This window comes from Algoriphagus sp. 10J20-15 (assembly GCF_055809615.1).
Map to the genome: position 1 here is coordinate 1 of NZ_JBVVUG010000043.1, position 57,671 is coordinate 57,671.

A 57,671-nucleotide genomic window follows, 5' to 3' on the forward strand; every position below is an offset into this window, starting at 1 on the left:
CTACCTTTTTTATTTATCAGCAAGAATCATAACAAAGAAAATCGCAAAAAATTAGATGGATTTTCGGAGTGCTTTAATTATCAGGACTTTTGTTTTTTGTAGAGTGGCACAGTACTACAAGGCTCTCCGTACATTATGGATTTTGCACGGCTCTGTATAAGAGAAATTATTTTGCCGTAGGCGAATAAAGGAATAGGGAAATCACTGCACCCTTTGACCACAACTGGCCTATCTACGAAAGATTCTAGATCTAATTTTCTTAGACAATCTTCGGAAATCATCACTTCAAGCTCCTTTAAATCACCAATAGCAAAGCCACGGGCAATGGAATTGAGATAGGTAGCTACTAACATAAAAGCCCAATTTGGTACTATAGCATCAACTGTACAGGTAATCGCGACCCATTTTTTTTCATACTGAGTCCAATTAATTTCCTTCAGAGCGGCACGAAAGTCTTTTTCTCTTAAGATCAATTCCTGAAATAGAAATGGCTTCAGGTCAAAAACCACTCGCTCTTCCCGAGGATAGATTTCTTCCAGATTGATCGTGATAAGCGGGCTACTCGCTACTCTATTAACTATCTCGCTCATATTAGCAATGGATTCTTTTTTGATTGAAGAGCTTTAAACTCTTTCAGGTAATTTGGGACGAAATAAGCCAAGTCGGCAAATTCTTCTCTTTGAAACTTCTCATAACCCAATGCCCCTACATAATTCGCTGAAATTGGAATATCTAAAAAAACAGCATTTGGGTGCAGGATAACCTCCGACACTTTCTTTACAGCATCCCCTACAAAATACACCTTACCCCTATCAAGCAAACAAGTGAATGATTCCTCGTCGATGATTTCAGAGTCAAGTTTGTTAACTGAGTGTAATTCCTGATCGAAAACTTCCCGATAAACTTCCATCCGTCTCGCATCGAGCATTGCCACGATCAGCCCATTGTCATTTACATAAGATTTCGTACCATAAGCCATTGCTTTCAAGGTACTGATTGCTATCAAAGGAATTTCTCTGGCAAACGCCAATCCTTTGGCAACCGAAACTCCAATTCTCAATCCTGTGTAGGATCCAGGTCCTTCAGATACAGCAACAGCCTCTACCTCTTCTACGGTAAGTTGACATTCGTCCAAAAGAGTATCTATCATCCCCATGAGCTTTTCTGAATGAGCTCCCGGGAGATCAAGTGACTTCTCTCTTATCAATGCTCCACTTTCATGTAGTGCTATAGAACATATCGGTGTAGAAGTCTCCAAAGAAAGAATAACTGCCATACTCTTTATTTTGATGAGGCTGTTAAAACCATTTTTACTTTCTCAAGATCCTTCAAATACTCTTTCGCCAACATTACATCCTCGTCATCCTGCAATCCTGATTCAATCATTCCTTCTTGAAAATAATACCTGGAAACTATCTCCTGAGAAAGAATTTTCTTTATCTCTTCTTTATTAGTCTCCAAATCTTGCTCTTTACTGTGATTAACTCTCTTTTCGAGAGAATCAATCTGCGCCTTGATCTCATCGTAGTAATCTACTTTTTCAGCATTCTTGCGCATGTCCTCCACAGATTTCTCTAAGTAGGTGGTGTAATCGTACTCTTTTCCTTCTAGCCAACTCACGAAATCAGCATAGTCTGAATCTGAAATCTCAAAAGTGGCTGCATCTGCAATCTGAGGATGATCATAGAAATACTTCGTACCATAATCAAACACATGATTTCTCGCAACCAAACTATATGAAATCGGCGCATAGCTTTTTTGTTCTACGCTCTCATCAGGCTCAATTCCTGCCCCATCCAATACTGTTCTCCCGTTTTTGGTTTGAAATGCCTTTCTCAATGAATCTGGAACAGTCACCAACTCGTTGCTTTCTCTACTTTGCAAATAGTCAATGGCTTGAATACAGCGACCACTTGGAATGTAGTATTTGGCGGTAGTCACTTTCATCTGGGCATTGTAGGTCAATGGAACTGTAGTTTGCACCAACCCTTTACCAAATGATTTTCTTCCTAATAAAACAGCCCGATCGTAATCCTGTAGCGTACCAGCAACAATCTCTGATGCAGAAGCACTATGCTCATTAAGCAAAACAACCATCGGAATATCCTTATCCACAGGGGTTTTGGTAGTCTTATAGGTGTAATTCACATTTTCAAGCTTGCCGATAGTTTTGACTACTTCTTTTCCTTTAGGAATAAAAAGATTAATAATCTCAACAGCTTCGTTGACTAATCCACCTGGATTATCTCTTACATCCAGCACCAGCCTATCTATTCCCTGGCTTTTCAAATCTACAAGCGCATTTCTTACTTCCGTAGAAGCATTGGTAGTGAACTCGGCCAACTTAATATAACCTGTATTGTCGTTCAATTTTCCGTAATAAGGAACATTCTTGATCGCTATTTTCTTACGAATCACATCAAACTCAAGCGTATCCTGATCTCTTTTAATTTGCAAATGCACAGGTGTATTAGCAGGGCCTTTAAGAAGTGTAGAAACATCTGACGTTCCCAAGGTCGTCACGTCAGTAGAGTCTATTTTCAATATATAATCAGCTATCTTCAGGCCGACCGTCTGCGCAGGAAACCCCGTGTAAGGCATGATTACCATGCTTCCTTCTCCCCGATTTCCTATCAAAGCACCAATCCCAGCATATTCCCCAGTCGTCATCATTCGATAATCATCCGAATCCTCCTCAGGAACATAAGTCGTATAAGGATCCAATTCCTCCAACATCGCATTGATACCGATGGTCACTAATTCATCTGGATCAATATCATCCACATAGTAGGAGTCTAGTTCACGTATGAGTGTAGCGAAAATGTCAATGTTCTTAGCTATCGCAAATAGCTTGTCGTTCTTAGGATTGAATGCAAAAAATCCGGTAAGTGCAATTGCTCCCAGTAGGAAGATCAGCAGGGATTTTTTCAATGATTTATGCATGCTGTTTTTGGTTTTCGCTTACAATAGTGGCAAGTTTCTTTAAAGCCAGGATAATTTTAGTCTGAATTTCTGAAAATTCCATCAGATCGGAAACTTACATAAATTAAGCCAATCGACATAGAAGGGGCTGTGGGAGGAATCAACGCTTTGTTAAGCCTATAGGCCTCGCGCATCCTTCGTTTTACAAAGTTTCGCCCGACAGCCTTTTTGATCTTCTTCTTCGAAACGGAGAAAAGCACCTGAGAGGTTCCACTACCCTGATCCTTTTTAACAAAAAATTGGACTTTAAAGGGGTACAAAAAAAAAGAGGAACCTTCGTTAAAAAGTTCCTTGATAAGTTTGTCGGCATGAAGCCGCTCACTTTTTGGGAGTCTGTAATTCATCACAAGGACTATAATCGTACGTGAACATACGAAAATCAGTGCTAAGAATTACTTCTTCAATGTCTTTTCAGAAGAAACAGTCAACTTGTGTCTTCCTTTTGCTCTTCTAGCTTTCAGTACTCTTCTACCGTTAGCAGAAGACATTCTTTCTTTAAAGCCGTGCTTATTTTTTCTTTTTCTACGAGAAGGTTGAAATGTTCTTTTCATGATCGAATATCTTTATCTAATTGCTTGCTTGATTAAGTCTCCTTGGTTTGCCTCCCAAAAAGGAATGCAAAGATAAGTACCATTTCCTTAAATGCAAACAAGCCAAATAACATTTGTTTGAATTCATTCAACTTAACCACAATGAAATTCCTAATAGAATCCCAAAATCCAGTATCTCAATTCATACAAATCACGCTATACATTCCTGTAAGGCATCTTTCACAGGTGCGACTACAGCTGCCCGCTTGGAGAGCAGGACGTTATCAGCTTTCAAATTACGTTCAAAATATTCGAGGTCTCCAAGTTATCTCACCAAATGGAGACACAATTTCTCATTCCAAGTTGACTAAAGATCTATGGGAATTCAGCCCCGACCATGTGGGAGAGTACCAGATTCGTTATGAATATTACTGCGCTAAGATGGATGCGGGCTCTTGCTGGGTCGATGACGAGCAACTTTACCTAAACTTTGTTAATTGCTGTTTTGAGGTGGAAGGTCGTTCCGAAGAAAGGATTACAGTAGAAATAAATCACCGGCAGCACTTTCAGTCTTGTACTACCCTACTCAGCGAAAACAATGAATATTTTGCCTCCAATTTTCAGCATTTAGCGGATAGCTCCTTTCTAGCTTCGCAAAGCATAACTCACCAGGCATTTGAAATCGATGAAGTCAAATTCCATTTATGGTTTAATGGAGAAATTCACTTTGACCTTTCAAAATTCAAAACCGATGTGAGGGAATTCGCAGAAAAGCTTATCGAGGCTTTCGGGGAGTTTCCGGTAGAGGAATACCACTTCATCTATCAACTTCTGCCCTATTCACATTATCATGGTGTCGAGCATCAGCGCGGAACGGTGATTACATTTGGCCCTGCTGAGAGTTTGGCAGAAAGAAAGCATAGAAATGAACTCATGGGTGTGAGTTGTCACGAATTGTATCACGCCTGGAATGTGTGCCAGATCAGGCCTATCGAAATTATGCCTTACGATTTCTCCAAAGAAGCCTATCATGAAGCCGGATGGATGGTAGAAGGAGTCACAACTTACATGGGAGATATTTTCTTGTTGAGATCAGGATACTTTTCCCTTGAGGAATATTTCCAAACATTTGAAAAAGTACTGAACCGTGAAGCAGTGAATTTCGGCTGGCAAAATCAATCCATCTTAGAGTCCAGCTTTGATCTCTGGATAGATGGCTATGTGGCCGGGATACCTGATAAAAAAGTGAGTATCTACACCCATGGTGCTTTGATAGCGTTTTGTCTCGACGCAATGCTTTTGGATGAGAATTCATCTCTTCATCAGGTGCTGAAGATGCTTTGGAAGAAATTTGGGAAAACGAAAATTGGCTATACGCTGGAAGAAGTATGGGAAGTGGTGCTTTCACAGACTAGCCACCCTATCTATTTCAATCAGTTCTACGACGACTTTATCGCGGGAAAAGAAGATATTTTCCCATTGGTGGAGAAACACCTGTTATCGCTTGGTTTTGATCTCACGAAAAAATGTAAAGAAGATAGCTTAGCCTCAGATTTTGGAATCATCAAATCAGAGGATGGTAAGGTTGCGAAGGTTCATCCAAAAAGCGAAGCGTATTCCAAACTCCAAATTGGAGATATCGTCAAGGAGCAAGAAATATCTGAATCAACTATTAAGTTATCCCTCGATAGATTCGGGAGAAAAATAGAAGTGGTCCTAACTAAATCCAGCGAATTTCTATTTAAAGACTATCAGATTTTAGACAAAAAAAACAACCCTAAAAGAGTTGTTTGGATTGGTAGATAAAGCAAAAGGGCTGTCATTGCTGACAGCCCTTTCTTAACTAACTATTTCAATTCTTAATTGAACACCGAGTCATCCAAATCTTGATTGAACTCTATAGATGTGATATTAGCTTTAAGAGGCATAGGCAACATGCTGTTGGTGATGACCATTGTCATCGGCATCATCAAACCATCTACTTCTTTGTAATCTTTGTAAACAATTTTCCCAGCAGCGGGAGATTCAGTCTGAAGCTTTAAACCAGAAGCAACGCTATAATATTCCGTAGTGTTTCCATCTCCACCAGCATCAAACGCCAGCTTATAGGCTTGCTCACCTTCCACTTCAGCCGTTCCTTCAAATGTAACAGCGATTCCTAAATCATCTAGATACAACTCACGGAAAGCATAAATCTGGTTTTTCAATACTGCTGCAACTTGCTCATCAGTCAACGTTTGCTCCTGCCCCATTGCAGAAACAGTACCAGCTCCGTCTTTGACGACAGTCTTTGACATTACATTACCATTCACCTCCGTGACGTTTAACATGCGCTCATTTTTCTGATCAGTTATTCCCTGGATGAGCAATTTCATTCCTTGAATTTCGGCTTCCATGTTCATTTCCACGTTATAAATCGCCTTCATCTTGGATTCTCCACCTGTGGCTTTGATGTAGTTATCGATCACTTCTTTGACCGAATTCTCATCTTTGACTTTGATTGAACCTTCTTCGGCTACCACATGAGCTTCTGACGCCATTGGAGCTACCAATAGGCTAAATGCCAGTATTATTATCGTCTTTTTCATTTGATTTATTTAGTTAAAATCTGCTTCAGTCAATTCTGGATTAATTTCAAGATTAGTGATTTTTGCCTCCAAAGGCACAGGAATCATTGCTGATTTAATCGTTTGGGTCATTGGAATCAAGACGCCATTTTTCTCTTGATAATCACTGTAAAATGTGTCTCCCGAAACTGGGTTTTCATTTTTGATTTTCAATCCAGATTCTACTGAGTAGTAATTGGTTACCGATGACCCTAATGGAGTTGCCACGATTACCTTATATGCTGGAGTTCCTTCTACATCCTTAATGCCATCTAGCGTCAAGGTATACCCCATTGTTCCAAAATATAATTCTGGTATAAAGTAGGTTCCAAGTTTAGCAGCATCAACTTGCTCATCGGTCATAGCCATGGATTGACCTTGAACACTTGCCGTACCTTTACCATCCTTCACGACCGAAGTCTGCATTACATTCCCTCCTACTAGGGTCTTTTGGGCAAATCTCATATTGGCATCATCATGAATCAACTCAATGGTTAACTGAGTACCCATCACTTCGGCCACCATTTCTAATTTTGCCGCTTTGATAGCACTTGCTTTAGCTTTTCCGCCAATTGCAGCTATGTAGTTTTCAATCACTTTTTCAGATGTCATATCTGCATCTACAGCTGCCATTTCTTTGGCAGGGAAGCCCATATTGTCAAACATCATGACCTCTCCAAACTGAGCTAATTTATCCTTGATCTCAGTCCCGTTACCCACTGCTGTAATGTACAGTTTCGAAGGATCAATTAGATCATCAGCTGTTTTGTTAATATCTGCTATGGTCAGCGCATTCATTTTTTGCAAATACGTTTCGTAGTAATCTTTTGGAAGGTCATAACGCTCGATATTCAATGCAAAACTTGCTATGGTAGAAGGACTCTCAAGCGATCTTCCAAATGAACCTGCCAAGTTGGCTTTCGCTTTATCCAATTCTTCCTGCGTTACTCCATCTTTTACCAGTCTATTGATTTCATAGATGAATTCATACACTGCAGAATCCGTCACTTCTGTACGAACCGACGCATTGGCAGAGAATTGACCTACCAATTTGTCTGGAGCAAAAGAGGAATAGGCTCCATAAGTATAACCTTTGTCCTCACGGAGATTCATGAAAAGGCGGGAAGAAGAACCTCCACCAAAAATTTGATTTAGCACTCTACTTGGAATATAATCTTCATCGCCAACTTTCAACTCAATCGGCTGGGCAATATCTATTACTGTCTGTACTGATGAACTTCTATCCACCAAGGCTACCATATTCTTATCTGCTGGCGCAGGCTTAGGATACGTAAATGATGGCACATCACCCTGCTCCCAGTCACTGAAATAAGACTTCACCACTTTCTCCGCTTCTGCTTTACTCATATCTCCGACAATTGCCAGGTAAGCTACATTTGGTTTGAAAAATGTCTCGTAATACGTTTTGATATCTTCCACCGTCACATTTGTCAAAGACTCTTCAGTTTGGACTTCGCCATATGGATGGTCTTTTCCATACACCATCGCATTTGATAGTCTGCTGGAAATAGCACCTGGCTCATCTTTGCTGGTTGCCAAAGCAGTGATCGATTGCTTCTTCAACTTATCCAATTCCTCTTGAGGAAAAACCGGATTGAACAGGACATCAGTCATCAAATCAAGTACTTTGTCCTGATGTTTTTTCAAAGAAGAGGCAGAAACAGATGTAGAAGATGCCCCTAGAGATGCACCGATAAAATCGATTTCCTCATCCAGCTCATCTTTTGTACGGTTAGCTGTACCAGCTGTAAGCATTTCACCTACAAAACCTGTCATCCCAGCTTTATCTCCTTCCATGATCGGGTCTCTTTCAAATACAAGTGTGAAGGATACTCTAGGCAGTTTATCATTCTCTACTACAAAAACTTTCAAGCCATTCTCTAGGGTAAAAGTCTCTGCTTCGCCAATTTTTATTACCGGTGCTGGCCCCGCTTTTGGAAACTGGCTTCTGTCCACCTGAGCAAAGCTCACGATAGACACCAAAAGGCTCAATACAAAGGATATTGTTATTTTCTTCATGTCATTTCGATTTTAAGGTGATTCAATTACTGAGCTGCTTCGGCAGATTTTGGTAAATAATACAATACCACACGGCCATCCAACGTCAAATATTCTTTGGCTACTCTCTGAAGGTCTTCCTTGGTGACTTGACCATAGGCGTCCATTACCTTATTGACATAATTCGTATTGCCATAGATCACATGAGCTTCAGCAAGATTCTCTGCTACACCCGCCATGGAGGAATTTCCACTCACAATATTGTTTTCCATGATGTTTTGTAGCTTTTCAAAATCTCGGTCAGAAATGCCTTCTTCCTGAACCTGTTTCACCAGTTTATCGATTTCTGTCTCCAGATCCTTTGGTTCTACTCCCATATTCGTGATGCCATACATGATAAAAATACCTCCATCTTCTAAGTCAAGAGGAATTGCAGCAAGTGCCAACGCTTTTTGTTGCTTATCTACCAACTCCTTGGTCATCAAGGAAGAATTCCCTCCTGTCAAATACGTAGAAAGCATAGACATTGCATAGGAATCCTTGTGAGTTTTAGGTGGAAGATTGTAAGCCTGAATCACTGCTGGAATCTGAATATTGTCATATACTATATCCCTGATTTCGGCAGTTTTCTTAGGTTCTGTAATATCAGGTCTGTAGATCTCCTTGGTTCCTTTTGGGATTTCGGAGAAATATTTCTTCACCCATTCTTCTGTCTTCGCATAGTCTATATCTCCAGCTATTGTCAACGTAGCATTGTTTGGCACATAGAAATCCTTATAAAACTGCTGAAACTCCTCAATAGAAGCCGCATTCAAATCATCAAGCGAACCTATTGGAGCCCAACGATACGGGTGAACAGAATAGGCTCTTTTCAACGTTTCGATTAAAATACTACCATAAGGTCTGTTGTCGTAACTCTGGCGTTTCTCCTCTTTTACTACCTCACGCTGCGTCTCTACTCCAGTTTGATCTACTTTGGAATGCAGCATGCGCTCACTTTCCATATAAAGCGCCAGCTCTAACTCATTAGAAGGCAGAGACTCGTAGTAATAGGTAATGTCATTTGAAGTGTAAGCATTCAAAGTACCTCCGTGCGACTGGATAATATTCATGTATTCTCCCCTTTCGATATTCTCCGACCCTTCAAACATCAAGTGCTCAAAAAAGTGTGCAAATCCAGTTCTATCCGGTTGCTCATTCTTAGATCCTACATGGTAAAGAACCGATGTCACCACGATTGGCGTGGTATTGTCCTGGTGCATGATCACATGCAGCCCATTGTCCAAGTCAAATTCCTTGAACTCAATTTTGGTTTGAGCAAAAGCAGGAATACTCAGCATTCCTGCTACTAACCCCAAAGCAGTAAGTTTTCTCATCATTGTATGTTGGATTATATTCTCATTGATAAAATCTTTGAATGGTAACTTCAAAAGACAAATTCAAACTTATTGTTTACCATTCATCCTAAATTTCCCTAAAAAAATAACATTTAACTCTAATCTAAAAATTTAGGAAGATATATTAATAAAAAATAAGGCCCTGAATAATCATTTTTCAGGGCCTTATTTTATGGATTTAGTCTTGCTAAAATATCTTTTGCTTCATGCCATTGAAGCCTAGGACCAAATTGACTTACAATTTTCGAACTCGCCATGGATGCAAGCTTCCCGCTTGAGGCATAACTGTGCCCGTTTGTAATACCATACATAAAGGCTCCCGCAAACATATCTCCTGCTCCGTTCGAATCGATCGCGGTTGTTGCATAAGGTTCGATATCAATAAAGGTATCTCCATCGAAGATCATGGCACCGTTTTTCCCCTGCGTGATTACAAAGTGCTTAGCTACTTTCTTCAATTCCTCACGGGCTTCAAGCAAATTATCCTTTCCTGTGAAAGTCATCGCTTCTTCCTCATTAGCAAAGAGTAAATCCACACTTGCACCGATCACCTCAGTCATGGGGTCTTTGAAGTACTTCACCATAGCCGGATCGGAGAAGGTCAAGGCTACTTTTACCCCATTATCTTCAGCGATTTTCTTTGCATGCTTCATCGCTTGCTTACCATTCTCAGAAGTGATCAGGTAGCCCTCGATATATAAATATTGAGAATCTTTGATCGCAGCCTCATCTACATCTCCTGTGGAATAGGTTTGTGTGATTCCCAAAAATGTATTCATCGTACGTTCAGCGTCTTCAGTTACCATTACTAGGCATTTACCTGTGATACCTTCCGCCAAACTGCTTTCATTCAAGTTGTGAGAGACACCCGCATCCTTCATGTCATTCATATAGAAGTGGCCAAGTTCATCATTTGCAACTTTACAGGAATAGTAGGATTTACCTCCAAACTGAGAAATAGCGATTACTGTATTTCCTGCTGAACCTCCACATTGCTTCTTTGCTTCTTCGGTGTTGATCACCGCCATGAGAGCATTTTGACGATCCTCATCCACCAAAGTCATGAGCCCTTTCTCCACGCCATTGTCAGCAAAAAACTGATCTTTTACTTTGAATTCTATATCTACTAAGGCATTCCCTATGCCGGTTACGTCGTATTTTTTCATTTTTTATTCTGTATTGGAAAATTTTAAAATTGAAATATTGGAAAATTGATTTCAGTGGTTATCGATACTTCGATATTCAACATTCAGCATTCTTCATTCGAAATTACTGTTAAAAGATTAGGCTTAAAGAGACTTCAAAGGCTAATTGGGAGAATATCTCAATAGCATATAAAGATCTCGTAAATCATAAATCTCAAATCGTAAATGGCAAGGGTCAATCAAATATGCGGTGTCTTTCAAATGGCTTTTCTCGATCAAACAAATAGCGGTAGGTATGATGAGTCTTGTAAATATCTGCCAAAAGCTGTTCACAAACACGCATCATCTTTGGATTGAAATCGCCAATCCAGTTCATCTCAATAGTTTTGTATTGAAAATCAGGCTTGCCGCTCATCTTGTCGTAGGTGATGATCATCGCACTCTCCACCCCTTTTCCCTGATGCTCAGGCACTACTCCAAACACCAGACCAAGCATTTTGTTGGGAGGTGAGAAGGTTTTGTACCAAAGAAATTTGAGTTTACCGATCAAGTCCATTTTGCCATTCACATGCTTGAAGATCTGGTTGATTTCCGGAATCTGAATAAAGAAGGAAACGGGTTCGCCTTTATAAAACCCGAAGTAAATCAGCTTTTCCTCAATAATCGGTTTCATCTTGGCAAACATCATCTGCGCTTCTTTCAGCGCAAGTGATTTGCCCATGTGCCTAGCCCAAGCTTTATTATAGACAGTCATAAAGTATTCCGGCGCCTTTTCCTTTAGCTCCTTTCCCTTCAGGTAATGGAATTCATAGTCAGGATTATCCATAACCACTTTTGCTCTGGCTATCATTTTCTCATCAAAGCCTAAGCCCTGAACATTTCTCGCGTAGGTAAACTGCTTGAAGTAAATCTGGAAACCGTAATCCTCGAAGAACTTTTGGTAGTATTTAAAGTTCCACGGCATATTGTAATTCGGCTCTGTGAATCCATCCACGAGCAATCCCCACCATTTGTCGCGCTCTCCAAAATTAATCGGTCCGTCCATGGCTTCCATTCCTTCGCTTTCCAGCCAGGCTTTTGCCGTATCAAAAAGTAAAAATGCCGCATCTTGATCGTCAATACATTCAAAGAATCCTAAACCTCCTGTCGGTTGTTTTTCCTTCATCTTAGGATTGATGAAAGCTGCTACACGACCGATGGTTTCTTGTTTGTCATTTTGCAAAATCCAGCGCTTGGCTTTGGCTCCATTTCGAAATAGCTTATTGGTTTCTTTATGAAAAAGCCCCTCGATATCTGCGTCAAGAGGCCGGATCCAGTTTTTCTCGTTTTTATATAACCTCACAGCCATCTCGATAAACTCTTTTTGATGGGCTGGCGTGGTGACTTCGATCAATTGCATTCGGGTGATTTTAGAATGCTAAATTAGGTAGATCGGGTGAAAGGGCAAAAGGTGCGTTGTCCTGCTTCTCCAGAAGCAGTACAAAAAACAACCTAAAACCAAATCCAAATGATCAATTCTCTTACTACCATTATACTACCTCCAATCAATAAAAAGTAGATCAAAGCGTTTCTCCTGAATTTGTCTAAATAATTAAACTTATGTAAGCCTACTTTGTCAGGAACAATAACCTTACGGTATAAATAAACACCCAATCCAAATATGATTAAACCGACTAAAATCAACATCTCTTAATATTTTTAAAAGCTGCTTCTGGAGAAGCAGCATAACTGGTGATTCTATATTCCTCAATTCAATTGCTTCAGCAGATTCTCACGGTAACGCATACCAATTGGTATCATTTTTCCTCCAATTTTAATTTGATTCCCTTCGATAAATTCCACTTTGGAAGTGTTAATGATAAAGGACTTATGAGTTCGCACGAAAAGCTCCTTGGGTAATTCTGCCTCCATTTTTTTCATCGTCGAAGTAATGATCAACACCTGACTTGCCAAATACACTTTAGCATAATCTCCAAAAGCCTCAAAAAATAATATCTCCTCAAAAGCAGTTCTATATAACTTCTTATCCACCTTCAGCATAATGTACTCAGGTGAATCTTGCTGAGTCTTCAGGCGTTCTTTTACTTTCTGAATGGCTTGCAAAAAGCGATCAAAGGGAATTGGCTTCATCAGGTAATCGACAGCATTAAGCTCAAAGCCATCCAAGGCAAATTCCGGATATGCTGTAGTGAATATCACCAGAGGTTTATTCGCCAGTGTCTTATAAAAATTGATACCCGAAAGCTTCGGTAGATTGATATCCAAGAGTAGCAAGTCAACGGGATTTGACTCAATTCCTGAGATTGATTCCAGTGCATCTTTGTATTCCCCAGAAAGGATTAGATCTGGATGATCAGAGATGAATTGTCTCAAAACATCCCTGCTGAGTGGTTCGTCATCTATGATTGCACATCGGATCATATAAGTGTCAAATTAACTCGAAATTCTGTTTCGGTTTTTAGAATTTCTAATTCATAAGAATTAGGATAAATAAGTTCCAGTCTTCTTTTTACGTTTTCTAGCCCAATCCCTCCATACTTTCCTTTTTCCATGTCATCGATCTGGCCCAACTTATTCTTGATCGAAAAAGAGATAGCTGTATCCACTTTCAGCTTGATGTCAATAAATGCCTGTTCAGAATCATCTTTCATTCCATGTTTGAAGGCATTTTCCACCAAGGGAAATAACAACAGTGGTGCAATCACCACCCCTTCTAATTCACCTTCCAAAGTAAACCCGACTTTGGACCCCTCTTCCAATCTAAGCTTTTGCAACTCGATGTAATTTTCCAGCATTTCCACCTCCTTCACCAAAGGCACTTTATCTTCTTCTACCTCATAAAGCATGTATCGAAGCAAATTAGAAAGCTCCAAAACTGTTTCAGAAGTCTGATCGCTTTTGGCCAAAGCCTGCGAATAAATGCTATTCAGGCTATTAAATAGGAAGTGTGGGTTAATTTGAGTTTTGAGAGAATTGAGTTCAAGAGACAATTTCTCTTTCTCTACCTGCTGCAGTGTGTACCAGGATTTTGACAATTTGATAAGCGTAGTAAGAATCAGATAAATCAAGAAAATACTCACTAAAACCTGCCACTCTGTGAAGGAAACCATATAGAACTCAGAATCTAAAAGCGGAAACATTACCTCAAACGTGAGTTCATGAATCACATACGTCGCCAATAAAAGCAACGGAATGCTCAGAAAGTAAAGCAGGTATTTTCCTTGGTCGAGAAACCTAGGAATCAGTACTCTTAAATTGAAATAAACTAGAAAGAATAGAGGAACATGAAAAAGCAATGCATAAAAAACATCTATGAACTTGAAGACACTCGATATCGAAAAATAATTTCCGATCGCATAAATGGAAAGCATCCAAAAAACCGGATGCTGAAACCATTTTGAGTTGATGAGCTTGATCATAAATACTGATTAGCTGGCTTTCTTGTAAGTCTCCGTATCCTCAAACACCGACTCGTCATCAGAATATTTGTCGATAAATTTCTGAATTTCCTTAGGCTGAGCTGTAATTAGGATCGTTCCGTCCACATTTTCATGTCTCAATCGGATCAGATTACTTTCAAAAAGCTTATTCAATTTTTCCAAATCAAATGAAGTCAGGTATAGTTGCATACCGCTGAATTTCAATTTAGCAAAAGTATGCACTGGAATCATATTAGAACCTAAACCCTCAGCTGAATAAGGATCGTCAGGATACAAGTCTAGAAATAAGTCGTCCCCTATTTTGGCAATATGGCCTTTGAATTTAATTAAATCCCCACCTTCCATAATCTCAATAGCGTATTCTTTATTTTTAGATAAGTCGGCAGATTCGGATGAACCAAAAAAATTAGGCCCGGAAGAAGTATTTCTAAATTCTATATAATCTTCATCATTCATCTCCCATCGACCTAATAATTCCGGGAAATATACTAGCGTATCATCTGTGTAAATAGGAAACAGTGAATACACACAGGAATTTAATAAGACTACCAAAAGTCCAATTGCGAGAATTGATTTTGCTTTTTGCATAATTAGAATATTTGAGTTGTTGACAGGCTCAAATTGGCTAATTAACTAAGGTCGAGAAAAAAATCTCTATGAACACAGCAAATCTCCAGACGAACAAGGGATTTTAAGGATTTAGATTTTTTGGGGTTCTTCGAAATCTTGAAAGAACAAAAAAAATGCTGCTTCTTGAGAAGCCGGACTAAATCTAAGACTCATATAAATAATATGGCACTAGTTTTTGATTGTCAATTCAAAAATAAAAAAGGATTCAGCGTAATTTGGAGAAAGCTGGTGTTTAAAAGATTCAGGTAGATGATCATACTTCTCCATTATTTGCTCTCCAGATATAGCAAAATTCAGCTTCCCGTTGTTGGAAAATTGCGGGTGACTTAATGCCATTCCTGATATAGAATTGTCCAAGATCCCTGGATAAATCGTTAATTCATTTGATTGGAAATCAATTAATCCCAATTTTTGTCTCCCTTTTTCACTTATCTGGAAAAGAACTCGATGATCCCCAAGACCATAAACTTCACCCATCAAATAACTATAATTGCGTTCATTGAAAAATGTCAACATATCCATCGCATGTTGGATTTGAAGAAATCTTTCCTTATTTACCGCATCAGCACCAAAATCAACAATAGCCAATGGCTTAAACCCCTCTTCATTTAAGACATAAATTGTATCATTGAATGCTTGAGAAAAAAGTACTTGTTCATTCCAATTCGAAAAGGGTGAGTAGGATTTATAGACAAAATTGTATTCATCTTTCCGAATAGGAAGTTCTTTTGACAATACGCCATTCCGATCTACTAATATGTCATAGTCTTCCAAATCATCGATTCGATTATTGTAAGAAATAGTGGTTTGCTCATTCAGGTTAAAGTGGAAGTGGGCTTTAAATGGAAGGTTTTCAGTATTTACTTCTTCAAGATTTTCATCAAAAAAGACTATAGAATTTCCTCTAGAAATAATGCCAATATGATCTTGCTTTAAAACAACCTGAGTTATTGCGTCAGCATTTAACTTATCATCAAAACCAAAATCTATACTTTTAACCACCTTGCCATTGAGTCCAATTTGGTGAAGAGTGGTTACAACTCCTTGCTCAAATAGATAATAATACCGATCTGACTTCAAAATTGTCGGCGTGCCAGAAATGGGATATTTGGTTTGAATTTCTATAATATCTAAAGATTCGCCTATTTCTGAAACTAATAAAGGTTTCTCAGACATAATTGGCCGATAAGAAAATTTTGAAGGGGCTTTATTACAGCTAACACTAAAAAGTAAAGTGAAGGCAAAACAGAGTTGTATTCGAGTCATAAATTCAAGATTTCTAATTAACTATACCTTGGCTAACAGAAACTATAGCCAAGGTATATATTTTTACAAATCAACCTCCTATTTCCGGAGGTTCGTCACAGAATCCTTGCCAATTTGCAAAACATTCATCTCCACCTTCGAGCCTACAACGAATTACCTAATCTACCTCACTTCCCGCTCCACACCGTTGCCACACAATCTTGTATGGATTAGCTATGGCATCATTTGCAGGTAATGCGGCAAGGGACAAAACAAATAATCCCACTAAGCCAAAAATCATTTTTTTCATAATTCTAAAAGATTTAGTTTAAAATAGCTGACGTAGTCAACAGTTTGTAAACACTACAAACTAAATCAATATTATTATTATACATTGCAAATATCTAGTAAGATTTTATTAAAAATTACACGCAAAGAGGCCTCAACTGAAGGTAGTTACCTTCTAAAAAGTAAACTGCATGCTGATCAGAAACTTGAAATGGCCTCATTATTAAAGTTTAAAAATTATTTCGTAAATAATAAGGAGTCAGTTGCACACTGAACTTTAAAAATAATGAAAATGCTGCTTCTGGAGAAGCAGCATAACGACACCGAAGCAGGCGATATTTCATCCTACCCCTCAACCCTTGCATACAGATCGACGATCTGATAAGCCATTATTCCCCTTTTCTAAGAGCAGCTATCATTTCAAATGCCTCCTCAATTGGAATGGAAGGATCTTAAGAATTTTTGGCTTGATCATAAAGACGAACATCCTCCATTTCCTCAAGCATTTCCACCATTGCTTCAAATTCCTTCACTGAAAGAACCACAGAAATCTTATTTCCTAATTGGTCTGTAATATACTTTGGATTGATAGTCAGCATGATGAAAGTTAACAATTTTGAAATACTCTAGCTAATACGATGGATTAGCATTTCGTGTTATTTCAAATCCAAACTCTAATTACTCCTCCACTTCAGCATACAGATCAAACTCTGTCGCATCAGTTACTTTCACATTTACAAAATCTCCAACTCGGCAATAGAATTTTGAAGCATCGATCAACACTTCATTATCCACTTCCACAGAATCGTACTCCGTACGACCTACGAAGTGACCGCCTTCTTTTTTATCAATTAGGACTTTGAATGACTTGCCGATTTTCTCTTGGTTCAAATCGTAAGAAATCTGCTCCTGAATCTCCATCAAGTTGTTTGCACGCTCCTGCTTCACTTCCTGAGGAATGTTGTCTTCCATAGAATAAGCATGCGTGTTTTCCTCATGAGAATAGGTAAATACTCCCAAACGCTCAAATTTCATTCGCTCCACAAAGTCAACCATCTCCTGATATTCCTTCTCACCTTCTCCAGGATGTCCGGCAATTAGTGTGGTACGAATAGCGATATCAGGCAAAATATCACGGATGCTGTGAATTAAGTTTTCTTGTTTTTCGCGAGTTGTACCTCGACGCATAGCCTTCAGCACATCTGTAGAACCGTGCTGCAAAGGAATGTCCAGGTAATTACAGATATTCTCCCGCTCCTTCATTACTTCAATCACGTCCATAGGGAAACCAGTTGGATAGGCATAATGTAGACGAATCCAATCAATGCCATTCACATCAGAAAGTCTGCGCATCAACTCAGCGAGATTCCGCTTTTTATAGATATCTAATCCATAGTAAGTAGAGTCCTGAGCGATCAAAAGCAACTCCTTCGTTCCGCCAGCGGCTTTATGCTCCGCTTCCTTCACCAATTCTTCAATTGGTCTGGAAATGTGTCCTCCACGCATAATAGGAATAGCGCAGAAAGAACAAGGTCTATCACAACCTTCGGAAATCTTCATATATGCATAGTGCGAAGAGTGCGTCAATAAGCGCTCCCCTACCAACTCATGTTTGTAGTCTGCTTTGAATTTCTTCAAAATCGCAGGCAAATCCCTAGTACCAAAAAATGCATCGACCTGTGGAATTTCCTTCTCCAGATCATCTTTGTAACGCTGCGAAAGACACCCTGTCACATAGACTTTGTCCACCAAACCTTGCTCTTTGGCATCCACATATTGCAAAATGGTGTCGATAGACTCCTGCTTTGCATTGTCGATAAACCCGCAAGTATTGATAATGATGATGTTATTGTCATCCGTGCCCGACTCGTGGGTAGCGTTGATGCCATTGCCTCGAAGCTGGGTAAGTAGCACCTCCGAATCAACAAGATTCTTGGAGCAACCCATGGTTACAATATTGACTTTGTCTTTTTTTAACGTTCTCGCTTTCACAGTTTTCCTACTTTTTGAGGCTGCAAAGGTAGACAAAAAAGTAGCTTCACACTTTTTTGAATTTAAAATTTGAGAATTTGAAATTTAAAATGAGCCTAATCTCTAAACATAAACCACCTAGCCCAAGTCTCATGACTTGTGCTTACCAATTTGCAGTCTTCAGACTGCCTCTATTAAAAAGGCAGCTCTTTCTATTCTTGCAAGTGAAAACTTTCAGGATTGGGATTAATTTTAACTAAACTTCCGAGGTTTGTAAAACCTCAAAGGTTTTGCTTCTCTGATAGAGTTTATGCGAGTTTCAAAATTTTAAATTTTTCATTTTAAATTCTTCAATACCCCGTTATCTCCTTCAACAACTCGAAAAAACCCTTCTTCCGCTCAGAGTTGATTCCCCAATCAACTGGCACACTTTGATACCCTTCTTCAAATCCCTCATCCTTCATGCGGAAATCAAAATAACCCCAGGAAGCATAGGCGGAAACCGCAGCGGTAAAATTGTTTAAATCCTGATCAAAATTGAAATGATCGTCTTCATTGTAAACGATAGGTTTATCCATATATCCATTCACCTTACGAGTCGCTTCCACCTGCTCAATAATCTTTCTCGGATCTTTCACACCATTGCCATGAAGCAAAATAAAATCGGAAGCTCGCACGACATTTTCCTTTGGCACTTCTCCCCCACCATAGCTAGTGCTCACAAGAAATCGAAACCCATTTTTCTGCTTACTTTTCACCAGATCTATCAATTCATGAACTCGCTCAGGCTGAAGAATTGGATGATCATAGCGAATATTACATTCATTGTTTACTTCGATTAGCACATTTCTATAATCTTTGCTGTGCAACCAGTCAATTACATTGCTCACAGCATTTACCACAGCTTTTTCATCAGCAAGGTTTTCATCCTGCCCAAAATAAAACAGTCCAAGCATAGGCGCCATTCCCAATTCATCTGCTTTATCCAATATCCTCTCCAAGCGATTGAAATAAGCAGGTCGTAGCTCTCCACTTTCGGTGTAGGCAGAATTGATCCAAGGCTGACTTTGAGAATAGCCGTACGGACTTCCTCCCTGCAGGTTAATCGTAAAGGATAACAAGCCGTAAGACTTCCATTTAGCCATATGGCTTACAAATTCATCCGTATTCCGATCTGCATCCCATTTCTTAGTGTCTGGATACACCCAATTTTTAACAGTTTCCGCATTTAGATCATCAAATACTCCTTGCACCATTCTTGAATTCATCAATAAACCTTCAATAGTATGTCCATTCCATATTTGACCAGCATAAGTCAATTCATTATTGATATAAAATTTATCTGAAGAAATGCTGATTAAAGTTTTGCGTGGAGTTTGGGAGAATACAGCAAGGGCAGTTAAAAAATAAATACTGACTAAAAGGCCGAGTGACTTGATTTTCATAGGTGCTAGATTTTGGGTTAAAGTTATGTTCTCAATTTCTATTTTCTTTTGGACATCAGCCTATTACCAGATGATTTTTTTGCTTTCTTAAGCCAATATTATCTAAAGATCATTTCCAACTACATAATCTTAAACTAAGCTTAACTCGCTTTCTGAGTTGGAGCAACCCCTTTTTTCTACTTTTGAGACGTACAGCAAACTTTTTAACTCCTTGCATTTATTTTTCGCCCCGATTCACGTCGGGGCCCTTTTGCAGGGCGCGGATTCTTCCTTTGCCTTTTTGCTTCCTTCCTGTAACTTAGGATGGAAATCGCCATTCCATGGAAACCACTACCGCAACTTTAGCTTTCGACCGAAAGAATCTAACTGATCAAAAACTGATAGAACTCTACGAATCGCTCATCATACCTCGCAGGATCGAGGAAAAAATGCTGATTCTATTACGCCAAGGTAAAATATCCAAATGGTTTAGTGGCTGGGGTCAGGAAGCAATTTCTATTGGGGTAGTAAATGCTCTGAATGAAGACGAATTCATCCTTCCGATGCATAGAAATCTAGGAATTTTCACTGGGAGAAATATGCCTTTGGAGCGGCTTTTCGCTCAGTTTCAGGGAAAGCTTTCGGGTTTCACCAAAGGCCGGGATCGCTCCTTTCACTTTGGGTCAATCGAGCATTATATCGTAGGAATGATCTCTCATCTTGGCCCTCAATTAGCCATTGCAGATGGAATCGCTTTAGCGGATAAGCTTTCGCAAGAGAAGAAAGTAACGGTTGTTTTCTCGGGAGATGGAGCAAGTTCGGAAGGTGATTTTCACGAGGGTTTGAATGTGGCAGCGGTCTGGAAATTGCCTGTGATCTTTGTGGTGGAGCATAATGGCTACGGGCTTTCAACACCGAGTGAAGAGCAATTCGCCTTCAAACACTTTACCGAAAAAGGTCCTGGATATGGAATGGAAGCTATTCGAATCCAAGGAAATAATGTACTCGAAGTATATACTGCCATCAAAAATCTAGCTGAAGATATCCGTCAAAACCCACGCCCTGTTTTGGTAGAAGCCATCACTTTTCGGATGAGAGGACACGAGGAAGCTTCAGGAACCAAGTACGTACCCAAGCAACTGATGGAGGATTGGAGCAAACTGGATCCCGTGGAAAACTACGAGCACTTCTTGGAAGAATTAGGCATGCTAGATGGGAAGTCAAAAGAACGGATTAATAAAAAAGTCAAAAAAGCCATAAATGATGGGTTGGATATTGCCTTCGCTGAGGAAGCCATTTCCCCTAACCTAGAAACTGAACTAAGGGATGTTTATGCGCCATTTTCGCAGGAAGTTATTTCACCTTCTCCAAACTCGCCAAAATCCGAAAAGCGACTAGTTGACGCAATCTCAGATGGGCTCCGTCAATCCATGGAAAAATACCCTAATCTCATTCTAATGGGTCAAGACATAGGAGAATACGGAGGAGTTTTCAAAATCACAGATGGTTTCAAGGCAGAATTTGGAGCGGATAGAGTTCGCAATACACCACTTTGCGAGAGCGCGATCATAGGAACTGGACTTGGACTTTCCATCAGGGGCTTCAAAGCCATGGTTGAAATGCAATTTGCAGACTTTGTTTCTGTAGGCTTTAATCAAATAGTCAATAACCTAGCAAAGATCCATTACCGCTGGGGACAAAATGCTGATGTGGTAGTTAGAATGCCAACTGGAGCTGGGATGGCTGCGGGACCTTTCCATTCCCAGTCCAACGAAGCTTGGTTTTTCCATACGCCAGGCCTTAAAATCGTCTATCCATCCAACCCTTACGATGCGAAAGGCCTGCTGAATGCGGCTTTCGAAGATCCAAATCCTTACCTCTACTTTGAGCACAAGGGAATGTATAGATCTATAAGCTCTGAGATTCCAGACGAATATTATACGGTTGAAATTGGCAAAGCAAATTTGGTAAAAGAAGGAAGCGAAATCTCCATCATCACCTATGGAATGGGAGTTCATTGGGCATTGAAAGCAGTGGAAGAACTAAATTTGTCAGCCGATATTTTAGATTTGAGAACGCTATTACCTTGGGATAAAGAAGCTGTGAAAGCTACATTAAAAAAGACTGGAAAAGTGATTTTCTTACAGGAAGATTGCCTGACGGGTGGAATTGGAGCTGAAATCTGCGCTTGGATTTCCGAACATTGTTTTGAGTACTTGGATGCTCCCGTGATGCGGGAAGGAAGCTTGGATACGCCGGTGCCTTTTGCACCAAATCTAGAAAAGCAATTTCTGCCGGTGGAGCGATTTAAAGCTAAATTGGACTATTTATCAAAATTCTAAGTCAATCTACTTAACCTATCCAATTCCACATTCTAACTCAAAGTAACCGTAAACTACTTCCAATTTGTATAAAACAATTGAAATTGGGATTTTGGATTTCATTTCCAGTTAATAACAGCGGATATATTATATTTATCTGCTTGCAATAGACTCTTTTTCAATTTTAAACTTAATTTTTAATAACTACGTCATGAAAAAATTTTACTTAAATCTCCTTATCATTCTGCTTATTTTCAATGCCACAAACCTTACTTCTGCACAGTCTTTTGTAGGTAGTACCATTGACAATTATGCAGGAGTACATTCTCTCTTGATCAATCCAGCAAATGCGGCAGATTCTAGAATGAAGCTGGACATCAACCTTTTTTCTGCCAGCGCTTTTGTGGGAAACGATTTCATCAGTATAGATTTAAGCAATCTTAAAAACTTTAGTGATGGTTTTGATTTCGATACTGATGCTGAGAAAAACCCATTGGATAACAATAATTTCTTTGGTAATGTGGACATTCTAGGCCCCTCTGCCCTTTTCAATCTCAATGAAAAAAGTAGTATAGGAATCACTACGCGTGCGAGAGCATTTTTCAACATCCATAATATTGGCGGCGAGCTTTACGAAGTCACCTCTGGCGATGAGGATGTAGATAATTTCAATGTCTCAATGGATGATCTTTCAGGAGTCGTCCACGCTTGGGCAGAATTCGGAGTAACCTATGCCCGGGTAGTCTGGGAGCAGGATAAGCATTTCTTGAAAGCCGGCGCCACAATCAAATACCTAGCTGGTGCGGGTGGAGTTTTTGGATTTAGCCCAAATTTATCAGCTAATTACAATTCTACAAACGAAGCACTTACTACGGCAGGTAATCTGAATTATGGTTACACTTCTGGTTTTGACTCAGAGGAAATTGATTTTGCAGATATCACGGGTGGTTTTGGAGCAGATCTGGGAGTGGTGTATGAATTTAGAGATTCAGATAATTGGGATGAAAACCCTTACAAATTAAGAGTTGGGCTATCTGTCACGGATATCGGGGCTATTAATTACAGCGGCACAAGTAATTTCAGATATGACATGAATGCCACAATTGATGCTAATGAATTTGACGAAAAAGACCTAGAGGAAGTTCTTGCGGACAATTACCGAGGGTCAGAAACGTTAGAAAAAACTAAGTTTGGCCTACCAACAGCTATTCAAGTTTTTGCTGATTATAGCATCACCAATAGGTTTTTTGTAAGTGCTCAAGGAGCACTCTCTGTAAAAAAAGTGTCTGATATTCCTGTCAGCAACATTATCAATTCATTCTCAGTCACTCCTCGATTTGAGATGAGATGGATAAGTGTTTACAGCCCTATTAGTGTAAGACAATACGATTCAAGCGTGGCTTGGGGCTTTGGTTTCCGGGCTGGTCCTGTAACCATAGGTTCAGGATCAATTTTGACAAATCTAATTTCCAGCTCCTCCAAAAGTGCTGATGTATATGTAGGCTTGAAAATTCCATTGTATAAGGTTTCCCCTTATTAATGCAAAAAGGTCAGGGATTTCGAAATCCCTGACCTTTTTTACTTACTCTATGACTTTTTCAAATCTGAGCTCTTAGTAATTCCAAAAACTTCCGATCAAGTTTCTCACCGTACCAGTCTTCATATTCCACGTCTTTTCTTCCGGAATTCATTACTCCAAAAGCTCCTGAAAATTCCCAAATCCCAAACCCAATTCCATTTTCTTTTAAAACTGTCAGCACGTCCCCAAACCAACTCAGAAATACCTCATGGGGAGTTTCATTATAGCAGCCGCATTCTCCGCAATGCACACCAATTCCCTGATCAACTAACGCTTTCCAAGGCGCATAATACCGTCTGATTTCTTCAATGCCAAGCGTCCTTTCCCCTTGCGTCAATGGCCAATCTACCGGAGGAACAGTTGAAGGATCTTTATACACCCAACCTGCTTTATAATGTGAAATCGGGAATGGGTGATACCCTCGGCAACTTTGCGCCAGCTCCAAATCCGCAAATTCTGGCATTGCCGTACCTCCCCCACCATTTCCATCCGCTATCACTAATCGAGACTTTTTCACTGATTTGATGGTTTCCAAAGCAGCTTTGGCGACCCGATGATAATCCACTACATCTACTGGTCCCCCCGGACTGTGCTGATCATTGGGATCTTCACGCTGATAAGGCTCGTTGACCAGATCAAAGCTTAATTTCTTCTTGGAGATTCCTTTGTATCGCTTTGCCCACATTTCCCAGTGCGCACAGAATGCATCTTGTGCTTCCTGATCTTTCCAGAGATTATAGGGTTCTACAAAGCCTGCGTTGATGCAAAAACCAGGTGCACGATGCAGATTCAAGCTTACATGCAAACCCTGAGAAATACAGCGCTCGACGAGTTCGTCCACTTTATCCAATCGACTTTCGTCAAAATTCAATACCTCGTCATGACGAATCGGACGGGAGCGATCTATATCCAGGTAGCTTGGATAGGAAATAGGAATTCTGGCAAAATCAAATCCCCAATCGGCGATCCATTTCACGTATTCTGGTTTGGTGGGTCTGCCCCGATCAGGATGATCTGAGAAAAAGTCCAATAGGTTAAAGCCTTTCCAGGCGGGTAGTTTGTTTTTGGATTTGGCAATTTCGGCAAAAGCCTGAAGTGAAGTACTGCCAGCTAAGCTAAGACCTGTACCAAGCAAAGCGGATTTTTTAAGGAAATTCCTTCGGGAATCTGAGGTGTTCATGGGTTAATTTTAGGTTTGACATCTTCAAGATACTAAAGTCCGCTAAAGCAACAGATGAGTATACATAAATGGCTTCTTCTTTACTTTTTTGGAATTCGCTAAACAAACACACCTATTTGTTCCGTATGCATAGCTAACTATTATGATTGTCAGCAATGATGCCAGTAGCGATAGTTTCTTTGCTTTACAGGACGTCCCGATAGTTATCGGGAGACCGATGACCGAAGTGGCCTAAATGCCAACTTTTACCATATTAGAAGTCGCTTTTAGGCCTTTACTGGTGCGATTGCGGATTTACATAACTAACTGTAAGTTTATGCGGAAATCTATACTCCTTCTTCTTTTTCTAGGCATCGCGACAAGTCTAAAAGCGCAGTTTTTCATAGCCGGAGGACACTTCAAAGGTGGCATACCTGTGTCGAAGTTGAAGCAAGAAGTGGACAAAACATTTTTCCCAACCCTATCCGGAATACTACTGTATGAATTCTATGCTCAACCTATTCAGGCTGGATTGGAAGTAAGCTACGGAATCTATGGGACGAAAATGGAAGTTAGAAATGACCTCTACCCTGGTTTTGTGGAAGATTTTCGGATCAGAAGAAATAATAATTACACCTCGGGCATGGCGGTCTTTAGATACCTTCCTTCGATGACTAGCAAGCTTACTCCTTTTGTGGAAATACAGGTAGGTGCCAATTACCTCTATTCGAGATTCAAAATACGACCTACTATTTTTGAAGATGTAGTGGAAGCAGGCAAAGACATGCAGGATTGGGCTTTTGCATACAAGGTCGGCGGAGGAATACAGTTTCCCCTGCCGGGAATCGATGGAGGAAAATTGGAGCTAAGAATCAACTACCAAGACGGAGGAACCATGCACTTTTTAACCAAAGGAGATACTAATTACTTGCCTGACAAGGGCGATGGAGAATTTGAATACAACCCCCGGAATAGTCCGCTTCAATTGATTACAGCTTCGGTGGGGATAGTGGTGTATGATGCGTTTAGGTGATATCAATATTACCATTAGGCTTTTCAATCCTCCACCAACCTCACTTTATAAAACAGGTTAAAATCCCGCTCCACTCCTCCATCGGCAGCTTTATTGGTGAGCGATCCCTTTATTAGAGAGGTAACATAACATCAATCTATTACCCTTTCGATATTCGCTCTATAAAAATTATAGAAGTCTTCATCATCTTCGAAATATTTGATTGGGTGAAAGATGATATCATCACCCGTTGAAAAATAATTCAACTTTGGAACATCTCTCAACTCCAATAACTCTTTCTCCAAGAGTTTATTAAAATCCATATCAAAGACCTCTATATAATATTTTTTACTAGTTTCTACGACTGGGGACCTTACTATTCTGTAAAAAAATTGATTTCGATATGGTAGAATCGGGCCAAAATATACGTCATTAGACCACTTACTTGTCATCTCACTTCCTTCTTCATAAGTTGGATCCATAGATATAGACAAAGGCTCCTTTTTAATTGAGGGGAAATTTTCATTTAGCGGCGTAAATTCTCTACTCATTTTTGACTGCACATCCATCATCTGAATTGTATTCACAAATGGATATGAAACTATTAATTTATCTATATGGGCGAGTAAAAAAGGGAAATTAAATGCTCTAACTTCAGCATTTTTATATTTGAAGACAGGATCCTGAACCTTAAGTAATTCGTCTTTTAATTGGAAATCGATTAATTCTAGTTGCTTAGTGAAGAGGTCAAAATGATTAACAGCAAATTGGTTATCCACAAAATTCTTGGTGATAAAATAAATATCGTTTTTTGTACTTATCCCTGTAAAAGTCTCATTTGAACTAATATCCCTCACGTACTGGGTCATATTATCATTTTCGATAAAATCAAATGATTCCAAATTCACAAAATCAATACCTTCCTCTCCATCTATTCCTACCCCATACCCACTCAAATACACTAAGTAATCAAGATTAGAAAAAAAACTTTTAAAATTTTGGACTCCGTGTGGACCCTCAACAGGAACTTCATTTCCTTTACGAGCTAACACAGTATCCGAAAGAAAAAACAGACTATCTATACGTCTAAAATATTGATTATAGATCAGAAAGTTGTTTTTATTTTCTTGATCCGGGATAAACATAAAAGGGATGACCCCTGACATATCTATAGATCCAATATTAAAACTTTGTGGATCACTAACAATTACAGAAATTTCCTGTTCGGAAACTTTCTTATCCGAACAGGAAAATAAAATTATAAGATAAATGGATGTCTTTAAAAATTTCATATGCGTATTTATCCGCAACTGGAATTTGGGCCATCTGTTGTGATAATAATAAATTGAGTATTTCCTCCGCATAAATCTACTAACTCAAAATTTGACCCAGCACAGCAATTTTCTATGGCAGCATCAATAAATATATCTGCACTCTCATGGGTACTGCAATAGTTCCATGTATCTGTACAATAGGGAGGAGGATAATTGGCAAAAGCCGAAAATGAATAGAGAATTAGACCTCCCAATAATAAACATAGCTTTTTCATAATTTAAAACTATTAAAATGAAATCCTCGCTTCACACCAAGTAGGGTGGAGGAAAAACACCCCTTACCGGTAATCTTGAAATTTCATTTTTAATTTACCCCCCCCGACTAAAAATGCAAGTAAATTGAACTATTTTTTATAAAAAAAATAAAATAATTAGTTTAAACGTTAATTAACTGCTAATCAAGTAACAACAAGTCTCAATCCTCCACCAACCTCACTTTATAAAACAGGTTATAATCCCGCTCCACTTCTCCGTCGGCTGCTTTGATGATTAGCATACCATCTGGCAAACCAAGATTTACCGATCCTGCCACTGGGAACTCATTCAGGATTCCTATTTGACGATCTCCTTTCACGATTATATTTCGCAGTTTTCTATACTTGATCATTGCATCTCTATATTCAGGATCTGACTGGAAATTCTCTCCTTTGGCTCTAAAGCCATTATATATATCCTCAGGCATAGCTGTATAGAACTGCACGAATTTGATAATCACCAAAAGCTTTGATATCAGCGAAACCTGGAATAAATCATCGCTTCTTTTTCTGTATCTGCTACATGTCCCTCCCTATCTGGATGACTGCAACTCTACTCCAGTTTCATATATCAATTCGTAACCATCCAACCTATACAAGCCCATTTGATTTCCTTTAACTGGCAATGAAGCCACCTTTTTTGTTTTGGGATTGTAGCTTAAGAATGGATAACTCTCACCAACCCATTTTTGGGTTTTCTTAGGTTCCCAATCCTCAGGATAGGTATTTACATAAGTTATTGAATCCTCATCCAGATCATAAATAAAACCAGCGTTCGCTTGGTTATAAAAATCCGCTCCAATCTTCTCATGATCAATTGCTGCTTTGGAAAAGGAATTAGGCTCCTCACCTACTATAAATGATTTTCCCTCTTCTTCAAAAACAGAAAATGACTGCTTATAATTATATATGGATAGGGAATTCAATTCCACTAGGGTGCCATCAAATTTCTTGATCTTTTTGAAATCCAAATTGTACAAACTGAAATCCATGGTTCCGGAAAATTCTTTAAAGAAGATACCCCTCCTCACCATAAAATCGGCCTTCAGCCACCATTTGAATCTGATCGGGGCCTTCACCGGCTATATCACGATTGTCAATAATCTTCCCTTCGCCATTCACCAAGAAAATTTTACCTTTTCGAAGTTCCTTCATCAGATACAAATCCTTGGAAGGCAAATAATCTAAAACTGCTAACATTTCCAGCGCATCCACCATAATAGAGTCTACTACTTCAAACTGTAGCACTTGAGCTGGGTTAGCTGGGTTTGAAATGGTTTCTTTTTCAGAACAGGAAAAAAGTACAGTTGCAAAAAGTGTGGTAAGGCTCAAAAGAAGAGATTTAGTCATAGTAAAGAGTTTTGATTTTAAAGTTAGTCGGGAAAGGTGGGAATTATAGGACAAAGGATCTAATATAAATGAAATCATCCCTGCAAATCTAAAAATAATTTTTAGATTTGCAGGGATGATTCACAGGCTAATCGAGAAACCATTCTTAAATCTATATCACAGTTTCCTGTGACTGGAATAGTTGGGCCTAGGCAGGTAGGTAAAACCACCCTAGCTAAACAGCTATTGCTTAACACAAATACTATTTATCTGGATTTAGAAAAAAACTCTGATCTAAATAAACTGAATGATCCTGAATTATTCTTCTCCCAAAATCAAGACAAAACCATCATCCTAGATGAAATCCAACATCAGCCTGCTATTTTCCCTTTACTGAGAGCTCTCATAGATGAAACTAGAAAGCCGGGACGATTTATTATACTTGGTTCTGCATCTCCTTCTCTGCTTCGTCAAAGTTCTGAAAGTTTGGCCGGACGGATCAACTACCTGGAAATGATGCCGTTTTCTATTTTGGAAACTAATGAAAAAATAACGAGCCAAGATCTCTGGATTTATGGAGGGTTTCCTGAGCCTGCCTTGTCACATGATTCGGACTTCGTCCAAGATTGGTACCGCAGCTTCACCACAAGTTACATTCAGCGAGACTTACCTCAGTATGGATTACCCGCAGATCCAAGGGTAACAAGGCAATTTTTGATGATGATTGCCTCTGTACATGGAGGGGTGCTCAGCTATGCGGCTTTTGCCAAATCATTAGGATTGACCGCGCCCACGATCAAAACTTACCTTAGCTTTCTGCTAGATGCATTTCTCTTGAGAGAGTTACCCTCTTGGTCAGTCAATACAAAGAAGCGCCTTGTCAAATCCCCCAAACTATATTTTCGCGATACGGGAATGCTACACTATCTGCTTGGGATCAAGAATATGGACAGCATCTTTGGAAATGTCGTCTTGGGCAGTTCATGGGAAGCTTTTGTCATCAATCAAACTGCTGCGGTATTGAAATCCGATGACGAAATGTACTACTATAGAACACAGGATGGCGCAGAAATTGACCTCTTGATCAGGCGTAATAACCAATGGCTTGCAGCCGCAGAAATCAAATTCAGCCTTAGCCCCAAGCTCACCAAAGGCACCTACTTAGCAATGGAAGATTTGGGGATAGAGAAATTACACGTGGTAATTCCCAGAGAAGAAAATTACCCGATGGCAAAAAACATTCAGGTGGTGGGGATTACACATTTCATCCAAATGATTTCTGTTTAACAATCTTTGTAAATATGAAAAACCCTTCAACTTCCGGGTAAGGGTAGGCTGCTTTGGGTGACACCTCAACTGTTTCCCAACTCCGCCGTGTCGCTGCGCCGCCACGAGAAAACTCTGAAAAACCCCTTGCGCCTCTGCACCTTGGCGGGAGCTATCTTTTCTATAATGGTTTTTTTCCACAACAACACCGGCAACACCCAAAACACCCCCACCATACTGAAAATCAAACCACCTATCGTCCCGATCGCCAGTGAGAACCAGAAAATCTCATTTTGCCCTTCTATAATAAATGGAATCAATCCAAAACAAGTGGACAAAATCGTAAGCAAAATTGGAATAGCTTTTCCGGCAACAGATTTCAAAACATTTCGATTGTATAATCCTTGACTTCTATTATTCAGGTCGTTGACGATAAAAATCCCGGCATTCACAGCCAAGCCTCCCAGCATCACAAAGGCAGCATATCCGCCTTGATCAAAGTAAAAATCAAATAGAGAAAAGATCAGAAACAACCCTATGAAACTGATTGGAATAATCGCAATGATGTAAACTGGCTGCTTGAGGTTTTCAAACAATACCGAGCAAATCATAAAAATCCCAATAATGAGCAAGCCCAATAAGCCATATTGACGCTTTTGCTGATCATAATTCCAGCTATAGGAATCCTTCTTCGCCTCATACCCGATCGGCATAGTCATCTTCATTTCGTCGAGCACTTCATCCAAATATTCATCCCCAAACTTCCTCGAACCCATGTATTCGAAAGCTACAATTCGGATGTATTGCCTGTTTTCTTTATGAAGTGAATTGGTAGTCGTTTCTTTGGTTAACGTACCATAATCGGAGACTTTGTAGATTTTATTTTCCCCTCCGATCAGTCCTTTCTGCTCCATGTCAAACTTACTGAAGTCGGCAGCATTACGTTCTCTAATCATCAAACCGTAATTTTTCTCCTCCAGTGTCAGAAAAGTCGACGTTCTCTCGGGCTTTGACATGTCCTGCAACGCAGTCAAAACCTCGTACTGGTTCGTCTGTCCCAGCGCCATTCGATTCTGATCCAAACGAAGTACATATTCCTCCGTTTTTTGCTCTCCGTAGCCAGCCCGCTCGTTTGTTTTTACTTCTTGGATTCTCTTGTGAAGCAAAAGCTTTTCTGCCAAAACATTGGCTTGCCGCTCCAATTCATCAAAATTGTAGCCCTTCATTTTCACTCGATAGCTAGGAATCTGATCACTGGAACCTCCGGTATAGAACCCTTGCCCCACACCATAGATATTCCACTGAGCTCCAGACCAATCAGTTGATTTTACCGATAGTTTCCCCTTTAGCTGATAAGGCAAAGCACCATTTTCATAGGCTTCTTTAAACGTGATTTCTATACTCCCCTGCTGGCCACTATACACTGAGGTAACGAATTGATCTATGCCTTGCACATCATCCAGGAAAGATTCGAACTCTCGCATAATAAAGTCCATCTGCTCGAGTGTATTACCAAAAGGAAGGCGACAGTAAACGTATAGCTTCGTCTTTGCAGCCTCACGATAGCCACTTTTCTCATACACTCCCCGCACAAACATCCGCATGGATCCTCCCAATGCTTTGTCTACGTAAGGACGGATTTCCTCCTGATAGAAGGTATTACCCACGGTCTTGTTGTACCACTCATGCTCATCCCATTTGGCAGGGAGGAAAAATATTGGGGTTCCAAAAAGCAAAATAAGGAAGATGATAAATGTCTTTCTGTATTTTGCCGTCCAAGCTATACTTCTTTCGTAATTCCTCAAATACTTAACACGCTTCCGCAACTTGGGAAGCGTCAATTTGCGGCCTTGCTTCACAGACTCCTTGAACATCACCTGATAGAAGGCCGGCGTAAATACCAAGGCTATCAAAAGCGAAATACCCAACATAACCGAAACTACAATGGAAAATTCCGTAAGGTTTTTGCGGTCTTCCTCTGGCAAGAAAAAGACAATCATCAATGCAGCAATGGTGGTCATGGAAGCTGCCAAAAGCGCAAGAAACACCCGACGGTTTTTGTGCTTGTGCAAGTGATCAATCATGATGATCGCATTATCCACGATCAACCCAAAACTAATCGTCAATCCTGCCAAGGAGTACATGTGGATATCTACTTTCAGGAAATAAAGTACAATCGCACAAAGGCTCAAATTTGCCAAAATCCCTAAAAAGAGAATACTCAGGTATTTGATGTTTCTATTGATAAGAAAAATGAAAACCACCAAAATCAGGATCGAGAGTCCAGATCGTTTATAGATTTTATTCAATTCCTTCTCTAAGTATTCCGTATCGTCGTTTTCCAATCGTACCTCAAACCCAGCTGGAAGTGATTTCCCAGCGTCCTCAATTGCCAATTTCAGCTGTTGCGCCAGTAGCACTTTATTCACTCCATCGCGGTTGTACACGGTAAGTGTCACCGAATTATTCCCATTGATCCTGTAGTACCTGTTCGCCTCAGCTTCTTCTAAGGTCATGCTTGCCACATCACGCAGTCGGACTTCTTTTCCGCCAGTTTCGCTGATGACCAAATTTTCCAGCTGATCCTTGTCCTGAAGTGAGCGGTCTACTTGTACAAAGAGCGTCTGACCCTCATTATTCATCACTGCACCCGGAAATGTCAACCCAAATGCACTCTGAATGCTATTGGCCAACTGATTTCTGGTGACGCCAAAAGATTGCATCTTCTGGATATCGTAGGTGACAAAAAGCTGTAAGTTATTTGCTCCCAGCACTTCCACTAGCTCCACCTCCTCGTAGCGCGTAAGCGCAGGCTTGAGGATATCCTCCGCTATTTTCTTGATTTCAAAAGAAGCAAATGGTCCATTCACACTATAGGTCAAAATCGGGGACTTCTCCTGCGAACTAGTCTGCGAAGATTGTGACACCGAAGGATAACCAACACGCTGATCCATCTGTGGGTAAATCTGCCGGATCATGCTGGAGATCTCAAACTTCTTCATCTCCATATCAGCCTTCTTGTCGAAAGTCAGCGTAATGGAGCCACTGTTGTAATTTGAACTTGAATTGATTTCCTTCAGCTCAGTTAATCTCGAGAAAGCACCTTCCAAAGGAGATGTAGCCAGCTTCTCTACAATTTCAGGAGATGCATTAGGAATGCTAAACCGCACTGATAAAATTGGTGACCGAGCCCTGGGATTCAGATCCACAGAAAGCATAGGGATCACTGCCAACCCAAGGATGGAAACGACTACAAAGACTATCAGAATTCTGAATGGAGTCATATTATGCCGTTTTCAATGATTTCTTAGAAACAGTAAACCAGTAAGCCAAAGGCACAAAATACAAGGCTGTAAGTGTACCAATAGTCAGACCCCCGATCACTGCAAAGACCAATGGGCGCTGCAAATCAGCTCCCAAGCCGCTGCTAAACACGATTGGAATCAATGCCAAAATAGTCGTAATCGAAGTCATCAAGATAGGCTTGAGACGAATCTGACCAGCTTTATGAAGTGCCATTTCCAGTGCTTGTGCGGCAGAAATATCATCCGACTCCACATAAGTTGTTCGAAGCCTATTAATGGTATCGATCTTCAAAATCGCATCATTTACCATGATTCCCAGCATCACCACCAGACCGATAGCAGACATCACATTTAGCGAAGCTCCGAAAATCCACAGCACCAAAAATGCTCCACCAATTCCCAAAGGAAGGGTAAACACCACGATCAATGGCTGGATAAAACTCTCAAACTGAGCTGCCAAAATAAAGTAAAGTAGCAACACAGATATCAACAAAATCCCAATTAACTGGCGGATATTTTCCTTATCCTTGAAATACTGACCGACTACAGTTACTCCGAGGTTTTTATCCTGTCCCCAGCGATTGTATGCACTAATGTTCTCATCCGGATTCTCAGCGGTCACATTCAGAGATTGATAAATACCTCCTTTATCAGCAGTCACATATTTGTAATGATCCTCGTATCCATATTCTACAAATTCGCCAAGAATATATGAAGTCGTATCCGAGGCCACCACTCTGGTAGTGCGAAGGATATCTTCAAACCGTGCATTTGGCTCCTTCAATCGGATTGGAGTGATCTCTCCAAAGCGTCGAATATCGGTAATCGTATAACTTCCAAATACACCTGGAAATCTGCGTTTGAATAGCATCTACTGGAATTTGATAGGTAGCCATCTTATCTGCTCGAAGCGTAAAGACCACTGAAGCTTCTTTCATCAACCCAGGTCCTCGCTCCCACTCTTGAGTTGGGATCTTGACTGAGCGCAAGGATCCATTTTATCCTCCGGAACTGGTTCCTTGGATGCCAGATCTTTCCATCTCACTTCGTAGAAAGGCATGTCAGAACTGAACAACTGATCAAAGGCATTTGGCGCATCGCCAAGCGTAAAGGATGCTTCCGTATAATTCTGTTTTAGCGTAGCTTCAGAGATCTTTGATGGCCACTTCCTTTTCTTCTACAGATGGGAAAAGGAAATAGAGAAGGATTGCTGTATGGAGTTCTCCCCATTGAAAAGTAAAAGTTCGCTTTACACCCACATCCGCTTCAGCCTGAGAATATGTTCCTTCAAGACTTTTGAGGAGCGTCACTACCCGATCTCTATTTTCTGAAGCAGAAATCGGCTCAGACCAATCCACATCAAGGGTCGCGTCCAGCTTCTCTATCTCTGGGAGCCCGGTCGTTTTTAGCATCAAGCTCTAACTCCCAACCCAAGTGGAATTAGTAATAAAAACACCAACATTGCTGTTTTCCTGCTTCCACTTATTTTGCGATAGCCAAATTCATACAATCCTAAAACCTTACTAAAAAACCTTCCCTCTCCATCATCATAGGTCTTTTTGCTGCGCGAAAACATCAGAAAATACAGCATTGGTAGCAGGATAAAAGCCACTGCAAGTGAAACCGAAAGAATCGCCGTCACAGCTACTGCCTGATCGAAAAACAAGGCGCCAGAAATCCCACTGAAAACACCAGCGGTACAAACACTGCCAGCGTAGTCAATACAGAACTGATCAGCGCTCCCATCACCTCATCCACTCCTTCTACACAAGCTTCGACAGCGGTAAACCACTTTCCCTCTTCCTTGTAATATTATCCAAAACAATGATTGCGTTATCAGTCAGCATCCCAATCCCAAGTGCCAAACCTGAGAGGGAAATGATATTGATCGAAAGATCAAAAAAGTAGAAATCAGAAAGGAAATCAGCAAGGAAGACGGCAAACTCACGCCAATTATCAGCGGAAGTCTGTAATCCTTCATAAAAGAGGAAAAGCACTGCGAAAGCGAAAACACCTCCAAAAAGTAAGGAAGTTTCCAAGTTGGAAATGGCAGCATTAAGGAGATTTGACTGATCCTGAGTGATCTCAAAATCCACCTGAGGATAATCCTCTTTGAATAACTCGATCGCCTCTTTGAGTGCAGGAATCAACTCATTCATTTTGGCGGAAGCCTGCTTGTGAACGGTAATCACCAGACTTTCCTGAGTACCAAAGGTGATACCCCAGCGTTTCCTGCGTCTCGTAATTTACCTCGGCAAGTTTACCCAATGGAATAATCACACCTGAAGATGCCGCTACCGGCAAGCTCTCAATGTCTTTTGGTGTATCAACTCTCGTCGCCAATCGAAGGTAGTAAAAACGAAACTGCCCATCCTTCACAGAAATGCCCGGAAGCTCTGAATTACCGGATTGGATCGCCGAAATCACATTTTGCTGGGGTCATACCGTAAAGCGGACAATGCCTCCTCGCTTGGCTTTACAGTGATAATCCTGTCCTTTTTTCCATTGATATCCACCAGAGAAACTCCCGGAAGCTGCTCTATTCTTTTCTTGAGGACATTTTCAGCCAGTAGACTTACTTCTACTTCATCCGCTCCTTCTTTTGGCACCACCTGCACACGAGCGACAGGAATATCTGAAGTATTGATTCGGATGACTTCCGGACGTCCCAGATCTTGCGGCAGTCCATTGGTCAATCGGTCTATTTTCTCGATTGACGTCGATGTAAGCCATACTCCATCTGCGTACTATAGCTCAAAAGTTAAGCGGATCGTCCCCACTTCTGACCCTGCTTCAGAATGGTCGATTTCCTCCAGGCCGTTCAGCGTGATCAATCCTTCTCGGATGGGATTCAGGACATTTTGCTCTATTGCTTCGGGAGAAGCATTGGGATAACTGACCTTCACCACGATTTGCGGTACGTCGATCGGTGGCAAAAGCGAAATTGGCAGCGTGCGTAGGACGATGAAGGCAAATACCATCAACGCCATAAAAGTCATAAAAACTGCAATCGGCCGGGCCAGTAAAAATCTAACCATGGCTTATTCTTTTACGATTTGAACCGGAGCTTGATGCGCAAGTTGAAGGTTATTGGAAGTGATTACGGTGCTGTTTTCTTCGAGACCATCGAGAATCTCCACTTCCTCTCCATTGTCTTTGCCCACTTCTACGTAATTCCATTTTGACTCTTTGTTCTCTATGGAGAACACTACCGCTCTTCCTGATCGGTAGACTAGTGCATCTTTCGGAACTACTAAGGAGTTGCTTTGCGGAGCACGGATTATCGCTCGGGCATTCATTCCTGGCAGGTAAGATTTTTATTTGCTGCCAAAGTAATGGATACCTGCACTAATCCACTTTCATCTACTTTAGGATTGATTCCTGTCACACGGCCTCTAAGGGCAGTTTGGGTATTGGAAATTGGATAAACCTCAGCATTTTGGTTGATGGATATCAAGCTAATCTCATATTCAGCACTTTTACTTTCAGAATGAACTCATTGGTTCCTAAATCTGGCAAAGCTCAGTACTTGCACCGACCAAACTTCCTGCTTTGTATTTGAGATCCGCCACCTGCCCTGAGATCGGGGCTTTTACGACGCTTCTATCAAATGCCATTTGGGCTTCTTTGAGCTCTACCTCACTAAGAAAGACACCGACTGGCTCGAAGTTGTTCATCTACCACCGCTTTTTGGGCATCATTATCTGAGCTGAAAAGTGTTTCAAAACCCATTTTGTGATTCATACTCAGCATTAGCATTTCTAAGAGATATTTTTGCCTTCTCCAATCTGAATTCTGCTTCTGTAGGATCCAGCGTAGCTATAACATCTCCTTTCTTGACAAACTGCCCTTCCCGGACATTTACTTCAAGTAGGTAGCCTGCTTGTTCTATTACTGCTAGAACTTCGGCGCCTGCTTCAAGTTTCCCAGTAGCATTGATTAGGTAATCGAAGCTTTTGCGCTCAGCTGTGGCGACATTTACCTCAGTGGCGGCAACTTCATTTCGAAAGGATTCTGTGGGAGCTTCTTCGACCTTTTCCTTATCTTCCTTACAGGCAGAAAATAGGACTATTAAAAAACCGAAAAGTAGTAGAGTAGAAGTTTTTCATTGAAATAGTAGTTTCAGCTAATAAGAAACTAACTAATTCTTCAATGTCAAAATATTTATTTTCAAAAGGATGTTAATGATTCTAAAAATCTGGTAAAGAGGTATCAATTTCTTTGGAAGGCGGGCTAATGGCTAGATCTACAGGCCTTAACCTCATGGTAGCAGGAGGATCGTCTCCAAAATATTCTATAAGTCTATCGATCTCCTCAATAGTTTCCACTTCGATTCGCACACGAGTAATTCCATCATCCAGCAAACCTAATTGAGTGCCTGCCGCACGGGACAAATCAATGATTCGTCTGGAAGTTTTGGAAAGTCTATCGTTAATCCTCACCCTATACAAACTCGCCTGTATCTTCCCGAGTCACTTTGACAAGGGTATTAAATGGCAAAGTTTTATGCGCTGCTGTGAGGCTATCCATATGAAAAACCTCACCATTGGACGTTTTTCTTAAGTGGAATCTGCTACGATAGAAGGTAGCGACTCCCTCTTGTATCAACAAGGCATCAGGCGGCAGTTCGGGCTGATTTGGCTCGGAAATAAGCGAAGCCACCAGAATAAGAAGCCAATTCCACATAGGTAATCTGAATTTCGCCAGCATTTCCAATAAAGATGCCAATTTATGTCAATTGTATCAAATGGCTTGCAGTAAGTCATCCACTGAAGTAACTTAGTTCTTCATTCATTTTGAGCCTACGATTATGATCAAGTCTCCACACCGCAGATTGGCATTTGGGAAAAAGACTTCAGCAAGTATTCCAGACTGGAGGAGCAAAAACTGGTTTTGGCAGAAATCCAGGAAATAGCAGATCAGGAAAATGTTGACCTGATTCTATTGGCAGGAGATATTTTTGACACATTCAATCCAGTCATGAAGCTGTAGAATTGCTGTACAAATCTCTTCGCAGGCTTTCAAAAGGAGGAAAAAGACCAATCATAGCTATCTCCGGCAATCATGATAGCACACAATTCGTAGAAGCTCCGGATCCACTGGCCCGTGAAATGGGGATCTTTTTCTATGGAAAATACGACACGGTCATCCCAATTGGCAAACTTGACAATGGTATAGAAATCACCCAATCTGATACCGGTTTTGTGGAAATGAAGCTGCCGGAAATTGACTTTCCGGTTCGCATTATTCTAGCGCCCTATGCAAATGAAGTTTCGATGAAAACTTACCTAGGAGAAGGAGATCGTGAGGAAGAGTTCGGCAATCCGTCGGGTGAGAATTGGTCGCACAAAATAGCTGAGCAATATTGCGATGAGCAAGGAGTAAATCTCTTTGCAGGGCACTTTTTCTTTATGAAAGAAGGTGAGAACCCTGAGCCTGAACCGGAATCCGAAAGACCAATTCTCCACGTGGGAGGAACGCAGGCTCTTTTTACCAGAAATATCCCTTCACAGATTCAATACGCAGCTTTGGGAGATTTCCGCATCGCTACCATTCAGTTGGTCACGAGCATTGCCCTGTAGTTTATTCCAGTTCGCCCCTCGCCTAGCTCTTTTAGCGAAGCGGATCAGGAAAAGCAAGTGGTGATCATCGAAGCGGAGCCGGGAAAACGAGTGAATTACCGTCCAATAGGATTGAAGCAAGGAAGGCCTCTATTCCGCAAAAACTTCGATAACCTGCCCGACACCTTAGCTTGGCTGGAGGAAAACCCCTATTGTTTTGTGGAACCTGACCTATGTGACTGATAGCTCCATCGAGGCGGCTACGCGAAAAGCAATTATGAAAGCACATGACGGCATCGTCCATCTGATTCCCCAGATCAAAAATCCTTTGGGAGAGAAACTCAAAGTTTGCAAGTGGAAGACCTCGGAAAAAGACATGGAAAGCCTGTTCAAACTATTTTACCAAAGTGACTAAGGTCAGGAGCCAAATGAGGAATTACTCTCGATTTTTAAAGAAGTCATCAGCCAAAACGACGAAGCATGATTCCTATCAAACTTGACATTCAGGGATCATACTCCTACAAAGAAAAGCAGACAATAGAATTTGATAAGCTGACGGCAGCGGGACTTTTTGGGATTTTTGGTGCAGTGGGTTCTGGAAAATCCTCCATTTTGGAAGCAATTCTTTTGGCGCTTTATGGAAGTACGGAACGGCTTTCTGATCGCGGAAAAGAAAAGAATAGCATGGTCAATCTCCAAAGTGATCTACTTCTTTTAAATTTCGAATTCAGCTCGGGTAAAAACAATGCAAAAACATATTTAGCACGCTATTCAGCTAAGAGAAATCCGAAGAATTTTGACGACATCAAGCCAGCTGAGCATACTTTCTATGAAAAAGTAGATGGGAACTGGGAGCCGATTTCAGCTAGGGCGGAAGAAATCGTCGGTATGGAAAAAGGAGCATTTCAAGATACGGTAATTATTCCACAGGGTAAATTCAGAGAATTGATTGACCAAAAACCTTTGGATCAGGCAAAGATGATGAAAGAGCTTTTTGGTTTGGAGCGATTTGATTTATCCTTCAAAACCGGCTTACTTCTAAAGGCTGTGAAAGAGCAGAAAATCCGTTTGGAAACTCAATTGCAGGGCTTGGAAGAATATTCAGAAGAAGTACTGATAGAAAAACAAGGTCATTTTTCTGAGCTAAAAACCCATGCAACTGACGCTTCGCAAAAGCTAAAAATTGCTGAAACTGAAATTCGGCTTCAAGAAAACCTGCGAGCTAAAAACCAGCAATTGCTGAAGTTCAGAACTGAGAGAGAAAGTTTGAATTTTCAACGTCCCGAAATTGAAAAACAGCGTCAGCTACATTCAGAATTCATCAAAGCCAAAACCCATCTTCGCCCTGTTTGGGACCTGATTCGTGACACCAACGCTGACTTGGAAAAGTATAAAGTAAGCGTAATTGACTGTGAGCGCTTTAAAATAGAGTTTGCAAAAGAAGTTGCTGATCTGGAAAAAGAAGAGGAGGAGCTCAAAAAAAAGAATCAGGAGCGACCACAAAGGGAAGCAAAAATCCGTGATTTGAAAAAAAAGTCATAGAAATCCAATCCCTAGAAACTCAGCGAGAAGTTGCGAATGCCACTTTGCTTAATTTGCAACCCTCAATAAAGATGAAAAAGAGGCTCAAAAGGCATTGGAAACAAAAATTACTGAGCTAGAAACTGAGGCGGAAACAGAAGCTATACTGACAGCTCACAATTGGCAAACCTTATTAGCTCGAGCTAAAGACTGGAAAACCCTCGAAGTTCAATTGAGCAGACTTCAATCAGAGGAGAATGAATTAGCAAAAGAAGTAAGGCGAATCGAAGACAAATTGGAAGTTCTAAAAAGTTCTATTCCTGATTGTGAAGACTCTTTCGAAAATTGGTTAACAACCCAGAAAAGCAACTATTCAAAAACTGGAGAAAGAGCGCGATATCCTGATGCAAAAGCAAGGACTTGCTGCGCATGTTCATTTGCTTCATCACGGAGAGGCCTGCCCACTTTGCGGAGCAATAGATCATCCAAGTCCACTTCAAGGAGATGATAAAAATAACTTAGCCCAAAAAGATCTTGAAATTCAGGAAGCAAAGGTGCTTTTAGATCAAATTCAAACTTCTAAATCCAGTTTCGGAGAGTTGACATTTCAGTTTAGAAAACAATCAAAAAAATATTGCCTCAAAAAGCTCTGAATTACAGAAGAAACGAAGCAAAATCTGAGCTCTTTAAATGTCATACTTTTAGCTAAAGAGGGAATAGAATCTCACGAAGCACTACTTTCGAAAATTCAGGCAATAGAAAGAAACTCTCAAAGTCGGGAAAAGCTGATCCAAGAAGTAAAATCCCTTCGCAAAACTTGGGATGCAGAGCGAATTTCGATCGATCAAATCTGAAAAGGAATTGCAACAAGCACAGTTGGCGCAACTGCAATCTGTACTATCCAATATTTCCTCGAAGAAAGAAGAAATTCGAGATATGGTTTTCTGTAAACAGTTTTTCACCAAAGAATCTGAGCAAATCCGATTTGCGATTGATAAAGTGGAAAAAGACATAGAAGACGCATTGAAATCACTGGAAGGAAAGCAAAAGCATTTGCGCGAAAAACGTAGTGTAGCGGATAAAAACTTAGCTGACTTATCAAATTTCATTCAGCTGCGTGATGACGAGTTCGACAAAGCTCGAAAAGCTAACCGCAGATTTTGAAGCTTTGAAAATCAAACATGGCTTCCAAGATGAGGAGCGATTGATTAGCTTATTGCCAGCATTCACTGGATGCGGAGAAGGTAGCTCGGGAAGTTGCGGACTTTGACAGGAAGCATGACATCGCCGAAAATAGAATTCAAGAATTGGAAGCCGAGAAAGGTGTAGCCGATTTTCAGGAAAAAGCCTTTCAGGAAATGCTAGGATCTTTCGAAAACTTAAAAACCAACGCTGAATCTTTCCAAAACCAAGTCTTATTGCTAGACAAGGAAATCAAGGAAGCAATTTCAAAACTAGCCGAAAAGAAAAGTTTGCAGGCTGACTTCGCCAAACTTGCGATCAGAGAAAGCTATCTCAAAGAATTGGACAATCTATTTCGCGGCAGTGGTTTTGTAAAGTTCGTCAGCCTCATTTACCTGAAGGAGCTTTGCAACACGGCGATGTGTGCTTTTATGAAGCTTTGCAAAAATCGACTTAGCCTGGAAATCTACTATAACAATACTTTTGGTAATTGATGTATTTGAATGAGGCAGAAAACGCCTAACGAAAACGCTCTCTGGAGGCCAGACTTTCCAAGCTTCGCTCTGTCTAGCATTGGCTTTGGCAGTAAAAGTAAAAGCCCTTGAACCAAGCTGACCAGAGTTTCTTCTTTATGGATGAGGGGTTTGGTGCCTTGGATAAAAATGCCCTTCGGGTGGTCTTTGAAACCCTTAAATCACTTCGCCACGAAAACCGGATCGTAGGAATCATCAGTCACGTGGAAGATTTACAACAGGAAATTGGCGTCTTTGCTAATGTGGAATTGGATCCTGAGCTTGGATCCCAAGTGAGTCTATCCTTTTTTGACACATAAAAAACCTCTGACAAACTGCCAGAGGTTTTTTTGAATTAAGAAAACCTATTTACAATATATACTCCTCGTTGACCCAATCAATTTCTTCCTGACGGATAGTATGATTGGAATCCTTGAAAATCGACAATTTCACTTTTGCCCCCATCCTGCTCAGTAGGGTTTCTGATTCTTTTATTCTAGAAAGGGGTACATGAAAGTCTTGCTCGCTACTTCCAATAAAGATTGGGGTGCCATCAAAATCACCACATTCTGTTTCTGAATAGTCTCACCAATTAACCCACCCGTGAAAGCGATTACTCCCGCAAGCTTCCTGAGGATTTTGTGGAGCCAACTCAAGGCTAAGACAAGCCCCCTGGGAAAAGCCAATAAATACGACGTTTTCCGAAGGAATACCAGCGGCAGCAATTTGATCCCATGCATCTTTAATAGAAGCTAATGACTCTTTTAAAGCTTTCTCATTTGCCTCATCCGGAGCCATGAAACTGTAAGGATACCATGAACCTCCTTCAGCTTCTGGAGCCAAAAGCGCATAATCATCTAGCTTAAGGTACTTCGACAGACCCAAAATACTTTCTGCATTAGCGCCTCTACCATGAATTAGAATCGCAGCTTTTTTGGCTTGATCGAAGGGAATACCTGCTGTTTTTCTTATCTTAGGCATAAGACTCTACATTTAATTTTACTGGAATCAAACTCTCCTCTAGTTTTTTGCGATTTGGTTCAGCCCATTCAGGCAGTTTAATCAACTCACCCAAGTGCGCTTCATCCTCATCAATTGCAAATCCTGGTTCGTCTGTAGCCACTTCGAAAAGAACTCCACCTGGTTCACGGAAATAGATGGAAGTAAAGTAATTTCTATCTTTCACTTCAGTCACCTGATAGCCATTTTTCATCAGCTTATCCTGAACTTGAAGTTGCGAAGCTGCATTTTCTGTGCGGAAAGCAATGTGATGAATTGTGCCTGCACTTTGCATTCCACGGCTCCCAGATTTATCAATCACTATGTCCACAATATCTCCCTGGCCCGCCAGCTGTACCATATCGAAATCTGCCATTTTCCTCTCCTATAAAACGGTAATCCATGTGCTGAGTCAGCAACTTTTCAGTCAACTCCTTAGCTCTTAGATTTAAAGTAGCTCCATAGAAACCTTTAATCGAATGCTCAATTGGCACCTGTCCATAAGACCAGCCCATTCTATCATCCTGATCATTTGCGATCAACTCAATTCCCATGCTGTCATGATCTTCAAAACGGATCAATTGATCACCAAATCTGGTCAGTTTATCTGAAACAGCAACTCCGAACTTTTTCAATCGCTCAATCCAATAATCCAAAGAACCAGCAGCTACTGAAAATGCAGTGTAAGTAACCTCCCCCGCTCCTTTGGAACCTTTGCGAGCGCCAGTAAAAGGAAAGGTAGTAAATACTGTACCAGGCCTTTCCAATTCATCTCCGAAATAGAAATGGTAAACTCCGGGGGCGCATCAAAATTGATTGTCTTTTTCACTAATCTCAATCCGAGTAATTCCGGTATAGAAATCAATATTTGCTTGTGGGTTTCCAGCAATCGCAGTGATGTGATGGATACCTGTGATTAATGATTGCATAGATTTTCCTTTCTTTTTATTATAAGAAAAGCTGCCATATGGCAGCTTTTCAGATTATCCGTTTGCTTCGACAGATTCTTCAACTTGTCTGCACTAATTGAACATTGAGGAGTAGACGAACTTGATCACTCACTACTACACTTCCCGCCTCAGTCACTGCTGACCAAGTTAGACCGAATTCCTTTCTGTTGATTTTTCCTTCGATTTCAAAGCCTGCTTTAGTTTGTCCGTAAGGATCACCAGCTACCATCCTCCCGAAATCAACATCAAATTCTACGTTTTTAGTAGTTTCTCTCAAAGTCAAATCTCCTACTAACTTATATTCGCCTCCGTTATTCTTGATTTTTCCTGAGAAAGTCAATTTAGGATGATTTTCGGCATCAAAGAAATCTGCTGATTTCAAGTGATTATCTCTGTCTTTTTGATTGGTATCAATGCTATTGATCTCTGCAGAGAATGAAACTGCTGCTCCATCGAAATCCTCAGTACGAACTTTCTGCTGAACCTTCGAATGATCTGAAATAACCTGTTACTGTAGAGATAACCAGGTGTTTTACTTTGAAAGATACTTCAGAGTGTGTTGGGTCGATAATCCATTTTGTAGTGCTCTCTATAATGTTTGTGTTTTAGTTAAATTTTTATTTGTATGATATTAATGTATAGACACGTATTAGTGTAAATTTTTTAGCCTCGTAATTTATCGAGTAGTGTATTCATCATAACTACTTCTTCCTCATTGAGTTTGATTACCTCATTGTTAAAAAGCTTCCATGTAAGCTTGTAATTCATTTAAAACCTGTAGCCCTTTATCAGTAATTACAATATCAACCTGTCGCCTATCAGCAGGACATTCCCTTCTTTCTATCAAGAGCTTAAGCTTTTAATTTATCTACCAAACGACTTGCATTTGACATTTTGTTAAGCATTCTATCCTAGAGAAGACACGGTAGTTGGAACTCCATTTTGCCCCCTCAATATTCTTAACACATTATATTGCTCTGGAGAAAGATCAAAAGGCTTTAAAATACCATTTTGAGCTGAAACCAAATAACTGTGAGTATAAAGTAAATTGACCACTAATTTATTATACGGGTCTTTGAACTCCTTCTGTTTGATTGCCTCTTCTAGACTGCCCATATCTTTTGTTATTGTATTTAATGTATATACATGTAAATATATGAAAAGGTTTCAAAAAGCAAGAAAATTTTTCACATAAACAAAAAAAAGCCTCGAATGAGGCCTTAGATGCATTAATAATATTTATTTGGTTCTACCCTGAATTTAATGGAAAGGTAAGTTGGCCGCTAAACTAATATCTACAAAAGAAAGTATAGCTTCTGTTTATTATTGAATAATTTTTCTTGAGAGAATCAACATCTGATACACCTCTCCTCCATTTTATATAGGCCTTGATCTTCGTCACTTTTTGGCGGCCAAAAAGTAACCAAAAAGCCCTGAGCCTCGGTCTTTTCTTTCCGCTGATACCTTTTTTTATTCATTTTAAACAGCAATGCAGCGGAATTTTGCTCTGGCTTTCATTCACCTAAAAATGACTGGATCTCCCTCGTGCCTCGGGAGCTAAGTCATTTTCTTAACGGTGTTCAACCCATTACAAAACCGAAAATCCCGCAAGGAGCGAAACCCCCCATCCGGATGATAACCTCCGGAAACCATCATCAGAAACAAATAACTAGTAAACTCCATTAAATCGTGGTAGTACCATTTATTTTAACCCAAGTAATTCTTCATCCAGAAGATCAACTTCTCTCAATCAGCCAGTCTCCTATTAATCGATTAACTTCTTTTGGTTTTTCTATAGAGCTACTATGCCCAGCACCGATGATTCTATGCAACTTAGACTTTGGAATACTCATTTGGATAAACTTTGATTTTATTGGTTTGGTTGCTACATCTTCATCGCCGACAATCACCATAGTGGGGCAAGTAACGCTTCCTAATTCGTGTTCTATTCCCTTTCTATAAATCACTCCTTCCACGGCCCCTGTGATATTTCTTTTATTTGCCTTCAACTGTGATTTCCAATAATCAATTTTCTGAGCGTTCAAGTAGCGGATCTTTTAGCCAGCTATCCGCAAACATGATCTTCATAACTTTGCTCGCCACCGGTGGTACTACCCCGAGCCATTTCACGATTCCATTGAGTGTTTTGTATTTAGGCAAGTTTTCTACAGGTTCTGAATTTGGCAGAGGTCCCTAGGAGGATGACTTTTGATCAATTGAGGAAACCTAGCAGCCAATCTCATCCCGACAAATCCCCCCATCGAAAGTCCTACAAAATGTACTCGACCTACGCATAGTTTTTGGATCAACTCTGCTGCATCTTCAGCGAGAGTATCCATATCAAATGGACCTTTCATCTTCACTCTTTCCCTGCCCTCTGATGATCATAGGCAATCACCCTAAAACGTGCCTGCAGAAACGCTATTTGATCCCTAAACATCTTGTGACTCCAAAGTAAACCATGTGAAAAAACAATGGTTTGCTCCCCAACTCCTTGATCCGTGTAGAAAATATCGACTCCGTTTACTTTGATTTGGGGCATTCTATTTTTTGTTTTTATGGTTAGCTCTTCGAACCCTAACCAGGAAAAGTCTTTCATACTCAATTTCAATTTATCTCTTTTCTAAAAATCTAAACCAGGCTGAGTGATTGTAAACCCTTCAGTCTCTTTTTGCTTATCTACTATAACCTTCACATCCTCCAAAAGTTTTTTAGAATCATAGACTGATTCCATCCTTGACAGTATACTTTACGCCTCCTACTCTGATTGGTTTATTATTCTCGTCTATCCGGATTGCGCCTGTGCCATAAAGTACTTTCAGATTTTGAAGTGGATTTTCTTCCAAAATGACAAAATCCGCCAACTTACCTACTTCTACTGAACCAATTTCCTTTTCCATGCCCAGCAGTTCTGCCCCATATAAAGTAGCAGACCTTAAAACTTCCAGTGGATGAAATCCAGCTTCTCTTAACAATTCAAGTTCTCTGATATATGCAAAACCATAAAGCTGATAGATAAATCCTGAGTCAGACCCTGTAGTCACCCTACCTCCTTTATTCTTATACTCATTTACAAGAGTCATCCACAGCTTATAATTTTCCTTCCATAGAACTTCCTCCTCAGTAGTCCAATCAAACCAGTAAGAACCATGGGACTGACGACTTGGGGCATAGAATCTCCAAAGCGATGGAAGTGTATATGCATCATGCCATTCCGCAGTGCGGGCACGCATCATATCCCGATTGGCTTCATAAATATTAAATGTAGGATCAAGTGTAAAATCCAATTCAAGCAATTCATCCATCACCTTATTCCAATGATCAGATCCAGGTTGAGCTGCTTGCTTCCAAAGTTTGCCTGCCTCAGCAAACCTATGCTGCTCATTTTGGTAATTATATTCTAATCTAAAGTCTTGAATCGTTCGATTTTCAAATAAGGCCTCTGGCAAACCGTACCAATGCTCCATTGAAGTCAATCCAGCTCTGGCGGAATTCAACACATTCCATCGAGCTACATCCAACTGTTGATGATGCATAGCAGAGCGAAGTCCAATTCTCTTGTTTTCAGAAATTGCAGCTTCCATTACCTCTGGATTTGCTCCAAAAAATTTAATACCATCTGCCCCTTTTTTCGCATTCTCATTTACCCAAGCTTTGGCTTGTTCGGCCGTTGTGATTGGAGCTTTTGCTCCTTGACCGAAACTGGTATAGGCTAGGATTCGCGGAGCTGTAATTTCATTGGCAGCTGATCTTTTCTTTTGATCAAGAACCCAATCCAATCCGTTCCCTGCCGATGGATCTCTAATCGTTGTGATGCCATGAGCCATCCAAAGCTTGAAAACATATTCAGCAGGTGTCCCCTGACCTCCTCCTCCTATGTGTCCATGAGCATCGACAAACCCCGGAAGCAAATAGTGTCCTTCTAGTTCATAAACTTTGTCATCTGGCCCCGCTTTTGGCCTACGGTTTTCATTAATTGGCATCCCAGGATAGCCGACAACCTGAAATCGGAGCAATCCTATTTTTCGCACCGACAATATCGTCACAGGGCCTACCGGAGGTGCACCGGTACCATCTATCAGGATCACACCTCTTAATATCAACCGTCCATATTGTCCATCGCCCTCGGTTCTGTCTCTGGCAGCGGCTTTTATTTGGCAAAAGGCTGAAAAAGGAAAGATAAAAGCCAAAAATGGCCAGCGAAGTAAAGTCTTTTTTTCATAGGTGATGGTCTGATTCAGCAAATAAGTTAAGTCTAAAAGTCACAACAAAAAACTGAAAAATGACGAAGTAAGGACACAAAAAAGCCCTGAAGGAGAATTCCAAAGGGCTTTTTTGAGGATTGTTGGTGGAAATTATAGATCTCTTAAACTTCTCCATGATGTCTTCAGAATCCTGTGAAGGAATATCCGCCATCATGAAAGAGATTTTGCATAGTAACTAATCTAGTGTAGTCAGAGAACATCGTAACGATATATTCTGCACAAGCTTCTGCTGAAGCATTTCCCAATGGAGAAAGAGCCTCGGCGAAATTGTAGAAGGAATCAAATCCTCCAATACCAGTTCCCGCCGTTGTTTTGGTTGGAGATTGAGAGATGGTATTTACTCTAACTTTCTTAAGCTTACCGAATCTGTATCCATAGCCACGTGCGATGCTTTCTAACAAAGCTTTGGCATCAGCCATATCTGTATAGAAAGGGAATACTTTCTGAGCTGCGATATATGAAAGACCAACGATCGACCCCCACTCATTCATCACATCTTGCTTTTCAGCTACCTGCATCATCTTGTGAAAAGAGATGGCAGACACATCGTAAGATTTCATTGCCCAATCGTAATTCAGATCACCGTATGATCTTCCTTTTCTGATGTTTGGGGACATTCCGATGGAATGCAAAAGAAAATCGAAGTTACCTCCAAGATACTCTTTTGCTTCAGCGTAGAGTTTCTCGATATCTTCTGTGCTCGTCGCATCCGCAGGAATCACAATAGTATCGCATTCCTTTGCAAGGTCATTGATAGCACCCATTCTCATGGCGATTGGTGCATTGGTCAATACAAATTTTGCTCCTTGCTCTTTCGCTTTAAGCGCTGTTTTCCACGCAATTGAGTTCTCGTCAAGAGCACCGGTGATGATTCCCAGTTTTCCTTTTAGCAAATTATCTGGCATATAGCTAGGGGGTTATTTTCAAAAATTACTGCCCAAAAATAGGAAAAAATAATCATTCACGCCTCGAAATTGATGCAATGAGGCAATTAGCGACGAAGCAACTCCTTTGCACTTTCTATTGCCGAAGCCGATGGTGTGGCTCCCGCAATCATTTTTGCCAACTCCATCACTCGCTCTTCATTTTCGAGCAATTTGATTTTGCTGACGGTTTTCTCAGATGAGTTGTCCTTATAAACAAAATAATGGAGATCACCTTGTCCTGCTACCTGAGGCAAATGCGTAATGCAAATCACCTGATGTCTTTTGGAAATGTCTTGCATCATCCCAACCATTTTCAACGCTACCTCACCTGAAATCCCGGTATCAATCTCATCGAAAATCAAGGTAGGCATGGCCATTTTATCAGCCATCAGGTATTTGATGGCAAAAAGCAATCTGGAAAACTCACCTCCTGAGGCTACTTTTTTCAGGGGCTGAGGAGAAGATCCTTTATTGGCTGAAAAGAGCAATTCGATCTCATCCATCCCATTTATCGCTGGCTCAATCCCCTTGTGTTCCATGACAACTTTGGAATTCTCCATTCCCAATCCGGCAAGTAAGCCTTCCAAAGACTTCTGGAAAGCAGTAAAACTCCCTTGCCTTTTCATACGAAGAATTTTTCCTGATTGCGCAACTTGTGCCTGACTCTCTTCAAGAAACTTCTTTGCTTTTGCTAACGTTTCGTCAAGATTCTGAACTTGAAAAACCTTATCAGCCAGCTCTTTTTCAAGCTCCATTAATTCTTCTACAGAAGCTACTCCATGTTTTTTCTGAAGCTGATAGATCTTACTTAGCCTATCCCGAGTTTCATCCAGTTTCTCAAAATCAACTTCAACCTTATTCTCCTCATCTCCAAGAGTCTCTTCTATGTCCTTCAACTCAATATTCACTGCCTGAAATCTTTCTCTTAGGCTAGCAAACACATGCGCCAATCTTTCCAATGATTGCATTCCATGCTGAATCTGAGACATTCCTTGGCTGATCCCAAATTGCTCATCTTGGAAGAGATTCAGCATTTCATTGATCTTCAATTTGATCTCTTCAGCATTTTCAAGGATTTCCTGACTAGATTCCAATTCGGCTTGTTCCCCTTCCTTCAGTCCTAAAACACTCAATTCTTCTAGTTGGAATTGATTGAAATCTGCTTCCTTTTGTAACTCAATTGCCTTTTTAGTCAGCTCATTGAATGATTTTTGAGCTTTTTGAAAAGATTGATAATCCGCTTTGTAATTTTTAAGTTCTTCCTGAGTTTGCGCAAAGGCATCTATTAAGCTGAGCTGATAGTTTCCTTCTCCTAGCTGCAAGGTGTCGTGTTGGGAATGGACATCCATCAAATAGCTACCTAGCGTTTTCAAGGCATCTAATAAGACTGGGGTGTCATTAACGAATGAACGGGATTTGCCTGCTGGACTGATTTCCCTTCTAATAATACAAATTGGCTCGTAATCTAACTCAGCCTTATCAAAAAAATCCTTCAAGCCGTAGTTTGCCACATCAAAAACTCCTTCGATAACACACTTTTTATCTTCATGTAGCAGGACCTTGGTATCTGACCTGTTCCCTAGAAGCAAACCTACAGCGCCAAGCATGATGGATTTACCAGCGCCTGTTTCGCCGGTAATCATACTAAGACCTTGACTTGGCTGCATATGCAGTTTGTCAATCAGAGCATAATTAGAAATGCTGAGAGATTTGAGCATGGGTAATGAGTTCGTTTGGGCAAAACTAAAAAATCGAGCTTAGCTTTTCAGCAGCTCATTGTACTTTCTCGCATTATTCGGGTCAACTTCCAGAAGTAGTTCGACAATTTCTGTCCTAATCTCCAAAGAAGCGTTTTTCATAATCGAGGTAATCTCGTCGCTTTTGGCATCCATAAATGAGATTACGAAGATGCCATTTGGCTGGGTTTTATTTGCCTCCGCCAAAATCCGGATGGCCTCAAGCATATTTTGATACGCTTCCTCTGGCTTAATCTGAAGAATATCCAAACCTTGACGATGATATAAATAATAAGCATCTCTAATTACAGAAAAAACCGACGAAGTATAAATGTCATTATTTAACGCATATCGATTTCGACGATCTGATGTACTCTGTGTCCACCCGCTGACTGGATTGCTGTGCATTATTTACAATATCATTTGCTGCAGCAAAGAATTCACTTCCACCTCTACTTTCAAATGTATCATAATCCAAACCTAAGGCTATCTGAGCATAAAATGCCAGCAAGGAACTTATATTATTTAAAAAGGTAAAACGATTAAATTCCAGGGCTGGGATTCTACGTAATCAAAACTCCAATTTCGATCTGCAAAATTAAAAACCAAGCTCTCATAGTTCGTACCATACACTGGCCTCACCGTCTGGATTTGGACGGTAGCATTGTATGTTCCCACTTGTGGCACATCATTTATCGTTATCAACAAATTCCCTTTGATACGTTCTTCAGGCCGAAATTCATCTGTTGTCCATGACCTTCCATTTAAAAATTGCTCAAAACTGGTCTTCATCTGAGCGAAAATATTGGTATTCTGAATTCTCGCGCGATCACTATTAATGATCACCGTAAAATTTAGCTCCTGAGAAAACCCAGTGAATGATTGACAAAAGAAGAGTAGAAGGATAATTCCTTTTTTCATGTATTTAAGTTAATCTTTCTTTGGCCACAAAGTCAGTTCGACCCCATGGCTTTCTAGATGCATGAACTCCAAACGATTAGTATATAGATATAATTGCATGCCTTGGATCATGATCGATTTCATAGTCCTAAAATAAGGAAATATAAAGGCTCAAACCCAAACAGGGATATTTTTGATTTGATCTATAATAAGATTAGCGATTTGGTTTTTAGGAGCCACATCCGACTCCACCTCTAATCCCGAAGCATGAAAAATATGCACCTTATTTGTATCTACTTGAAAACCTGCTCCAGATTCCTTCATGGAATTAAGCACAATCATGTCAAAATTCTTCTTCCCTAACTTGACCTGCGCATTTTTAGCTTCATTTTCTGTCTCCAAAGCAAAGCCAATATGAACTTGATTTGGCCTTTTCTCAGCCCCAAGTTTTGCGGCAATATCTACGTTTTTGACTAAAGAGAGCAATAGCGTAGAATCACTTTTTTTAATTTTCTCAGGGGCGATTTCTGCAGGCGCATAATCAGCTACTGCAGCAGCAAACACAAATATCCATTTGATCATGGATTTTTGAGGATGCTTCATACATCTCTTTGGCTGACTTTACATCCTGCCAATGAAAATTATCCTTATTTACTTTTAATGAAATCGGACCTGAAACGACAAAAACATCTGCTCCTCTGGACATAAAAGCATTTGCTAATGCGAGTCCCATTTTCCCACTGGAATGATTGCTGACGTACCTTACAGGATCTAGGGCTTCTTGGGTTGGCCCCATAGTGATCAGTACTTTTTTTCCTTTGAAATCAGTCTTGGTGGTGAAAAACTTCTGCACTTTAGAAACAATGTGCTCTGGCTCCATCATTCTACCTTTCCCTGATAATCCGCTTGCTAATTCTCCGGATTCAGCATCGAGTATGATATTCCCGAATGATTCTAATTTCTGAATATTTGATTGTACAGAAGGATGATGAAACATGTCCAGGTCCATGGCAGGCGCTACCATCACCGGGCATCTAGCTGACAGGTAGGTAGCAGATAAAAGATTATCGCAAATGCCATTTGCAAACTTGGCAAGGGTATTAGCACTTATAGGTGCTACTAAAAATAAATCCGCCCATAATCCTAGCTCCACATGGTTATTCCAAACACCAGTTTCATCTTTTTGAAATTGGCTTAAAGCAGGGCGCTTGGATAGTGTTGCTAGGGTGAGCGGAGTAATAAAGTCAAAAGCAGAAGTGCTCATAATAATTTGCACTTCTGCTCCTGCTTTAACTAGTAATCGAGTAAGAAACGCGGATTTATAGGCAGCTATACTACCCGTCACTCCTAAGATAATTTTCTTACCCTTAAGGCTCATAGAATTATTCAGCCGTTGGTTCCTCAGGGAATCGGCTATAAACTTTGCCTTCCATGAATTCTTCCATTGCTAACGTGCTTGGTTTTGGCATTCTTTCGTAAAACTTAGAGATTTCAATTTGCTCTTTGTTTTCAAATACTTCTTCCAAATTATCAACAGTAGAGGCAAACTCAGAAAGCTTCATATTCAACTCTTCTTTCAAAGTGTTGGAAATTTGCTTCGCTCTTTGACCTACAATATGAAGAGACTCATAGATATTCTCTGTTTTATCAGCGATTTTATCAAGATCTCTTGTAATGATTGATGGATTAATTGCCATATTCTTGTTTGATTATAATTCTATTTTATTTCTACTTTTTCTATTGTCTTGTTCTCAAGTGCCTTTGCTTTTTGCTCAGCCAAGCGTTGATTGTAGTCGGCTAAAAGAACAGAATGTGAGTCTAATTCTTCTTTAGCCTTCTCTTCAATATCTTTCACTTTTCCTGTAAAAGCGCTATTTGGATATCTACGATAAAATGAAGTTGCAAAACCTAAAGCATCCTTCAATCGATCTTCCTTTTTCAAAAACGCACTGTTCTCGGCATATCCAGTGCTTACCTCAACTAGCTTGTAAGCAAGCTCTTCATTATGCTTACTGTCTGGATAATCTTTCATGAAATTCTGAAAGTTGATAATGCAGGCCCTATAATAATCACCAGGGTACAAACCATCTTTCAGTCTATAGTACATAGAAGACTCCATATAGGCTTTTTCCTCAAATCTTCCTTGCAAATCAACTAGCATTTCCATCGCACGCTCATAGCTTGCAGAGGCTGGGAATTTAGTCACGAACTGTTGTATCGCAGACACTGCTTCCTGAGAACTCTGTTGATCAAGGTTGGCATCAGGAGCATCCAAGTAAAGGGAATACGCATTCATAAATAATGCTTCTTCAGCAAGAGGGCTCCTATTATATGTTCTGTAGAAATTACTGAAGTAGCCAGCAGCTTCTATGTATCTTTTAGTCTTAAAATGGCAATTAGCATAATTGTAATCTGCCAATTCTGCCTTCTCACTCCCTCTGATAACCGGCAACACCTTATCGTAAAGGATTATAGCTTTATTGTATTCTCCTTCCTGATAATATTTGTTGGCACCTGCGTATAATTCCTCCCAATTCGTGCTCTTCTCAAGCTTGTTGAATGGGCCGCAAGAACTCGCAGCAAGTATGATAAATAGTAATAGAATGGATTGTACGCGCATTTTCATTTTCAAGACCGCAAATATACGGGATAATTTTTCGGATTCAAATGGATGATTGCTAGTAGGTCAAGTCTTACTTCTTGACAACGAGCTTCTTGGTCACAATATTTTTATTGTCCAAGAAAAGGGTGTAGAAATATATCCCAGGATTGAAATCGGATACGTTGATTGGAAGAGTGCTTCGTTCTGGATCTAATTCATAATCTGCGATAGGATTTCCAATAAAGCTATTTATTGAAATTCTTGCTTTAACAGATTTGTTTTTAATGTTATAGTCAAATTGAGCAGTTCTAACACTTGGATTTGGATACACATCACTTAATACAATATCCTTGTAATCAAATTCATCAACTTTTTCTGATGGATCATCAACTTCATACCTAGCTTCAACGACAAATAGATCTCTTAAATTGCTCTCATTCACAAAAGATAAATCAAAAGACCCTCTTGTTTCAGCGATTCCCATATCAAAAACCAGATACAAATCAGTAAGTAACTCACCAGGTTCTAACGTCAATTTTATTTTAGCTAGGTCCTTTTTGGGGTCGTAGCATTTATCTCCAATACATACACTGACCTTCTGTGAAGACCCAATATTTCCACGAAGACTTTTTAACAGGTAAGTTTTTACTTGATTGGATTCGTTTTGAAGGATGATGGTTTTTCGCTGTGTAGAGCCTAAATCGCCTCGAAATTCTACTCCATCACTCAATACACGCACCTGTTGAGCCTCCGAAAATACGGGAACCAACAGCCAAAGCCATGTAAAAAATATGAGTAATCGTTTCATGTAAAGTTTTAATCGATAAGCCTTCAGTGTTGTAACTGTATTCAATATACGGACAAAAATATACCAATGGCTATGTATTAACAGAAAAATGCGGTTAAAATCTGTTAACCCTAATGAAATTTTTTAGGCGCTAGTACGTTAAGCCAAACCTAACACCCCCTACAACCGTGATGGAATCTTTTTTTCTGGTTTCCAACCGCGTTTTTCCAGTGATTTTTGGATCTCTTCCTCTGTAGGCAAAATTAATTCAACATCCGGCTCATTGAATAAATTTTCTGCATCTGGATCAATTTCTTCAGGCTTTCTCCACAAAAAAATATCTTCAAGTGTGGGCCTTTCCTCAAATCTCCAATTAAACCCTTCTAATCTGGAATTTTCTTCTGTAATAAGTTGGAAAGGAGTGAATTTGCCGTCAGGTTTGATCCCATAGGTGACACGTTGTATAGCACCATCCTTAAACCTGAGTTTGATATTCGCACTGAGCGTTTTATTGATCCCCTGGGAGATTGTATCTGCTTGCAAAGCAAAATAAAGAGATTCTCCATTGCCTTCAATATCAATCCTATCCATCTGGCCCTCTCTAAAATACCCATCCATAGTTCGACCCTTCATCTGGTTGAAGTTCATAATTGTATCCTGAGTGATGACAAATACTTTATCCTTCATGAAGACCCGCTCCAGTTCTTCATTTGCAATATAAAAAACCATACTATCAGCGGTAATTTGGCTTTTTTGATTCCACATCACCGGGCTTTTAAACAACTGTATTGAAGAATCCGCATAATTATAAACCAACGAATCTGCGACACCAGACATATCGGATTTCACTAACCTCACCGACCTAAATGCTAATAAATATTTCATAGAATCAGCTTCACCGTCCTGAGAAATCAAGGAATCTGAAGCCATGTAAAGTGTGTCTTTTTCAAAATACCTCCTTACCAATGCATTCCCATGAACCAAACTATACTTTCGCTCATCCCAATACTCTCCAACATCCCCAAACACTTCCACTTGCCGTTCTTTATTGAGCACACTCACATTTTCTTTACCCTCATAATAGGCATCCAGCTCGCTGTAGTACAACTCCTTCGCCTTAATCCTACTTGTTTCTGTCTCCACAACACCTTCATAGAACCTGAATTTCTTGCCCTGAGTATCATAAAAACTACCATTTTGAGCATCGAGGGTATTTCCTTCTGTTGATATCAGATTGGTCAGTCCTTTAGTTTCAGCAGTCTTCGGAATGGTCAAGTAAACCAAATCATTGGTTTTCATGGTATAGTCAGGGTTTACCAGTACCACGTTATTTTTGAAGGTGATTCTCTCAATATTTACTTCATATGTTCCTCTCTCACTAGTCAATACATTTACAGAATCAACTACTTTCCCTTCATTGAAATAATATGCAATATTCGCCTCACGGTCGTAATCAAGGAATTCGGTAGTAAGTGTAGTTTTTTGGTTAGTGAACACGACATTTTTCCGAAGCTTAGCCAGCTTTGTATTTCCATCATACTCAGCGTATTTGCTAGTAGTCTGTACTGGGTCTTCAGTGTCCACTATTCTCACATTCCCAAAAAGGCGTGCTCTGTTTTCCAATCTGAAGAAATGTGCAGAGTCACAATAAATTAGCGAGTTCTGATGCTTCATCTTCACATCCCCTACTAATCTTTCATACCCCTGACTACCGATTAACTCACCCGCACTATTAATCTCCAAAATGGATGTTTCTTGGGCTTGAGAAGAAAATGAAATGACCCAAAAACTCAGGACAAAGAAGAAAATACGAAATAAGGCTGGAGTCATAGCTGCACGAATGTGGACAAAATTACTAGAAAATGATATTTTTGATCAATGGTTGAAGCTTTTATCCGGCATATCCGGAACAAATCAATTTTAAATCCCTCCAAAACCTACCTATTGGCAAGCAGTGGCGGAATGGACAGCATGTGCTTAGGCAATCTTCTTACCAAAGCATCAATCCCTTTTGAAATAGCCCATGTTAATTTTCAGTTGCGGGGAGAAGAAAGCAACAAGGACGAAGAGTTTCTTAGAAATTGGGCTAAATCTTTAAGCATTCCTTTTCATGTTCATCTCGCTGACACCTACAGGTTCGCATCCGAAAGAAATATCTCTACGCAAATGGCGGCAAGAGAGATTCGCTATGATTGGTTTGAGAAATTAAGAGCAGAAAGAAACTTAGAAGGGATAATCATAGCACATCATGAGGATGATCAGATTGAAACTATCTTTCTAAACTTACTTCGAGGTACTGGTATTGAAGGTATTTACGGCATGGCCGAGCGTAGAGGCTGGATAATCCGCCCGATGCTACCTTTCAGCAGAACAGAAATTCAAGAATTTGTTCTGGAAAATGGTATTGAATGGAGGGAAGACAGTTCAAATGAAAAAACCGACTACAAGCGAAATAAACTTAGGCACATCAGTTTGCCTGCGCTTTATGAAGTAG

Annotated in this window: 55 protein-coding genes and 8 pseudogenes (1 of these 63 running past the window's edge); 13 read left to right on the top strand and 50 right to left on the bottom strand. The window is 40.2% G+C overall.

Annotated features, from left to right (window positions below; genetic code table 11):
* Nucleotides 1–80 precede the first annotated feature (80 nt).
* From AC0L6R_RS17770 to rpmH, 5 genes are read right to left on the bottom strand one after another with little or no spacing between them, the layout of a single operon-like run.
* Nucleotides 81–590 (bottom strand): DUF2480 family protein, encoded by a 510-nt coding sequence (locus AC0L6R_RS17770; RefSeq protein ID WP_283414038.1) that lies wholly within the window; start codon nucleotides 588–590, stop codon nucleotides 81–83.
* Complete coding sequence (tsaB, locus tag AC0L6R_RS17775; RefSeq protein WP_473272388.1) at nucleotides 587–1,276, bottom strand: tRNA (adenosine(37)-N6)-threonylcarbamoyltransferase complex dimerization subunit type 1 TsaB; 690 nt, start codon at nucleotides 1,274–1,276, stop codon at nucleotides 587–589. Before tsaB ends, AC0L6R_RS17770 begins: the two co-directional genes overlap by 4 nt.
* A gap of 5 nt (nucleotides 1,277–1,281) precedes the next feature.
* Complete coding sequence (locus AC0L6R_RS17780) at nucleotides 1,282–2,943, bottom strand: S41 family peptidase (RefSeq protein WP_473272390.1); 1,662 nt, start codon at nucleotides 2,941–2,943, stop codon at nucleotides 1,282–1,284.
* Between the two features lie 56 nt (nucleotides 2,944–2,999).
* Nucleotides 3,000–3,326, bottom strand: a complete 327-nt coding sequence (rnpA, locus tag AC0L6R_RS17785) for a ribonuclease P protein component (protein ID WP_473272392.1) — start codon at nucleotides 3,324–3,326, stop codon at nucleotides 3,000–3,002.
* 48 nt (nucleotides 3,327–3,374) lie between these two features.
* On the bottom strand, nucleotides 3,375–3,533 hold the full coding sequence (rpmH, locus tag AC0L6R_RS17790) for a 50S ribosomal protein L34 (protein WP_091698287.1): 159 nt from the start codon (nucleotides 3,531–3,533) through the stop codon (nucleotides 3,375–3,377).
* 141 nt (nucleotides 3,534–3,674) lie between these two features.
* On the opposite strand from rpmH, the gene AC0L6R_RS17795 reads away from it, so the two are divergent.
* Nucleotides 3,675–5,318 carry a M61 family metallopeptidase gene (locus AC0L6R_RS17795; protein WP_473272393.1) on the top strand — a complete coding sequence of 548 codons (1,644 nt, stop codon included), beginning with the start codon at nucleotides 3,675–3,677 and terminating at the stop codon, nucleotides 5,316–5,318.
* A gap of 53 nt (nucleotides 5,319–5,371) precedes the next feature.
* Here the strand turns inward: AC0L6R_RS17795 and AC0L6R_RS17800 are convergent, their stop codons facing one another.
* The 12 genes from AC0L6R_RS17800 to AC0L6R_RS17855 all read right to left on the bottom strand — a co-directional run bounded on the left by AC0L6R_RS17800 (nucleotide 5,372) and on the right by AC0L6R_RS17855 (nucleotide 19,698).
* A complete protein-coding gene (locus AC0L6R_RS17800; protein ID WP_473272394.1) occupies nucleotides 5,372–6,100 on the bottom strand; it encodes a peptidase, M16 family protein in 729 nt (242 codons plus the stop codon).
* Nucleotides 6,101–6,109: 9 nt separating this feature from the next.
* Nucleotides 6,110–8,158 carry a M16 family metallopeptidase gene (locus AC0L6R_RS17805; protein ID WP_473272395.1) on the bottom strand — a complete coding sequence of 683 codons (2,049 nt, stop codon included), beginning with the start codon at nucleotides 8,156–8,158 and terminating at the stop codon, nucleotides 6,110–6,112.
* Between the two features lie 26 nt (nucleotides 8,159–8,184).
* On the bottom strand, nucleotides 8,185–9,513 hold the full coding sequence (locus tag AC0L6R_RS17810; protein WP_283414048.1) for a M16 family metallopeptidase: 1,329 nt from the start codon (nucleotides 9,511–9,513) through the stop codon (nucleotides 8,185–8,187).
* Nucleotides 9,514–9,704: 191 nt separating this feature from the next.
* Nucleotides 9,705–10,700, bottom strand: a complete 996-nt coding sequence (locus AC0L6R_RS17815) for an adenosine kinase (RefSeq protein ID WP_473272397.1) — start codon at nucleotides 10,698–10,700, stop codon at nucleotides 9,705–9,707.
* A 214-nt stretch (nucleotides 10,701–10,914) separates the two neighbouring features.
* Nucleotides 10,915–12,078, bottom strand: a complete 1,164-nt coding sequence (locus tag AC0L6R_RS17820; protein ID WP_473272398.1) for a hypothetical protein — start codon at nucleotides 12,076–12,078, stop codon at nucleotides 10,915–10,917.
* A gap of 347 nt (nucleotides 12,079–12,425) precedes the next feature.
* Entirely contained in the window at nucleotides 12,426–13,100 is a 675-nt protein-coding gene (locus tag AC0L6R_RS17825) for a LytR/AlgR family response regulator transcription factor (RefSeq protein ID WP_473272399.1), read from the bottom strand.
* A complete protein-coding gene (locus AC0L6R_RS17830) occupies nucleotides 13,097–14,098 on the bottom strand; it encodes a sensor histidine kinase (RefSeq protein ID WP_473272400.1) in 1,002 nt (333 codons plus the stop codon). Before AC0L6R_RS17830 ends, AC0L6R_RS17825 begins: the two co-directional genes overlap by 4 nt.
* A gap of 9 nt (nucleotides 14,099–14,107) precedes the next feature.
* Entirely contained in the window at nucleotides 14,108–14,707 is a 600-nt protein-coding gene (locus AC0L6R_RS17835; RefSeq protein ID WP_473272401.1) for a hypothetical protein, read from the bottom strand.
* Between the two features lie 210 nt (nucleotides 14,708–14,917).
* Complete coding sequence (locus AC0L6R_RS17840; RefSeq protein ID WP_473272403.1) at nucleotides 14,918–15,925, bottom strand: 6-bladed beta-propeller; 1,008 nt, start codon at nucleotides 15,923–15,925, stop codon at nucleotides 14,918–14,920.
* Nucleotides 15,926–16,734: 809 nt separating this feature from the next.
* Nucleotides 16,735–16,881 (bottom strand): hypothetical protein, encoded by a 147-nt coding sequence (locus AC0L6R_RS17845; RefSeq protein WP_473272404.1) that lies wholly within the window; start codon nucleotides 16,879–16,881, stop codon nucleotides 16,735–16,737.
* Nucleotides 16,882–16,960: 79 nt separating this feature from the next.
* Entirely contained in the window at nucleotides 16,961–18,274 is a 1,314-nt protein-coding gene (rimO, locus tag AC0L6R_RS17850) for a 30S ribosomal protein S12 methylthiotransferase RimO (RefSeq protein ID WP_473272405.1), read from the bottom strand.
* Nucleotides 18,275–18,603: 329 nt separating this feature from the next.
* A complete protein-coding gene (locus tag AC0L6R_RS17855; RefSeq protein WP_473272406.1) occupies nucleotides 18,604–19,698 on the bottom strand; it encodes a hypothetical protein in 1,095 nt (364 codons plus the stop codon).
* Nucleotides 19,699–20,018: 320 nt separating this feature from the next.
* Here AC0L6R_RS17855 and AC0L6R_RS17860 point away from each other — a divergent pair, with 320 nt between their 5' ends.
* Both AC0L6R_RS17860 and AC0L6R_RS17865 read left to right on the top strand, forming a co-directional pair.
* Entirely contained in the window at nucleotides 20,019–22,019 is a 2,001-nt protein-coding gene (locus AC0L6R_RS17860; RefSeq protein ID WP_473272407.1) for an alpha-ketoacid dehydrogenase subunit alpha/beta, read from the top strand.
* Between the two features lie 190 nt (nucleotides 22,020–22,209).
* Nucleotides 22,210–23,538, top strand: coding sequence for a DUF5723 family protein (locus tag AC0L6R_RS17865; protein WP_473272410.1), 1,329 nt, complete (start codon nucleotides 22,210–22,212; stop codon nucleotides 23,536–23,538).
* Nucleotides 23,539–23,596: 58 nt separating this feature from the next.
* Here the strand turns inward: AC0L6R_RS17865 and AC0L6R_RS17870 are convergent, their stop codons facing one another.
* Complete coding sequence (locus tag AC0L6R_RS17870) at nucleotides 23,597–24,757, bottom strand: cellulase family glycosylhydrolase (protein WP_473272411.1); 1,161 nt, start codon at nucleotides 24,755–24,757, stop codon at nucleotides 23,597–23,599.
* A 316-nt stretch (nucleotides 24,758–25,073) separates the two neighbouring features.
* Here AC0L6R_RS17870 and AC0L6R_RS17875 point away from each other — a divergent pair, with 316 nt between their 5' ends.
* Nucleotides 25,074–25,769 carry a hypothetical protein gene (locus AC0L6R_RS17875; RefSeq protein ID WP_473272412.1) on the top strand — a complete coding sequence of 232 codons (696 nt, stop codon included), beginning with the start codon at nucleotides 25,074–25,076 and terminating at the stop codon, nucleotides 25,767–25,769.
* Nucleotides 25,770–25,900: 131 nt separating this feature from the next.
* On the opposite strand, the gene AC0L6R_RS17880 is transcribed toward AC0L6R_RS17875, so the two are convergent.
* From AC0L6R_RS17880 to AC0L6R_RS17895, 4 genes are all read right to left on the bottom strand, one after another.
* A complete protein-coding gene (locus AC0L6R_RS17880) occupies nucleotides 25,901–27,040 on the bottom strand; it encodes a hypothetical protein (RefSeq protein WP_473272413.1) in 1,140 nt (379 codons plus the stop codon).
* A 457-nt stretch (nucleotides 27,041–27,497) separates the two neighbouring features.
* Nucleotides 27,498–27,782 carry a hypothetical protein gene (locus tag AC0L6R_RS17885; RefSeq protein WP_473272415.1) on the bottom strand — a complete coding sequence of 95 codons (285 nt, stop codon included), beginning with the start codon at nucleotides 27,780–27,782 and terminating at the stop codon, nucleotides 27,498–27,500.
* 87 nt (nucleotides 27,783–27,869) lie between these two features.
* Nucleotides 27,870–28,328, bottom strand: a complete 459-nt coding sequence (locus tag AC0L6R_RS17890) for a hypothetical protein (protein WP_473272416.1) — start codon at nucleotides 28,326–28,328, stop codon at nucleotides 27,870–27,872.
* 16 nt (nucleotides 28,329–28,344) lie between these two features.
* On the bottom strand, nucleotides 28,345–28,686 hold the full coding sequence (locus AC0L6R_RS17895; protein WP_473272417.1) for a hypothetical protein: 342 nt from the start codon (nucleotides 28,684–28,686) through the stop codon (nucleotides 28,345–28,347).
* 168 nt (nucleotides 28,687–28,854) lie between these two features.
* Between AC0L6R_RS17895 and AC0L6R_RS17900 the strand changes: the two genes are divergently transcribed.
* The gene (locus tag AC0L6R_RS17900) at nucleotides 28,855–29,952 is read left to right on the top strand and encodes an ATP-binding protein (RefSeq protein ID WP_473272418.1); all 1,098 of its coding nucleotides are present in this window, start codon (nucleotides 28,855–28,857) and stop codon (nucleotides 29,950–29,952) included.
* Between the two features lie 65 nt (nucleotides 29,953–30,017).
* On the opposite strand, the gene AC0L6R_RS17905 is transcribed toward AC0L6R_RS17900, so the two are convergent.
* The 12 genes and pseudogenes from AC0L6R_RS17905 to AC0L6R_RS17960 form a co-directional block, all read right to left on the bottom strand.
* On the bottom strand, nucleotides 30,018–33,215 hold the full coding sequence (locus tag AC0L6R_RS17905) for an efflux RND transporter permease subunit (RefSeq protein WP_473272420.1): 3,198 nt from the start codon (nucleotides 33,213–33,215) through the stop codon (nucleotides 30,018–30,020).
* A 1-nt stretch (nucleotide 33,216) separates the two neighbouring features.
* Nucleotides 33,217–34,107, bottom strand: coding sequence for an efflux RND transporter permease subunit (locus AC0L6R_RS17910; protein WP_473272421.1), 891 nt, complete (start codon nucleotides 34,105–34,107; stop codon nucleotides 33,217–33,219).
* A gap of 274 nt (nucleotides 34,108–34,381) precedes the next feature.
* Nucleotides 34,382–34,648: a hypothetical protein gene (locus tag AC0L6R_RS17915; protein ID WP_473272422.1), complete on the bottom strand. Its 267-nt coding sequence runs from the start codon at nucleotides 34,646–34,648 to the stop codon at nucleotides 34,382–34,384.
* Nucleotides 34,648–34,902, bottom strand: coding sequence for a hypothetical protein (locus AC0L6R_RS17920; protein WP_473272423.1), 255 nt, complete (start codon nucleotides 34,900–34,902; stop codon nucleotides 34,648–34,650). The genes AC0L6R_RS17915 and AC0L6R_RS17920 overlap by 1 nt, the downstream gene beginning before the upstream one ends.
* 97 nt (nucleotides 34,903–34,999) lie before the next feature.
* Nucleotides 35,000–35,428 carry an efflux RND transporter permease subunit gene (locus tag AC0L6R_RS17925; RefSeq protein ID WP_473272424.1) on the bottom strand — a complete coding sequence of 143 codons (429 nt, stop codon included), beginning with the start codon at nucleotides 35,426–35,428 and terminating at the stop codon, nucleotides 35,000–35,002.
* On the bottom strand, nucleotides 35,388–35,663 hold the full coding sequence (locus tag AC0L6R_RS17930; protein WP_473272426.1) for a hypothetical protein: 276 nt from the start codon (nucleotides 35,661–35,663) through the stop codon (nucleotides 35,388–35,390). The genes AC0L6R_RS17925 and AC0L6R_RS17930 overlap by 41 nt, the downstream gene beginning before the upstream one ends.
* Nucleotides 35,660–36,274: pseudogene (locus tag AC0L6R_RS17935) on the bottom strand (efflux RND transporter permease subunit). Before AC0L6R_RS17935 ends, AC0L6R_RS17930 begins: the two are co-directional and overlap by 4 nt.
* Before the next feature lie 3 nt (nucleotides 36,275–36,277).
* Entirely contained in the window at nucleotides 36,278–36,535 is a 258-nt protein-coding gene (locus tag AC0L6R_RS17940) for a permuted SH3 domain-containing protein (RefSeq protein WP_473272428.1), read from the bottom strand.
* Nucleotides 36,532–36,693: a hypothetical protein gene (locus AC0L6R_RS17945; RefSeq protein WP_473272429.1), complete on the bottom strand. Its 162-nt coding sequence runs from the start codon at nucleotides 36,691–36,693 to the stop codon at nucleotides 36,532–36,534. Before AC0L6R_RS17945 ends, AC0L6R_RS17940 begins: the two co-directional genes overlap by 4 nt.
* Before the next feature lie 49 nt (nucleotides 36,694–36,742).
* Complete coding sequence (locus AC0L6R_RS17950) at nucleotides 36,743–36,913, bottom strand: hypothetical protein (RefSeq protein WP_473272430.1); 171 nt, start codon at nucleotides 36,911–36,913, stop codon at nucleotides 36,743–36,745.
* Between the two features lie 513 nt (nucleotides 36,914–37,426).
* Nucleotides 37,427–37,678: a hypothetical protein gene (locus AC0L6R_RS17955; RefSeq protein ID WP_473272432.1), complete on the bottom strand. Its 252-nt coding sequence runs from the start codon at nucleotides 37,676–37,678 to the stop codon at nucleotides 37,427–37,429.
* A gap of 1 nt (nucleotide 37,679) precedes the next feature.
* On the bottom strand, nucleotides 37,680–37,964 hold the full coding sequence (locus AC0L6R_RS17960) for a septal ring lytic transglycosylase RlpA family protein (RefSeq protein ID WP_473272433.1): 285 nt from the start codon (nucleotides 37,962–37,964) through the stop codon (nucleotides 37,680–37,682).
* Between the two features lie 266 nt (nucleotides 37,965–38,230).
* On the opposite strand from AC0L6R_RS17960, the gene AC0L6R_RS17965 reads away from it, so the two are divergent.
* The 7 genes from AC0L6R_RS17965 (at nucleotide 38,231) to AC0L6R_RS17995 (ending at nucleotide 42,332) form a co-directional block, all read left to right on the top strand.
* Entirely contained in the window at nucleotides 38,231–38,818 is a 588-nt protein-coding gene (locus tag AC0L6R_RS17965; RefSeq protein ID WP_473272434.1) for a hypothetical protein, read from the top strand.
* A 196-nt stretch (nucleotides 38,819–39,014) separates the two neighbouring features.
* Nucleotides 39,015–39,212 carry a hypothetical protein gene (locus AC0L6R_RS17970; protein ID WP_473272435.1) on the top strand — a complete coding sequence of 66 codons (198 nt, stop codon included), beginning with the start codon at nucleotides 39,015–39,017 and terminating at the stop codon, nucleotides 39,210–39,212.
* A gap of 65 nt (nucleotides 39,213–39,277) precedes the next feature.
* The gene (locus tag AC0L6R_RS17975; RefSeq protein WP_473272436.1) at nucleotides 39,278–40,339 is read left to right on the top strand and encodes an AAA family ATPase; all 1,062 of its coding nucleotides are present in this window, start codon (nucleotides 39,278–39,280) and stop codon (nucleotides 40,337–40,339) included.
* A 383-nt stretch (nucleotides 40,340–40,722) separates the two neighbouring features.
* Entirely contained in the window at nucleotides 40,723–40,971 is a 249-nt protein-coding gene (locus AC0L6R_RS17980; protein WP_473272437.1) for a hypothetical protein, read from the top strand.
* 169 nt (nucleotides 40,972–41,140) lie between these two features.
* The gene (locus tag AC0L6R_RS17985) at nucleotides 41,141–41,482 is read left to right on the top strand and encodes a hypothetical protein (protein WP_473272438.1); all 342 of its coding nucleotides are present in this window, start codon (nucleotides 41,141–41,143) and stop codon (nucleotides 41,480–41,482) included.
* A gap of 143 nt (nucleotides 41,483–41,625) precedes the next feature.
* Nucleotides 41,626–41,994: a hypothetical protein gene (locus AC0L6R_RS17990; protein ID WP_473272439.1), complete on the top strand. Its 369-nt coding sequence runs from the start codon at nucleotides 41,626–41,628 to the stop codon at nucleotides 41,992–41,994.
* 107 nt (nucleotides 41,995–42,101) lie between these two features.
* Nucleotides 42,102–42,332 carry a hypothetical protein gene (locus AC0L6R_RS17995; RefSeq protein WP_473272440.1) on the top strand — a complete coding sequence of 77 codons (231 nt, stop codon included), beginning with the start codon at nucleotides 42,102–42,104 and terminating at the stop codon, nucleotides 42,330–42,332.
* Between the two features lie 265 nt (nucleotides 42,333–42,597).
* On the opposite strand, the gene AC0L6R_RS18000 is transcribed toward AC0L6R_RS17995, so the two are convergent.
* From AC0L6R_RS18000 to AC0L6R_RS18075, 16 genes and pseudogenes are all read right to left on the bottom strand, one after another.
* Nucleotides 42,598–42,993, bottom strand: a complete 396-nt coding sequence (locus tag AC0L6R_RS18000; protein WP_473272441.1) for an alpha/beta hydrolase — start codon at nucleotides 42,991–42,993, stop codon at nucleotides 42,598–42,600.
* A pseudogene (locus AC0L6R_RS18005) lies at nucleotides 42,986–43,940 on the bottom strand (ring-cleaving dioxygenase). The gene AC0L6R_RS18000 and the pseudogene AC0L6R_RS18005 overlap by 8 nt, the downstream one beginning before the upstream one ends.
* 79 nt (nucleotides 43,941–44,019) lie before the next feature.
* A pseudogene (locus AC0L6R_RS18010) lies at nucleotides 44,020–44,554 on the bottom strand (YceI family protein).
* A gap of 70 nt (nucleotides 44,555–44,624) precedes the next feature.
* A pseudogene (locus tag AC0L6R_RS18015) lies at nucleotides 44,625–45,077 on the bottom strand (MarR family winged helix-turn-helix transcriptional regulator).
* A 620-nt stretch (nucleotides 45,078–45,697) separates the two neighbouring features.
* Nucleotides 45,698–46,006: an alpha/beta fold hydrolase gene (locus AC0L6R_RS18020; RefSeq protein WP_473272442.1), complete on the bottom strand. Its 309-nt coding sequence runs from the start codon at nucleotides 46,004–46,006 to the stop codon at nucleotides 45,698–45,700.
* Between the two features lie 120 nt (nucleotides 46,007–46,126).
* A complete protein-coding gene (locus tag AC0L6R_RS18025; RefSeq protein ID WP_473272443.1) occupies nucleotides 46,127–46,318 on the bottom strand; it encodes an alpha/beta fold hydrolase in 192 nt (63 codons plus the stop codon).
* A gap of 2 nt (nucleotides 46,319–46,320) precedes the next feature.
* Nucleotides 46,321–46,503, bottom strand: coding sequence for an alpha/beta fold hydrolase (locus tag AC0L6R_RS18030; RefSeq protein ID WP_473272444.1), 183 nt, complete (start codon nucleotides 46,501–46,503; stop codon nucleotides 46,321–46,323).
* A gap of 81 nt (nucleotides 46,504–46,584) precedes the next feature.
* Nucleotides 46,585–48,151, bottom strand: a pseudogene (locus tag AC0L6R_RS18035) (amidohydrolase family protein).
* Between the two features lie 175 nt (nucleotides 48,152–48,326).
* Nucleotides 48,327–49,131 (bottom strand): annotated as a pseudogene (locus tag AC0L6R_RS18040) (enoyl-ACP reductase FabI); the annotation flags it as partial.
* Between the two features lie 86 nt (nucleotides 49,132–49,217).
* Nucleotides 49,218–50,870, bottom strand: a complete 1,653-nt coding sequence (recN, locus tag AC0L6R_RS18045; RefSeq protein ID WP_473272445.1) for a DNA repair protein RecN — start codon at nucleotides 50,868–50,870, stop codon at nucleotides 49,218–49,220.
* 39 nt (nucleotides 50,871–50,909) lie between these two features.
* Nucleotides 50,910–51,809 (bottom strand): annotated as a pseudogene (porD, locus tag AC0L6R_RS18050) (type IX secretion system protein PorD).
* Between the two features lie 150 nt (nucleotides 51,810–51,959).
* Nucleotides 51,960–53,166, bottom strand: a pseudogene (coaBC, locus tag AC0L6R_RS18055) (bifunctional phosphopantothenoylcysteine decarboxylase/phosphopantothenate--cysteine ligase CoaBC).
* A gap of 4 nt (nucleotides 53,167–53,170) precedes the next feature.
* Nucleotides 53,171–53,485 (bottom strand): DNA-directed RNA polymerase subunit omega, encoded by a 315-nt coding sequence (locus tag AC0L6R_RS18060; protein WP_283413995.1) that lies wholly within the window; start codon nucleotides 53,483–53,485, stop codon nucleotides 53,171–53,173.
* 20 nt (nucleotides 53,486–53,505) lie between these two features.
* On the bottom strand, nucleotides 53,506–54,414 hold the full coding sequence (locus tag AC0L6R_RS18065) for an outer membrane protein assembly factor BamD (RefSeq protein WP_283413994.1): 909 nt from the start codon (nucleotides 54,412–54,414) through the stop codon (nucleotides 53,506–53,508).
* A 67-nt stretch (nucleotides 54,415–54,481) separates the two neighbouring features.
* Nucleotides 54,482–55,198 carry a T9SS type A sorting domain-containing protein gene (locus AC0L6R_RS18070; RefSeq protein WP_283413993.1) on the bottom strand — a complete coding sequence of 239 codons (717 nt, stop codon included), beginning with the start codon at nucleotides 55,196–55,198 and terminating at the stop codon, nucleotides 54,482–54,484.
* Between the two features lie 159 nt (nucleotides 55,199–55,357).
* Nucleotides 55,358–57,007 carry an OstA-like protein gene (locus AC0L6R_RS18075; RefSeq protein ID WP_473272448.1) on the bottom strand — a complete coding sequence of 550 codons (1,650 nt, stop codon included), beginning with the start codon at nucleotides 57,005–57,007 and terminating at the stop codon, nucleotides 55,358–55,360.
* Between the two features lie 48 nt (nucleotides 57,008–57,055).
* Here AC0L6R_RS18075 and tilS point away from each other — a divergent pair, with 48 nt between their 5' ends.
* Nucleotides 57,056–57,671 carry the 5' end (the start) of a tRNA lysidine(34) synthetase TilS gene (gene tilS / locus AC0L6R_RS18080; protein ID WP_473272449.1) on the top strand. The gene runs 704 nt beyond the window's last position, so 616 of the gene's 1,320 nt are visible here — the first part of the coding sequence; it begins with the start codon at nucleotides 57,056–57,058; its stop codon lies off the right edge, out of view.

Excerpts from the sequence above, each read along its gene's own strand:
- AC0L6R_RS17875 (WP_473272412.1), top strand. The coding sequence starts at position 25,074 with ATGCGGAAATCTATACTCCTTCTTCTTTTTCTAGGCATCGCGACAAGT.
- AC0L6R_RS18000 (WP_473272441.1), bottom strand. The coding sequence starts at position 42,993 with ATGCCTAAGATAAGAAAAACAGCAGGTATTCCCTTCGATCAAGCCAAA.
- AC0L6R_RS18030 (WP_473272444.1), bottom strand. The coding sequence starts at position 46,503 with ATGCCCCAAATCAAAGTAAACGGAGTCGATATTTTCTACACGGATCAA.
- AC0L6R_RS17845 (WP_473272404.1), bottom strand. The coding sequence starts at position 16,881 with ATGCTGACTATCAATCCAAAGTATATTACAGACCAATTAGGAAATAAG.
- AC0L6R_RS17810 (WP_283414048.1), bottom strand. The coding sequence starts at position 9,513 with ATGAGAAAACTTACTGCTTTGGGGTTAGTAGCAGGAATGCTGAGTATT.
- AC0L6R_RS17815 (WP_473272397.1), bottom strand. The coding sequence starts at position 10,700 with ATGAAAAAATACGACGTAACCGGCATAGGGAATGCCTTAGTAGATATA.
- AC0L6R_RS17770 (WP_283414038.1), bottom strand. The coding sequence starts at position 590 with ATGAGCGAGATAGTTAATAGAGTAGCGAGTAGCCCGCTTATCACGATC.
- AC0L6R_RS17950 (WP_473272430.1), bottom strand. The coding sequence starts at position 36,913 with ATGAACAACTTCGAGCCAGTCGGTGTCTTTCTTAGTGAGGTAGAGCTC.
- AC0L6R_RS18075 (WP_473272448.1), bottom strand. The coding sequence starts at position 57,007 with ATGACTCCAGCCTTATTTCGTATTTTCTTCTTTGTCCTGAGTTTTTGG.
- AC0L6R_RS17940 (WP_473272428.1), bottom strand. The coding sequence starts at position 36,535 with ATGAATGCCCGAGCGATAATCCGTGCTCCGCAAAGCAACTCCTTAGTA.
- AC0L6R_RS17780 (WP_473272390.1), bottom strand. The coding sequence starts at position 2,943 with ATGCATAAATCATTGAAAAAATCCCTGCTGATCTTCCTACTGGGAGCA.
- AC0L6R_RS18060 (WP_283413995.1), bottom strand. The coding sequence starts at position 53,485 with ATGGCAATTAATCCATCAATCATTACAAGAGATCTTGATAAAATCGCT.
- AC0L6R_RS18065 (WP_283413994.1), bottom strand. The coding sequence starts at position 54,414 with ATGAAAATGCGCGTACAATCCATTCTATTACTATTTATCATACTTGCT.
- AC0L6R_RS17910 (WP_473272421.1), bottom strand. The coding sequence starts at position 34,107 with ATGCTATTCAAACGCAGATTTCCAGGTGTATTTGGAAGTTATACGATT.
- AC0L6R_RS17860 (WP_473272407.1), top strand. The coding sequence starts at position 20,019 with ATGGAAACCACTACCGCAACTTTAGCTTTCGACCGAAAGAATCTAACT.
- AC0L6R_RS17905 (WP_473272420.1), bottom strand. The coding sequence starts at position 33,215 with ATGACTCCATTCAGAATTCTGATAGTCTTTGTAGTCGTTTCCATCCTT.
- AC0L6R_RS17795 (WP_473272393.1), top strand. The coding sequence starts at position 3,675 with ATGAAATTCCTAATAGAATCCCAAAATCCAGTATCTCAATTCATACAA.
- AC0L6R_RS17800 (WP_473272394.1), bottom strand. The coding sequence starts at position 6,100 with ATGAAAAAGACGATAATAATACTGGCATTTAGCCTATTGGTAGCTCCA.
- AC0L6R_RS17980 (WP_473272437.1), top strand. The coding sequence starts at position 40,723 with ATGCAAAAGCAAGGACTTGCTGCGCATGTTCATTTGCTTCATCACGGA.
- AC0L6R_RS17890 (WP_473272416.1), bottom strand. The coding sequence starts at position 28,328 with ATGGATTTCAGTTTGTACAATTTGGATTTCAAAAAGATCAAGAAATTT.
- tsaB (WP_473272388.1), bottom strand. The coding sequence starts at position 1,276 with ATGGCAGTTATTCTTTCTTTGGAGACTTCTACACCGATATGTTCTATA.
- AC0L6R_RS17895 (WP_473272417.1), bottom strand. The coding sequence starts at position 28,686 with ATGACTAAATCTCTTCTTTTGAGCCTTACCACACTTTTTGCAACTGTA.
- AC0L6R_RS17985 (WP_473272438.1), top strand. The coding sequence starts at position 41,141 with ATGCAGAGCGAATTTCGATCGATCAAATCTGAAAAGGAATTGCAACAA.
- AC0L6R_RS17840 (WP_473272403.1), bottom strand. The coding sequence starts at position 15,925 with ATGTCTGAGAAACCTTTATTAGTTTCAGAAATAGGCGAATCTTTAGAT.
- AC0L6R_RS17870 (WP_473272411.1), bottom strand. The coding sequence starts at position 24,757 with ATGAACACCTCAGATTCCCGAAGGAATTTCCTTAAAAAATCCGCTTTG.
- rnpA (WP_473272392.1), bottom strand. The coding sequence starts at position 3,326 with ATGAATTACAGACTCCCAAAAAGTGAGCGGCTTCATGCCGACAAACTT.
- AC0L6R_RS17855 (WP_473272406.1), bottom strand. The coding sequence starts at position 19,698 with ATGAAAATCAAGTCACTCGGCCTTTTAGTCAGTATTTATTTTTTAACT.
- AC0L6R_RS18070 (WP_283413993.1), bottom strand. The coding sequence starts at position 55,198 with ATGAAACGATTACTCATATTTTTTACATGGCTTTGGCTGTTGGTTCCC.
- AC0L6R_RS17835 (WP_473272401.1), bottom strand. The coding sequence starts at position 14,707 with ATGCAAAAAGCAAAATCAATTCTCGCAATTGGACTTTTGGTAGTCTTA.
- AC0L6R_RS18025 (WP_473272443.1), bottom strand. The coding sequence starts at position 46,318 with ATGAAAGGTCCATTTGATATGGATACTCTCGCTGAAGATGCAGCAGAG.
- AC0L6R_RS17830 (WP_473272400.1), bottom strand. The coding sequence starts at position 14,098 with ATGATCAAGCTCATCAACTCAAAATGGTTTCAGCATCCGGTTTTTTGG.
- AC0L6R_RS17825 (WP_473272399.1), bottom strand. The coding sequence starts at position 13,100 with ATGATCCGATGTGCAATCATAGATGACGAACCACTCAGCAGGGATGTT.
- AC0L6R_RS17915 (WP_473272422.1), bottom strand. The coding sequence starts at position 34,648 with ATGCTAAAAACGACCGGGCTCCCAGAGATAGAGAAGCTGGACGCGACC.
- AC0L6R_RS17805 (WP_473272395.1), bottom strand. The coding sequence starts at position 8,158 with ATGAAGAAAATAACAATATCCTTTGTATTGAGCCTTTTGGTGTCTATC.
- recN (WP_473272445.1), bottom strand. The coding sequence starts at position 50,870 with ATGCTCAAATCTCTCAGCATTTCTAATTATGCTCTGATTGACAAACTG.
- AC0L6R_RS17880 (WP_473272413.1), bottom strand. The coding sequence starts at position 27,040 with ATGAAATTTTTAAAGACATCCATTTATCTTATAATTTTATTTTCCTGT.
- AC0L6R_RS17820 (WP_473272398.1), bottom strand. The coding sequence starts at position 12,078 with ATGCAATTGATCGAAGTCACCACGCCAGCCCATCAAAAAGAGTTTATC.
- AC0L6R_RS17975 (WP_473272436.1), top strand. The coding sequence starts at position 39,278 with ATGATTCCTATCAAACTTGACATTCAGGGATCATACTCCTACAAAGAA.
- AC0L6R_RS17865 (WP_473272410.1), top strand. The coding sequence starts at position 22,210 with ATGAAAAAATTTTACTTAAATCTCCTTATCATTCTGCTTATTTTCAAT.
- rpmH (WP_091698287.1), bottom strand. The coding sequence starts at position 3,533 with ATGAAAAGAACATTTCAACCTTCTCGTAGAAAAAGAAAAAATAAGCAC.